Annotated in this window: 51 protein-coding genes, 1 pseudogene and 1 riboswitch (1 of these 53 running past the window's edge); of the genes and pseudogenes, 28 read left to right on the forward strand and 24 right to left on the reverse strand. The window is 61.9% G+C overall.

What is annotated here, in order from left to right:
* The first annotated feature begins 53 nt into the window (after nt 1–53).
* The 3 genes from HX814_RS00895 (at nt 54) to HX814_RS00905 (ending at nt 3074) form a co-directional block, all read left to right on the forward strand.
* The gene (locus HX814_RS00895; RefSeq protein ID WP_003208002.1) at nt 54–818 is read left to right on the forward strand and encodes an IclR family transcriptional regulator; all 765 of its coding nucleotides are present in this window, start codon (nt 54–56) and stop codon (nt 816–818) included.
* A gap of 9 nt (nt 819–827) precedes the next feature.
* Entirely contained in the window at nt 828–2036 is a 1209-nt protein-coding gene (locus tag HX814_RS00900; RefSeq protein ID WP_102369341.1) for an amino acid deaminase, read from the forward strand.
* A gap of 129 nt (nt 2037–2165) precedes the next feature.
* On the forward strand, nt 2166–3074 hold the full coding sequence (locus HX814_RS00905) for a sugar kinase (RefSeq protein ID WP_177008261.1): 909 nt from the start codon (nt 2166–2168) through the stop codon (nt 3072–3074).
* Between the two features lie 127 nt (nt 3075–3201).
* On the opposite strand, the pseudogene HX814_RS00910 reads toward HX814_RS00905, so the two are convergent.
* The 15 genes and pseudogenes from HX814_RS00910 to HX814_RS00980 form a co-directional block, all read right to left on the reverse strand.
* Nucleotides 3202–3492: pseudogene (locus HX814_RS00910) on the reverse strand (peptidylprolyl isomerase); the annotation flags it as partial.
* A 27-nt stretch (nt 3493–3519) separates the two neighbouring features.
* The gene (locus HX814_RS00915) at nt 3520–6057 is read right to left on the reverse strand and encodes a PAS domain-containing protein (protein WP_023658930.1); all 2538 of its coding nucleotides are present in this window, start codon (nt 6055–6057) and stop codon (nt 3520–3522) included.
* 135 nt (nt 6058–6192) lie between these two features.
* The gene (locus HX814_RS00920; RefSeq protein WP_177008260.1) at nt 6193–8151 is read right to left on the reverse strand and encodes an acetoacetate--CoA ligase; all 1959 of its coding nucleotides are present in this window, start codon (nt 8149–8151) and stop codon (nt 6193–6195) included.
* A gap of 169 nt (nt 8152–8320) precedes the next feature.
* The gene (locus HX814_RS00925) at nt 8321–9094 is read right to left on the reverse strand and encodes a 3-hydroxybutyrate dehydrogenase (RefSeq protein WP_008436986.1); all 774 of its coding nucleotides are present in this window, start codon (nt 9092–9094) and stop codon (nt 8321–8323) included.
* Between the two features lie 7 nt (nt 9095–9101).
* Complete coding sequence (locus HX814_RS00930) at nt 9102–10493, reverse strand: GntP family permease (RefSeq protein WP_102369337.1); 1392 nt, start codon at nt 10491–10493, stop codon at nt 9102–9104.
* Between the two features lie 296 nt (nt 10494–10789).
* The gene (locus tag HX814_RS00935) at nt 10790–12187 is read right to left on the reverse strand and encodes a sigma-54-dependent Fis family transcriptional regulator (protein ID WP_177008259.1); all 1398 of its coding nucleotides are present in this window, start codon (nt 12185–12187) and stop codon (nt 10790–10792) included.
* Nucleotides 12184–13755, reverse strand: a complete 1572-nt coding sequence (locus tag HX814_RS00940) for an ABC transporter ATP-binding protein (protein WP_087694187.1) — start codon at nt 13753–13755, stop codon at nt 12184–12186. The genes HX814_RS00935 and HX814_RS00940 overlap by 4 nt, the downstream gene beginning before the upstream one ends.
* Nucleotides 13756–13766: 11 nt before the next feature.
* Nucleotides 13767–14789 carry an ABC transporter permease gene (locus HX814_RS00945; protein WP_003208019.1) on the reverse strand — a complete coding sequence of 341 codons (1023 nt, stop codon included), beginning with the start codon at nt 14787–14789 and terminating at the stop codon, nt 13767–13769.
* The gene (locus tag HX814_RS00950) at nt 14789–15850 is read right to left on the reverse strand and encodes a microcin C ABC transporter permease YejB (RefSeq protein ID WP_003208021.1); all 1062 of its coding nucleotides are present in this window, start codon (nt 15848–15850) and stop codon (nt 14789–14791) included. Before HX814_RS00950 ends, HX814_RS00945 begins: the two co-directional genes overlap by 1 nt.
* The gene (locus tag HX814_RS00955; protein WP_003208022.1) at nt 15850–17709 is read right to left on the reverse strand and encodes an extracellular solute-binding protein; all 1860 of its coding nucleotides are present in this window, start codon (nt 17707–17709) and stop codon (nt 15850–15852) included. Before HX814_RS00955 ends, HX814_RS00950 begins: the two co-directional genes overlap by 1 nt.
* A 140-nt stretch (nt 17710–17849) precedes the next feature.
* Entirely contained in the window at nt 17850–18131 is a 282-nt protein-coding gene (locus tag HX814_RS00960) for a peptidylprolyl isomerase (RefSeq protein WP_003208024.1), read from the reverse strand.
* Between the two features lie 87 nt (nt 18132–18218).
* On the reverse strand, nt 18219–19136 hold the full coding sequence (locus HX814_RS00965) for a response regulator transcription factor (RefSeq protein ID WP_250884643.1): 918 nt from the start codon (nt 19134–19136) through the stop codon (nt 18219–18221).
* Nucleotides 19133–20551, reverse strand: a complete 1419-nt coding sequence (locus HX814_RS00970; protein WP_177008258.1) for an aminotransferase — start codon at nt 20549–20551, stop codon at nt 19133–19135. The genes HX814_RS00965 and HX814_RS00970 overlap by 4 nt, the downstream gene beginning before the upstream one ends.
* A gap of 25 nt (nt 20552–20576) precedes the next feature.
* A complete protein-coding gene (locus tag HX814_RS00975) occupies nt 20577–21677 on the reverse strand; it encodes a polyamine ABC transporter substrate-binding protein (protein WP_177008257.1) in 1101 nt (366 codons plus the stop codon).
* A 104-nt stretch (nt 21678–21781) separates the two neighbouring features.
* A complete protein-coding gene (locus tag HX814_RS00980; RefSeq protein ID WP_008437003.1) occupies nt 21782–22276 on the reverse strand; it encodes a DUF1543 domain-containing protein in 495 nt (164 codons plus the stop codon).
* 108 nt (nt 22277–22384) lie between these two features.
* Here HX814_RS00980 and HX814_RS00985 point away from each other — a divergent pair, with 108 nt between their 5' ends.
* Nucleotides 22385–23206: an aldo/keto reductase gene (locus HX814_RS00985; protein WP_003208032.1), complete on the forward strand. Its 822-nt coding sequence runs from the start codon at nt 22385–22387 to the stop codon at nt 23204–23206.
* Nucleotides 23207–23261: 55 nt separating this feature from the next.
* Here the strand turns inward: HX814_RS00985 and HX814_RS00990 are convergent, their stop codons facing one another.
* Nucleotides 23262–23777 carry an Hcp family type VI secretion system effector gene (locus tag HX814_RS00990; RefSeq protein WP_003208034.1) on the reverse strand — a complete coding sequence of 172 codons (516 nt, stop codon included), beginning with the start codon at nt 23775–23777 and terminating at the stop codon, nt 23262–23264.
* Nucleotides 23778–24253: 476 nt separating this feature from the next.
* Between HX814_RS00990 and tssA the strand changes: the two genes are divergently transcribed.
* From tssA to HX814_RS01070, 16 genes are read left to right on the forward strand one after another with little or no spacing between them, the layout of a single operon-like run.
* Nucleotides 24254–25807 carry a type VI secretion system protein TssA gene (gene tssA / locus HX814_RS00995; protein WP_102369332.1) on the forward strand — a complete coding sequence of 518 codons (1554 nt, stop codon included), beginning with the start codon at nt 24254–24256 and terminating at the stop codon, nt 25805–25807.
* Nucleotides 25808–25839: 32 nt separating this feature from the next.
* On the forward strand, nt 25840–26337 hold the full coding sequence (tssB, locus tag HX814_RS01000) for a type VI secretion system contractile sheath small subunit (RefSeq protein WP_177008256.1): 498 nt from the start codon (nt 25840–25842) through the stop codon (nt 26335–26337).
* Nucleotides 26338–26365: 28 nt separating this feature from the next.
* Nucleotides 26366–27841, forward strand: a complete 1476-nt coding sequence (gene tssC / locus HX814_RS01005) for a type VI secretion system contractile sheath large subunit (protein ID WP_003208039.1) — start codon at nt 26366–26368, stop codon at nt 27839–27841.
* The gene (gene tssE / locus HX814_RS01010) at nt 27838–28263 is read left to right on the forward strand and encodes a type VI secretion system baseplate subunit TssE (RefSeq protein WP_177008255.1); all 426 of its coding nucleotides are present in this window, start codon (nt 27838–27840) and stop codon (nt 28261–28263) included. Before tssC ends, tssE begins: the two co-directional genes overlap by 4 nt.
* Nucleotides 28253–30028 carry a type VI secretion system baseplate subunit TssF gene (tssF, locus tag HX814_RS01015; RefSeq protein WP_177008254.1) on the forward strand — a complete coding sequence of 592 codons (1776 nt, stop codon included), beginning with the start codon at nt 28253–28255 and terminating at the stop codon, nt 30026–30028. Before tssE ends, tssF begins: the two co-directional genes overlap by 11 nt.
* Nucleotides 29992–30999, forward strand: coding sequence for a type VI secretion system baseplate subunit TssG (tssG, locus tag HX814_RS01020; RefSeq protein ID WP_177008253.1), 1008 nt, complete (start codon nt 29992–29994; stop codon nt 30997–30999). Before tssF ends, tssG begins: the two co-directional genes overlap by 37 nt.
* 12 nt (nt 31000–31011) lie before the next feature.
* A complete protein-coding gene (tssH, locus tag HX814_RS01025; protein WP_177008252.1) occupies nt 31012–33576 on the forward strand; it encodes a type VI secretion system ATPase TssH in 2565 nt (854 codons plus the stop codon).
* Nucleotides 33576–35108 carry a sigma-54-dependent Fis family transcriptional regulator gene (locus HX814_RS01030; protein WP_177008251.1) on the forward strand — a complete coding sequence of 511 codons (1533 nt, stop codon included), beginning with the start codon at nt 33576–33578 and terminating at the stop codon, nt 35106–35108. Before tssH ends, HX814_RS01030 begins: the two co-directional genes overlap by 1 nt.
* A 33-nt stretch (nt 35109–35141) precedes the next feature.
* The gene (locus tag HX814_RS01035) at nt 35142–35273 is read left to right on the forward strand and encodes a hypothetical protein (protein WP_003208049.1); all 132 of its coding nucleotides are present in this window, start codon (nt 35142–35144) and stop codon (nt 35271–35273) included.
* A gap of 18 nt (nt 35274–35291) precedes the next feature.
* A complete protein-coding gene (tagH, locus tag HX814_RS01040) occupies nt 35292–36473 on the forward strand; it encodes a type VI secretion system-associated FHA domain protein TagH (RefSeq protein WP_177008250.1) in 1182 nt (393 codons plus the stop codon).
* Between the two features lie 5 nt (nt 36474–36478).
* Nucleotides 36479–36961: a type VI secretion system lipoprotein TssJ gene (gene tssJ, locus HX814_RS01045; protein ID WP_102604778.1), complete on the forward strand. Its 483-nt coding sequence runs from the start codon at nt 36479–36481 to the stop codon at nt 36959–36961.
* Between the two features lies 1 nt (nt 36962).
* A complete protein-coding gene (gene tssK, locus HX814_RS01050) occupies nt 36963–38291 on the forward strand; it encodes a type VI secretion system baseplate subunit TssK (RefSeq protein WP_134326852.1) in 1329 nt (442 codons plus the stop codon).
* Between the two features lie 4 nt (nt 38292–38295).
* Nucleotides 38296–39156: a type IVB secretion system protein IcmH/DotU gene (gene icmH / locus HX814_RS01055; RefSeq protein WP_177008249.1), complete on the forward strand. Its 861-nt coding sequence runs from the start codon at nt 38296–38298 to the stop codon at nt 39154–39156.
* 15 nt (nt 39157–39171) lie between these two features.
* Nucleotides 39172–42558 carry a type VI secretion system membrane subunit TssM gene (tssM, locus tag HX814_RS01060; RefSeq protein WP_177008248.1) on the forward strand — a complete coding sequence of 1129 codons (3387 nt, stop codon included), beginning with the start codon at nt 39172–39174 and terminating at the stop codon, nt 42556–42558.
* A complete protein-coding gene (locus HX814_RS01065) occupies nt 42555–43292 on the forward strand; it encodes a PP2C family serine/threonine-protein phosphatase (protein ID WP_087694172.1) in 738 nt (245 codons plus the stop codon). The genes tssM and HX814_RS01065 overlap by 4 nt, the downstream gene beginning before the upstream one ends.
* On the forward strand, nt 43280–44158 hold the full coding sequence (locus HX814_RS01070; protein WP_177008247.1) for a serine/threonine-protein kinase: 879 nt from the start codon (nt 43280–43282) through the stop codon (nt 44156–44158). The genes HX814_RS01065 and HX814_RS01070 overlap by 13 nt, the downstream gene beginning before the upstream one ends.
* On the opposite strand, the gene HX814_RS01075 is transcribed toward HX814_RS01070, so the two are convergent.
* Together HX814_RS01075 and HX814_RS01080 are read right to left on the reverse strand one after the other, a co-directional pair.
* Entirely contained in the window at nt 44155–44484 is a 330-nt protein-coding gene (locus tag HX814_RS01075) for a DUF6388 family protein (protein WP_087694170.1), read from the reverse strand. The genes HX814_RS01070 and HX814_RS01075 overlap by 4 nt on opposite strands.
* Before the next feature lie 27 nt (nt 44485–44511).
* Nucleotides 44512–45807: a serine hydrolase domain-containing protein gene (locus HX814_RS01080; RefSeq protein WP_371318512.1), complete on the reverse strand. Its 1296-nt coding sequence runs from the start codon at nt 45805–45807 to the stop codon at nt 44512–44514.
* 254 nt (nt 45808–46061) lie between these two features.
* Between HX814_RS01080 and HX814_RS01085 the strand changes: the two genes are divergently transcribed.
* On the forward strand, nt 46062–48155 hold the full coding sequence (locus HX814_RS01085) for an EAL domain-containing protein (RefSeq protein WP_102604784.1): 2094 nt from the start codon (nt 46062–46064) through the stop codon (nt 48153–48155).
* Here HX814_RS01085 and HX814_RS01090 read toward each other — a convergent pair.
* Nucleotides 48133–48999, reverse strand: a complete 867-nt coding sequence (locus tag HX814_RS01090) for a LysR family transcriptional regulator (protein WP_087694167.1) — start codon at nt 48997–48999, stop codon at nt 48133–48135. The two genes, HX814_RS01085 and HX814_RS01090, sit on opposite strands and share 23 nt — an antisense overlap.
* Nucleotides 49000–49091: 92 nt before the next feature.
* On the opposite strand from HX814_RS01090, the gene HX814_RS01095 reads away from it, so the two are divergent.
* Nucleotides 49092–49646 (forward strand): DUF4865 family protein, encoded by a 555-nt coding sequence (locus HX814_RS01095; RefSeq protein WP_177008281.1) that lies wholly within the window; start codon nt 49092–49094, stop codon nt 49644–49646.
* A 40-nt stretch (nt 49647–49686) separates the two neighbouring features.
* Here the strand turns inward: HX814_RS01095 and HX814_RS01100 are convergent, their stop codons facing one another.
* On the reverse strand, nt 49687–50415 hold the full coding sequence (locus HX814_RS01100; RefSeq protein WP_087694165.1) for a CbtA family protein: 729 nt from the start codon (nt 50413–50415) through the stop codon (nt 49687–49689).
* Nucleotides 50416–50430: 15 nt separating this feature from the next.
* Complete coding sequence (locus HX814_RS01105; RefSeq protein WP_003208073.1) at nt 50431–50643, reverse strand: CbtB domain-containing protein; 213 nt, start codon at nt 50641–50643, stop codon at nt 50431–50433.
* Between the two features lie 31 nt (nt 50644–50674).
* A riboswitch (cobalamin riboswitch) is annotated at nt 50675–50805 on the reverse strand.
* 36 nt (nt 50806–50841) lie between these two features.
* Between HX814_RS01105 and HX814_RS01110 the strand changes: the two genes are divergently transcribed.
* The 3 genes from HX814_RS01110 to HX814_RS01120 are packed head-to-tail and all read left to right on the forward strand — an operon-like array spanning nt 50842 to nt 52951.
* Nucleotides 50842–51405 (forward strand): histidine phosphatase family protein, encoded by a 564-nt coding sequence (locus tag HX814_RS01110; RefSeq protein ID WP_177008245.1) that lies wholly within the window; start codon nt 50842–50844, stop codon nt 51403–51405.
* A 58-nt stretch (nt 51406–51463) separates the two neighbouring features.
* Nucleotides 51464–52219, forward strand: a complete 756-nt coding sequence (cobF, locus tag HX814_RS01115) for a precorrin-6A synthase (deacetylating) (RefSeq protein WP_177008280.1) — start codon at nt 51464–51466, stop codon at nt 52217–52219.
* 12 nt (nt 52220–52231) lie between these two features.
* A complete protein-coding gene (locus HX814_RS01120; protein ID WP_177008244.1) occupies nt 52232–52951 on the forward strand; it encodes an alpha/beta hydrolase in 720 nt (239 codons plus the stop codon).
* Nucleotides 52952–53096: 145 nt separating this feature from the next.
* Here HX814_RS01120 and HX814_RS01125 read toward each other — a convergent pair whose 3' ends face one another.
* Entirely contained in the window at nt 53097–53675 is a 579-nt protein-coding gene (locus HX814_RS01125; RefSeq protein ID WP_003208079.1) for a hypothetical protein, read from the reverse strand.
* Between the two features lie 72 nt (nt 53676–53747).
* A complete protein-coding gene (locus HX814_RS01130; RefSeq protein WP_177008243.1) occupies nt 53748–55556 on the reverse strand; it encodes a monovalent cation:proton antiporter-2 (CPA2) family protein in 1809 nt (602 codons plus the stop codon).
* 359 nt (nt 55557–55915) lie between these two features.
* Between HX814_RS01130 and HX814_RS01135 the strand changes: the two genes are divergently transcribed.
* From HX814_RS01135 to HX814_RS01145, 3 genes are all read left to right on the forward strand, one after another.
* Nucleotides 55916–56281, forward strand: coding sequence for a type II toxin-antitoxin system RelE/ParE family toxin (locus HX814_RS01135; RefSeq protein WP_003208083.1), 366 nt, complete (start codon nt 55916–55918; stop codon nt 56279–56281).
* Nucleotides 56274–56579 carry an XRE family transcriptional regulator gene (locus HX814_RS01140; RefSeq protein ID WP_003208085.1) on the forward strand — a complete coding sequence of 102 codons (306 nt, stop codon included), beginning with the start codon at nt 56274–56276 and terminating at the stop codon, nt 56577–56579. Before HX814_RS01135 ends, HX814_RS01140 begins: the two co-directional genes overlap by 8 nt.
* Nucleotides 56580–56695: 116 nt before the next feature.
* Nucleotides 56696–57592, forward strand: coding sequence for a LysR family transcriptional regulator (locus tag HX814_RS01145; protein ID WP_371318511.1), 897 nt, complete (start codon nt 56696–56698; stop codon nt 57590–57592).
* Here HX814_RS01145 and HX814_RS01150 read toward each other — a convergent pair.
* Nucleotides 57582–57671, reverse strand: partial view of a RidA family protein gene (locus HX814_RS01150; protein ID WP_003208087.1) — the end only. The gene runs 312 nt beyond the window's last position; the window shows 90 of its 402 coding nt (coding positions 313–402); its start codon lies off the right edge, out of view — the gene reads right to left on this strand; it ends in the stop codon at nt 57582–57584. The two genes, HX814_RS01145 and HX814_RS01150, sit on opposite strands and share 11 nt — an antisense overlap.

The following is a 57671-nucleotide window of genomic DNA, read 5'->3' on the forward strand; positions in this document are numbered from 1 at the left end:
CCACAGGGGATCTGTGTTGATAGCTACATCTTCAAACGGGACCGACGACTGCCATGACCGAAGACACCATCAAACGCCGCGCCAAAGGCCTCGACCGGGCGTTCGATATCCTCGATTTCCTCAAGGAAATCGGCCAGCCCCTGCGCCCGAATGACATCGCCAGCGGCATCGGCAGCCCCAAATCCACGGTCTACGAACTGGTGGCCTCGCTGCTGGAACGGCGCATCCTCGAAACCGTCGGCAAGGACGGTCATGTCTACCTCGGCCGTCAGCTGTACTTCCTCGGCCAGGCCCACCTGCGCCATTTCGACCTGACCCGCGAAGCCGACCACGCCCTGCAGGAAATCGTCAGCCAAACCCACGAAACCGCCCAGATGTGCCTGCTCAATGGCCGCAAATACACCGTGGCCCTGATGCGCGAAGGCGAGCGGCATTTCCGCATTTCCTCAGACATCGGCGAGAACGCGCCGATCCCCTGGACCGCCTCCGGCCGCCTGCTGCTGGGCCACCTGAGCGACCAGCAAATCATCGACCTGATCGACTACGACGACTTCATCCTCCCGGACGGTCAGCGCCTGCCTCTGGAAACCTTCCTCGGGCAAATCCGTCAGGCTACCCTCGACGGATTCTTCTCTTTCGACAGTGTCGCCGACACCTTTACCCACTGCTTTGCCGCCCCGGTTCGGGACGCCCAAGGCATCAGCATTGCGACCCTGTGCATCGTTGCCCCACGGGCCGATGCGATCAAAAACTACAACGACTACCGCCGGGTGCTGATCGACAGTGCGAACAACCTGGCCCGTCGCATCAACGAATAGGAAACCCTTATGTCTGCCTTCAATGCCGTTGAAAAAGGCGCCGCCGCCGTCGGTGCACATCTGGTCCGTGACGTCAGCCTGCCGGCCCTGGTGTTGCACCGCGACGCCCTGGAACACAACATCCGCTGGATGCAGGATTTCGTCAGCAACAGCGGTGCGCAATTGGCGCCTCACGGCAAGACCAGCATGATGCCCGCGCTGTTCCAGCGGCAGATCGAGCAGGGCGCCTGGGGCATCACCCTGGCCAACGCCGTGCAGACCCGCGCTGCGTACGCCGGTGGGGTTCGCCGGGTGTTGATGGCCAACCAACTGGTGGGCGCGCCGAACATGGCGCTGATCGCCGACCTGCTGGCCGACCCTGAATTCGACTTCCACTGCATGGTCGACCACCCGGACAACGTCGCCGACCTGGGCCTGTTCTTCGCCGCCCGTGGCCTGCGCTTGAACGTGATGATCGAATACGGCGTGGTCGGCGGGCGTTGCGGTTGCCGCACCGAACAACAGGTGCTCGACCTGGCCAAGGCGATCAAGGCCCAGCCTGCGCTGGCCCTCACCGGCATCGAAGGCTACGAAGGGGTGATCCATGGCGAGCACGCCATCAGTGGCATCCGCGAATTCGCCGCCTCCCTGGTACGCCTGGCCGTCGACCTGCAAAACAGCGGCGCCTTCGACCTGGCCAAGCCCATCATTACCGCCTCGGGTTCGGCCTGGTACGACCTGATTGCCGAATCCTTCGAAGCCCAGAACGCCGCTGGCCGCTTCCTCAGCGTATTGCGCCCGGGCAGCTACGTGGCTCACGACCACGGCATCTACAAAGACGCGCAGTGCTGCGTACTGGACCGTCGCAGCGACCTCAACGAAGGCCTGCGCCCGGCGCTGGAAGTCTGGGCCCACGTGCAATCGCTGCCGGAGCCGGGCTTCGCGGTGATCGCCCTGGGCAAGCGCGACGTCGCCTACGACGCCGGCCTGCCGGTACCGCTCAAGCGCTACAAGGCTGGCGTGCTGCCAGCCGAGGGTGATGATGTGACCGCGTGCAAGGTCACCGCCGTGATGGACCAGCATGCGTTCATGGTCGTCGCACCGGGGGTTGAGCTGCGCATTGGCGACATCATCTCCTTCGGCACATCCCACCCGTGCCTGACCTTCGACAAGTGGCAAGTGGGTAATCTGGTGGATGAGCAGTTGCAGGTGATCGAAAGCCTGCATACCTGCTTCTAGACCGAGTCGCGCCTTTCGCGAGCAAGCCCGCTCCCACATTCGACCGAGTTCCTTCAGTTGAAATGCATTCAAATGTGGGAGCGGGCTTGCTCGCGAAGAGGCCCTCCAGTACATCGAGAGACCCCAGGCATGAACACAAAACCCCGCATCGCCCTCATCGGCGAATGCATGATCGAACTGCAACACCGCGCCGACGGCAGCCTGCAACAAAGCTTCGGCGGCGACACCCTGAACGCCGCCGTCTACCTGCGCCGCGAGCTGGGTGAACCGAGCACCGTCGACTACGTCACCGCCCTGGGCGATGACAGCTTCAGCGATGCCATGTGCAAGCACTGGGCCGAAGAAGGCCTGGGCCTGGGCATGGTCCAGCGCCTGCCCGGGCGCCTGCCGGGTTTGTACTGCATCCAGACCGATGCCAACGGCGAGCGCAAATTCCTCTACTGGCGCAATGAAGCGGCCGTGCGCGACTGCTTCACCACACCGGCGGCCGAGCCGATCCTGGCAGCGTTGCCGACGTACGACGTGGTGTATTTCAGCGGCATCACCCTGGCGGTGCTGGGCGAAGTGGGCCGTGCGCGCCTGCTGGAAACCCTGGTCGAAACCCGCAAGCGCGGCGGCAAGGTGGTGTTCGACAACAACTACCGGCCACGCCTGTGGGCCAGCATGGACGCCGCACGCGCGGCGTATCACGCGGTGTTGGCCGAGGTGGATATCGCCTTGCTGACCGAGGATGACGAACGGGCGTTGTTCGGCTATGAAGACAGCGAGCAGGTGTTTGCGGCGTACCCGACGATTGCCGAGGTGGTGCTCAAGCGCGGGGCGGATGCGTGTTTGATTCGCTGGGAGGATGAGCGGTTCGAGGTGCCGGCGCTGGTGGTGGAGAAGGTGGTCGACACTACGGCGGCGGGGGATTCGTTCAGTGCGGCGTACCTGGCCAGTCGGCTCAAGGGCGGCTCGCCGCAGGATGCAGCACTGGCCGGGCATCGGTTGGCGAGCCGGGTGATTCAGGTGCCAGGTGCACTCATTCCCCGAGACTAACGCTGATCGTTCCCACGCTCCGCGTGGGAATGCAGCCAGGGACGCTCTGCGTCCCAAGAGCGGACGCAGAGCGTCAGGTGAGGCATTCCCACGCGGAGCGTGGGAACGATCAGCCACTACAGGCTCATCAATCGCGATAAAACACTTGCACCAGGTGATACCCGAACTTGCTCTTGATCGGCCCATGAACCACCTTCACGGGCTTCTTGAAGATCACCGCATCAATCACCCCCACCATCTGCCCCGGCCGCACTTCACCCAAATCACCGCCGCGCTTGGCGGAAGGGCAGGTGGAGTACTTCTTGGCCAACACATCAAACGCTTCGCCCTTGGCAATACGCTGCTTGAGCTGTTCGGCTTCCTCACTGGTTTTCACCAGAATGTGACGGGCTTGGGCTTTCATTGATCGGTCCTGATGTGAAACGGCGCGCGATTATGCCTGAAGTCAGGCCTCTGAGCTGATCATGCTGCGGATTTTGTTGGCCAGCAGGTCAATCGAAAACGGCTTGGCCACCATGTCCATGCCTTCCTCCAGGAACCCCTGGCGCTCGGCGGCTTTCTCGGCGTAACCGGTCATGAACAGCACCTTCAGGTCCGGCCGGTGTTGCCGGGCGATTTCCGCCAGTTGCCTGCCGTTCATCCCCGGCAAGCCCACATCAGTCACCAGCAAATCCACGCGCAAGTCGGACTCCAGCAACGGCAGCGCCGCCCGTGCATCCGCCGCCTGGTGTGCGGTGTAGCCCAGTTCATCCAGCACATTCACCACCAGCATCCGCACTGCCGGGTCGTCCTCGACCACCACCACGGCTTCGCCTTCCAGCGCTACCGGGGCTTCGCCCTGGGTAGCGGGCGTGGTCCGCTCCAGTGCCGTGCCATGCAGGCGCGGCAGGTACAGGCGCACGCAGGTGCCCTGGCCCGGTTCGCTTTGGATGGTCACGTGGCCGCCGGATTGCTGTGCAAACCCATAGATCATCGACAGCCCAAGGCCGGTACCCTGGCCGATGGGCTTGGTGGTGAAGAACGGGTCGAAGGCCTTGGCGAGGATTTTCGCGGTCATGCCGGCGCCGTTGTCGCTCACGCCGAGCATCACATAGTCGCCGGCCTTGACCGGTTCCAGGGTGGTGATGTCGGTGCCGTCGAGGTAGCTGTTAGCGGTCTCGATGCACAATTGCCCACCGTCGGGCATCGCATCGCGGGCGTTGATCACCAGGTTGAGCAGGGCGTTTTCCAGCTGGCTGGCGTCGGTGTTCACCGGCCACACGTCGGTGCCCAGTTGCACCTTGAGTTCGATGTGCGCGCCCTTGGTGCGGCGGAACAGGTCTTCCAGGGACGCCACCAATTGATTCGGGTCGACCGGCTTGCGGTCCAGGGATTGGCGGCGGGAGAAGGCCAGCAGGCGATGGGTCAGCGCAGCGGCGCGATGAGCCGAGGATACGGCGGCGTCGGTGAAACGGCCGATCTCGTCGCTGCGCCCGGCGGCGATATAGCGTTGCATCAGGTCCAGGCTGCCGATGATCCCGGTGAGCATGTTGTTGAAGTCATGGGCGATGCCGCCGGTGAGCTGGCCGACCGCTTCCATCTTCTGAGCATGGCGCAGGGCGTCTTCGGCACGCTCGCGCTCGAACATCTCGTTTTGCAGGCGCTGGTTGGCTTCGGCCAGGGCCTGGGTGCGCTGGCTGACGCGCTCTTCGAGGTTTTCGTTGAGGTGGCGCAGGGCCTCTTCGGTCAGTTTGCGCTCGGTCTCGTCGATCACAAAAATATAGAAACCGTTGACTGAACCGTCAGCGCTGAAACGCGGCAAGTACTTCATCAGCGCGTGGCGTGGCCGCCCGTCATGGTGCGGGGTGACGGTAACAAAACTGCAGGCCTTGCCCTTGAGCGCCGCCTCGATCTTGTCGACGCGCCCGGCATAGATTTCGTCGCCCACGACTTCGCGGATGCTCTTGCCGTACAACTCCTGCGGGGTCATGCCGTACCATTCCAGATAGGCACTGTTGTTCAGGCGAAAACGCTGCTCGTGGTCGACATAACCGATCAGCACGGGCATGGCGTTGATGATCAGTTGCAGCTCGGTCTGGCTTTGGCGCAGGGCCTGTTCGGTGTGCTTGCGTTCGGTCAGGTCGAGGGCTGCGCCGAGAAAACGCGCCGGTCGGCCATGGTGGTCCTTGTAGCAGCGGCCCCGAGCAAACACCCAGCGCACTTCGCCGTCGGCGCGCTGCAGGCGGTATTCCTCGGCGTACTCGGTGCCGTGGGTGATGCAGTGCTTGATGCTGCGGGCCACCATGCCACGGTCTTCGGGGTGCACGCCTTGCAGGTAGTCGCTGATGGGCAGCAGGTCGGCGTCGCACGGGTCAACACCGTGCAGTTGGGCGAAATGAGCGTCGGCGATAAAGCGGTCTTCGCCGATATCCCAGTCCCAGGTGCCCACGGCATCGGTGGCGGCCAGGGCCAACTGCAGGCGCTGCTCGGTGTTGCGCTGGGCCTTGAGGCTGTTCTCGGTGCGCTGCTGCAGTTCCAGGGCGATGCGCCGGCGCTCGTTGGTTTCGATGGCGGTAATCAGGATCCCGGCGACCTCGCCACGTTCGTCGCGGATCGGGCTGTAGGTCAGGTCGAGCCAGATCTCGGTGTCGCGGTCGTTGCGCTGCAGGACGAAACGCTGCTCGGTGAAGGTGCGCACCTGGCCCATGAGGACGGCGCTGTAGATCGGGTCGGTAAACGGCTTGAGCTCAGGCCAGATCAGGTCAGCCGGTTGGCCGAAGGCGGCCGGGTGCTTGTTGCCCGCCAGCATTGCGAAGCCGTCATTGTAGATCTGGGTGAGTTCGGCACCCCACAGCAACAGCATCGGCATCGGTGAATGGATCACGATGTCCACGGCTGTACGGAGGCTTTGCGGCCAATCAATGGCGTCACCGAGGGGGCTTCGTGCCCAGTCCAGCCGCGCAATCAGTGCTGCGGCCTCGCTGCCGGTGGGTGATACGTTCATGTAAATGCCCTGCGCGTAACGCTTGAAGAATGACAAAAGCCGATTATCCCGCGACCCGGGGCCGGCTTTCCACCCTCGAAAAATAGCATGCTTGAGGGGTTTGTCTTCAAATGAGTGCTTAAAGGCTAAAACGTTTCATCTTTCTGCCAGCTCCGGGCGATCACGAAATTGCTCCAGCGCCTCGGGGTTGGCCAGTGCGTCGGTGTTCTTGACCGCCTCGCCATGCACCACGTTGCGCACCGCCAGCTCGACGATCTTGCCGCTGATGGTGCGCGGGATATCCGTCACCGCGAGGATCTTCGCCGGCACGTGGCGCGGCGTGGTGTTGGCGCGGATCACCTGGCGGATCTGCTGCTCCAGGCCGTCGTCCAGTTCGATGCCATCGTTGAGGCGCACAAACAGCACCACCCGCACGTCATCCTGCCAGCGTTGGCCGATGGCCAGGCTTTCCAGGACCTGAGGCACTTTTTCCACCTGGCGATAGATCTCTGCGGTGCCGATGCGCACGCCGCCGGGGTTGAGCACCGCATCCGAGCGGCCATGGATCAGCAAGCTGCCATTGGGTCGCTGTTCGGCGTAGTCGCCCTGGGCCCACACGCCCGGGAACTGGCTGAAATACGAAGCCCGCAGTTTTTCCTGATGCGGGTCATTCCACAGGCCGATGGGCATTGCCGGGAAGTGCCGGGTGCACACCAGTTCGCCTTTTTCGCCCACCAGCGGGTGGCCCTGGTCGTCCCACACTTCGATAGCCATTGCCAGGCTCTTGCACTGCATCTCGCCACGGCGCACCGGCAGCACCGGGTTGCCGATCACGAAGCAGGACACGATGTCGGTGCCACCCGACATCGACGACAGGCACAGCTCGGGCTTGATCTCGCGGTACACGTAGTCGTAGCTCTGGGGCGACAGCGGCGAGCCGGTAGAAATCAGGCCCTTGAGGCTGCCCAGGTCATGGCTCAGCCGCGGTTGCAGCCCGGCTTTCTCCAGGGTGGCGAGGAACTTGGGGCTGGTGCCGAACACGCTGATTTTTTCCTGGTCGATCAGGTCCATCAGGCGTTCCGGCCCGGGGTGAAACGGCGAGCCGTCATACAGCACCGCCGTGGCGCCGATGGCCAGTACCGACACCAGCCAGTTCCACATCATCCAGCCGCAGGTGGTGTAGTAGAACAGGCAGTCATCCCGCGACAGGTCGGCGTGCAGGCCGTGTTCCTTGAGGTGGGTGAGCAATACGCCGCCGGTGCCGTGGATGATGCACTTGGGCACGCCGGTGGTGCCGCTGGAATAGAGGATGTACAGCGGCTGATCGAAGGGCACGGCGACGAAATCGGGCTCGTCGCCGGGGGTGTAGAAGTCGTCCCAGAGTACGACGTGGGCCCGGGTCTGATACTCCTCGGGACGCGCCTGCGGGCGGGCATACGGCACGATGATCAGTTGTTGCAGGGACGGCAGCCGTTCGAGGATTTCATTGAGCTTGCTGCTTTGGTCGATGACCTTGCCGGCGTAGCGGTAACCGGCGCAGGTGATCAGCACCTTGGGTTCGATCTGGCCGAAGCGGTCGATCACGCCCTGGGTGCCGAAGTCCGGCGAGGAGCACGACCAGATGGCGCCGAGGCTGGTGGTGGCGAGCATGCCCACCAGGGTTTGCCAGGTGTTGGGCATGCACGCGGCCACCCGGTCCCCCACGCCCACGCCGGCCGCCCGCAGGCTGCGCTGCAGGCCGGCGACATGGCGGGCCAGTTCGGCGTAGGTCAATTGCTCGCGCTGGCCGTCTTCGCTGATCGCGACCACGGCGGGGTGATCGTCGCGGCGGCGCAGCAGGTGTTCGGCAAAGTTCAGGGTAGCGCCGGGAAACCACTGGGCGCTGGGCATCTCCGCGTCTTCGATCAGCACCGCGCTGGGCGGCGTGCGGAACTGCACCTCAAAAAACTCGACAATCGACTGCCAGAAGTCCGGGCGCTGGTCGATGCTCCACTGGTGCAGGGCCGGGTAGTCGCTGATCTGCAAGGCATGGCGATCATTGATGAAGCGCCGGAACTGGTCCATCCGGGTGTTGTGGATGCGTTCGGGGGAGGGTTGCCAGAGTATTTCGGACATAAGGAAATCTCTTTTTTATTATCTGATCTATCTAACGACACCGATCAAAATGTGGGAGCGGGCTTGCTCGCGAATGCGGTGGGTCAGTTCCAGATGTGTTAACTGATACACCGCATTCGCGAGCAAGCCCGCTCCCACATTTGAGCTGCGGTGTCTTGGGAATCGTCGTTTACTGGGCCAGCCAGCCACCGTCGATATTCCACGCCGCACCGCGCACCTGGCTGCCGGCTTCGCTGCACAGGAACAGCACCAGCTCCCCCAATTGCGGCGGCGTCACGAACTCCAGCGACGGCTGCTTCTCCGCCAGCAAATCCTGCTGCGCCTGCTGCGGGTCAACCCCGCTGGCAATGCGGTCATCAATCTGCTTCTGCACCAGCGGCGTCAGCACCCAGCCCGGGCAGATGGCATTGCAGGTGACATTACTCTGGGCGGTCTCCAGGCCCACCACCTTGGTCAGCCCGATCACCCCGTGCTTGGCAGCGACGTAAGCCGCCTTGCCCACCGAACCCACCAGCCCATGCACCGAGGCGATATTGACGATCCGCCCCCAACCCTTGGCTTTCATGCCCGGCAGGCTCAAACGCGTGCTGTGGAACACCGACGACAGGTTGATCGCAATGATCGAATCCCAGCGCTCCACCGGGAATTCGTCCACCGGCGCCACATGCTGGATCCCGGCGTTGTTCACCAGAATGTCGATGCCGCCAAACTCGCGCTCGGCGTAGGCGATCATCTCGGCGATCTGCGCCGGGTCGCTGACGTCGGCCGGATGATGCCCGACCTTGCCGCCGAAGGCCTGCACCTGGGCGATCACCGCGCTGGCATCGCCGAAGCCGTTGAGGATCAGGTTGGCGCCGGCCTTGGCCAGGCTCAGGGCGATGCCCAGGCCGATGCCGCTGGTGGAACCGGTGACCAGGGCGGTCTTGCCGTTCAATGTCGTCATATCAACCTCACACAATGCCGGTGGCGTAGAAAGTACCAATCACCACGAACACCGCGAGGGTCTTGATGATCGTGATGCCGAAAATATCTTTATAGGCTTCGCGGTGGGTCAGCCCGGTGACCGCCAGCAGCGTGATCACGGCGCCGTTGTGGGGCAGGGTGTCCATGCCGCCGCTGGCCATGGCCGCGACCCGGTGCAGTACTTCAAGGGGGATATTGGCCGCATGGGCCGCTGAAATAAAGCTCTCCGACATGGCCGCCAGCGCGATGCTCATGCCGCCCGAGGCGGAACCGGTGATGCCGGCCAGCAGGGTCACGGTAATCGCTTCGTTGACCAGTGGGTTGGGAATGCCCTTGAGCCAGTCCGCCAGCACCAGGAAGCCCGGCAGCGAGGCGATCACCGCACCAAAACCGTATTCCGAAGCGGTGTTCATCGCCGCCAGCAGTGCACCGCTTACCGCGCTCTTGCTGCCTTCGGCGAGCTTGCTGCGAATCGCCGAGAAGCCGAACACCAGCACCACGATAATCCCCACCAGCAACGCCGCCTGCACCGCCCAGATTGCCGTGAGCTTGGCGACTTCGGTCTGCACCGGCGCGCTCATGCCCGGCAGGCTGAGGGTGTGGGTCTTGCCGTACCACAGCGGAATCCAGTGGGTGAACAGCAGGTTCATGATGCCCACCAGTAACAGCGGCGACAGCGCGATCCAAGGGTTGGGCAGCTTGATGTCTTCGGCGGTTTCCGGCTCGTTGCGCAGCTCGGTCCCATAGCCTTCACCGGCGCGCTGGGCCTTGTTGCGCTGGCGGGCCAGGTACAGCATGCCGGCGCAGAACACGAAGATCGTGCCGATCAGCCCCAGCCACGGCGCGGCCCAGGCGGTGGTGTTGAAGAAGGTGCTGGGGATGATGTTCTGGATCTGCGGCGTGCCGGGCAGGGCGTCCATGGTGAACGAGAACGCGCCGAGGGCGATGGTCGCCGGCAGCAAGCGCTTGGGGATATTGCTCTGGCGGAACATCTCGGCGGCAAACGGGTACACCGCGAACACCACCACGAACAGCGACACGCCGCCGTAGGTCAGCAGGGCGCACACCAGCACGATCACCAGCATCGCCTGGCGCGTGCCGAGCAACTGGATCGCGGCGGCGACGATTGAGCGCGAGAAGCCGGAGATTTCAATCAGCTTGCCGAACACCGCGCCGAGCAGGAATACCGGGAAATACAGCTTGAGGAAGCCGACCATTTTCTCCATGAACACCCCGGTGAACGCGGGAGCGACGGCGGAAGGGTCGGTGAGCAGCACGGCGCCGAGGGCGGCGATGGGGGCGAACAGGATGACGCTGTAGCCACGGTAGGCGGCCAGCATCAGCAGCGCCAGGGCTGCGAGGGCAATGATCACACTCATGGTGTGTCTCCATCTGATTGTTATTTTTGTGGGGGTGAGGCGGTGGGGAGGGTCTTTAGCGAGATGTGTGCCAAGTTATTAACCTATTGAAATATATAGAGAAATTCTTGACCTGTGAGAGTGTTCTCAAGTTTTGTCCCGAATTTGAGACTGCTGGAGATCAAATGTGGGAGCGGGCTTGCTCGCGAATGCGGTGTATCAGGCAGTAATTCAGGCACTGACACACCGCATTCGCGAGCAAGCCCGCTCCCACATTGGATTTTCTCTGTATTTGGAATTGTGTCTCTTTTTGGAGACTAGGCGATGCCCAAGGCAACCATTTTCTTGTACAAGGTCGACCGGCCCAGCCCCAGCCGCTTCGCCGCCTCCACCACATTCCCCTCACAGTGCTTCAACGCCGCCCCAATCACCTGCCGATCAAACCGCTCCCGGGCCGCGCTGAAACTCTCGCCCTCAACGGTCTCTACCGAACGCTGCTCAACCGGGCTGAACGTACCAATCGCCGCGCGAATTTCACTGGCATCCAGCACCAGGTCATCACTCAACAGTGCCGCCCGCTCCAGCACATTGCGCAGCTCGCGGATATTCCCCGGCCACGCATGCTGCGCCAATAACGCCAAGGCCTCGCGGTCCAGCTCATGCTGGCTGCGCAACTCCTCCAGAATCGCCTCGCTCAACGCCGGCAAATCATCCAGCCGCGCGCGCAACGGCGGCACCTGGATCGGCAGCACGTTCAGGCGGTAATACAGGTCCGCCCGAAACTCGCCGCGCTTGATTGCCGCTTCCAGGTCCATGGACGTGGCTGCAATCACCCGCACATCGCTGTGGATCATCTCGTTGGAGCCCACCGGCTCGAACTCCTTCTCCTGCAACACCCGCAGCAATTTGCTTTGCAGTGGTAGCGGCATGTCGCCGATCTCATCCAGAAACAGCGTGCCGCCCTGGGCAATCTGCAACTTGCCGGGGCGGCCCTTGCGGTCGGCACCGGTAAATGCGCCGGGCGCGGTGCCGAAGAATTCCGCCTCCAGCAAATCATGCGGGATGGCTGCGCTGTTGATGCTGACGAAAGCTTTATGGGCGCGAGGCGATGCACCATGAATCGCCTGGGCCAGCAGCTCCTTGCCGGTCCCGGTTTCCCCCAGCAGCAACACTGGCGACTCCGCGCTCGCACTGCGCCGCGCCCGACGTTTGACTTCCAGGCTGGCCGCGCTGGTGCCGATAAAGTGCGCGAAGTTGTATTTACTCTGCCGCGACCTCAGCAGCGACCGAGTGGAAGCCAGTTCCTGCTGCATGCTCAGGTAACGCTCGATCAACGGCGACAGGTTGCGCAGCTCATCAAACAACGCAAACCCGATGGCGCCGATCACCTTGCCGGCGTCGTCATGGATCGGCAGGCGCATCACCACCAGCGGGCCTTTGGGCGTGTCCTGGATATCCAGCAATATCGGCTGGTCGTTACGCACCACCTGGCGCAACAGGCTGTTGGAAATCACCTGCTCGCAGGGTTGCCCGATGGCTTCGTCGGCGCTTTTCAGGCCGAAGCGCTTGGCGTAGCGCTCGTTCATCCAGACGATGTTCGCGTCACCGTCGACAATCACCGTGCCTTCGCTGGACTGCTCGATGATCTCGAACAGCGACTGGATCGCCAGGCCGCGAACGTATTGGTAATCCTTGAGGCTGCCAGTGGTGCTCATGGGTGCGCCGCCGCGAGGAGTTCCCGGGTGTAAGGGTGTTGAGGCGCGGCAAACACTTCATCGCTGGGCCCGCGTTCCACCACCTTGCCGTCCTTGATCACGATCATGTCGTGGGCCAGGGCCCGCACCACCGCCAGGTCATGGCTGATAAACAGGTACGTCAGGCCGTACTTTTCCTGCAGCTCAAGCAGCAGGGCGACCACCTGTTTCTGCACGGTACGGTCCAGTGCAGAAGTGGGTTCGTCCAGCAGGATCAGCGCCGGCTTGAGCACCAGCGCACGGGCGATGGCGATGCGCTGGCGCTGGCCGCCGGAGAATTCATGGGGGTAGCGATGGCGGCTGGCAGGGTCCAGGCCCACGTCTTCCAGCACGCGAATCACTTGGGCTTCGCGGTCCTTGAGGCTGCACGGCGCATGCACTTCCAGGCCTTCGCTGATGATCTGCGCCACCGACATCCGCGGGCTGAGGCTGCCGAACGGGTCCTGGAACACCACCTGCATCTGCTTGCGCCACGGTTGCATCTGCTTTTGCGTCAGGCCGTCGAGGGCCTCGCCCTGGAAGCGAATCGTGCCGCTGGAATCCAGCAGCCGCAGAATCGCCTGGCCCAGGGTGGATTTGCCAGAGCCGGACTCGCCGACAATCCCCAGTGTCTTGCCGCGCTGTACCTCCAGGCTGATGCCATCCACCGCTTGCAGGTATTGCTTGCGCCGGAACAGTCCGCCGCCCAGCGGGAACTGCACACTCAGGTTATCCACCTGCAACACCGTCTCCCGCGCCTCGTGATTCAAGACGATGCCTGCCGGTTCAGCATCCAGCAGCAGGCGGCTGTAAGGGTGCTGCGGGGCGCAGAACAGGGTTTCGCAATCCGCCTGTTCGACAATTTCCCCGGCCTTCATCACGCACACCCGCTGGGCAATGCTGCGCACCAGGTTGAGGTCGTGGCTGATCAGCAGCAGCGACATGCCCAGGCGTTGTTGCAGGGACTTGAGCAGCAGCAGGATCTTGCGCTGCACCGTCACATCCAGTGCAGTCGTCGGCTCATCGGCAATCAGCAGTTCCGGTTCACAGGCCAGGGCCATGGCGATCATCACCCGCTGGCGCTGGCCGCCGGAGAGTTGGTGGGGGTAGGCCTTGAGGCGTTCCCGGGGCTTCTGGATGCCCACCAGTTCGAGCAATTCAAGGATCCGCGCCTGGGCCTGTTTGCCGCCCAGGCCCTTGTGCAACAGCAGGGTTTCGCCGATCTGCTTCTCGATGCTGTGCAGCGGATTCAGGGACGTCATCGGCTCCTGGAAGATCATCGCAATCCGGTTGCCCCGCAGTTTTTGCAGGGTGGCGGGCGAGGCGCCGAGCAGTTCCTGGCCGCGATAGCGCACCGAGCCGGTGGTTTCGGTGCCGGCTTCGGGCAGCAGTTGCAGGATCGAATGGGCGGTCACCGATTTGCCCGAACCCGACTCGCCCACCAGCGCCAGGCACTCGCCGGGGCGCACGTCCAGGCACAGCTTGCGCACCACGGTCTGGCCGTTGAAGGCGACACTCAGGTCGCGAATCTCGATCAGGTTTTCAGTCATCTCAACGGCCTTCATGAGCGTGGGTCGAAGGCGTCACGCAACGCCTCGCCGATAAACACCAGCAACGACAGGATCAGCGCCAGGGTGAAAAACGCGGTCAGCCCCAGCCATGGTGCTTGCAGGTTCTGCTTGCCCTGGGCGATCAGCTCACCCAATGACGCGCTGCCGGCGGGCATGCCGAAACCGAGGAAATCCAGGGCGCTCAGGGTAGAAATCGCCCCGGTCAAAATGAACGGCAAGTAGCTCAGGGTGGCGGTCATCGCATTCGGCAGGATATGCCGGCGGATGATCTTGCCGTCCCCCAGGCCCAACGCCCGCGCGGCCTTGACGTACTCCAGGTTGCGCCCCCGCAGGAACTCGGCGCGCACCACGTCCACCAGGGCCAGCCAGGAAAACAGCGCCATGATCCCCAGCAGCCACCAGAAATTCGGTTCGACAAAGCCTGACAGGATGATCAACAGATACAGCACCGGCAGCCCGGACCACACTTCCAATATTCGTTGCCCGAGCAAGTCGACCCAGCCGCCGTAATATCCCTGCAAGGCACCGGCGGCGATGCCGATGGCGGCGCTGATGGCGGTGAGGGCCAGGGCAAACAGGATCGACACCCGGGCGCCGAAGATCACCCGCGCCAGCACGTCGCGGGATTGGTCATCGGTGCCCAGCCAGTTCACGCTCGATGGCGGGCTGGGGGCAGGGCGGGTCAGCTCATAGTTGGGGGTGTCGTCGCTGAACGGGATTGGCGGGAACAGCATCCAGCCGCCGTCCTTCTTGATCAGGTTCTGCACGTATTCACTGCGGTAATCCGCCTGGAACGGCAGTTGCCCGCCGAACTCCTGCTCGGTGTAGCGCTTGAACACCGGGAAATACAGTTCGTTCTGGTAGCTGAGCACCAGGGGTTTGTCATTGGCGATCAACTCGCCGCCGAGGGTCAGAATAAACAGGCCGATAAACAGCCACAGCGACCACCAGCCGCGGCGGTTTTTCTTGAAGCGTTCAAAGCGCCGCCGGGCCACGGGAGAGAGCTTGAGCATCAGGCGTTCCTCGCGGCGAAGTCGATACGCGGGTCCACCAGGGTGTAGCAGAGGTCACCGATGAGTTTTATCAAAAGGCCAAACAGCGTGAAGATAAACAACGAACCGAACACCACCGGATAGTCCCGTGAAACCGCCGCTTCGTAGCTCATGCGGCCCAGGCCATCGAGGGAGAAAATCACCTCGATCAGCAGCGAACCGGCAAAGAACACCGCGATAAATGCCTGGGGAATCCCCGAGATCACCAACAGCATGGCATTGCGGAACACATGCCCGTAAAGCACCCGGCGTTCACTCAAGCCTTTGGCCCGGGCGGTGACCACGTACTGGCGGGTGATTTCATTGAGGAACGAGTTTTTCGTGAGGATGGTCAAGGTGGCGAAGCCGCCGATCACCAGGGCGCTGACCGGCAGTACCAGGTGCCAGAAGTAATCGGCGATCTTGCCGACGGTGCTCAACTGGTCGAAGTTTTCCGAGACCAGCCCGCGCACCGGGAACCAGTTCAACGAGGTGCCGCCGGCGAACACCACGATCAGGAACATCGCAAACAGGAACGCCGGCATCGCATAGCCAATCACGATCGCGGTGCTGCTCCACACATCAAAACTGCTGCCATGGCGCACCGCCTTGCGAATCCCCAGCGGGATCGACACCAGGTAGGTGATCAAGGTGGCCCACAGGCCGAGGGAAATGGTCACCGGCATCTTTTCGAGGATCAGGTCGGTCACGCTTTTGCCACGGAAGAAACTGTTGCCGAAGTCCAGCTGGGCGTAGCTCTTGAGCATCAGCCACAGGCGTTCCGGCGCGGGCTTGTCGAAGCCGTATTGTTTTTCGATGTCCTTGATCAGTTTCGGGTCCAGGCCACGGCTGGCCCGTGAGCCGCTGCTGAGGCTTTCGGCAGACGAGCCGCCGACGCCACCGCCACCGATGCCTTGCAGGTGGGCGATGGCCTGTTCCACCGGCCCGCCGGGCGCGGCCTGCACGATAACGAAATTCACCAGCAGGATAATCACCAGGGTGGGAATGATCAGCAGCAAGCGCCGCACGATATAGGCAAACATCAGCGGGCTCCCGGGCGTTTGGTCAGTTCGGCTTTCATCTGCTCGTTAGTGAGCGGTGTGGGGCTGATTTCCCACCAGGTTTCCAGGGCCTCATCGGTCTTGGCTTCCACGGCCGGGCGGCCGAAGCGGTTCCACCACGCGGCGGAGGTGCCCGGCGGGTAGTAGTTGGGGATCCACAGGTAATTCCATTGCAGCACGCGGTCCAGGGCGTGGGCGTAACTGAGCATCAGCGACTGGGTATCGGCCTTGACCAGGCCGTTGATCAGGCTGTCGACGGCCGGGTCTTTCAGCACCATGTAGTTGTTGGCGCCGGTATCAAACGCGGCGGCCGAACCGAAGTAGTTGTACAGCTCCATCCCCGGCGAGGTGGTAACCGGGAAGCCGGTGACGATCATGTCGTAGTCCCGGGCCATCAGGCGGTTGACGTATTGCGAGGAGTCAATGCGGCGGATGTTGAGGGTGATGCCGATCTGCGCCAGGTTGCGCTTGTACGGCAACAACAGGCGCTCAAGGCCGTTCTGGGCGTTGAGGAAGGTGAACTCCAGCGGCTCGCCCTCGGCATTCACCAGCTTGTCACCGTCGGGCTTCCAGCCGGCCTGTTCCAGCAGGGCCAGGGCTTGCAGCTGCTTGTCGCGGATCATCCCGGTACCGTCGGTGGTGGGGGCCTTGAACACCTGGGTGAAGACTTCGTCGGGAATCTGCCCGCGCAGGGGTTCCAGAATCGCCAGCTCCTGGGCGTCCGGCAGTTGGGTCGCTGCCAGCGGGCTGTTGGAGAAGAAGCTTTGCTGGCGGATGTACATGTTGCGCATCATCTGCCGGTTGGCCCACTCGAAGTCCCACAGCATGGCCAGGGCCTGGCGCACGCGGCGGTCCTTGAACATCGGTTTTTGCACGTTGAACACGTAGCCCTGGGCCGGCTGCGGTGCCTCCTTGGCCAGGTGCGCGCGTTGCAGACGGCCGTCATCGAGGGCCGGGCCGTTGTAGCCGATGGAGTAGCCGGTGGCGGAGAATTCGCGGTTGAAGTCGTAGGCACCGCCCCGCAGGACCTGGCGCGCGACTTCGGTGTCGCCGAAGTATTCCAGGCTCAGGTGATCGAAGTTGTACAGGCCGCGGCTGATGGGCAGGTCTTTGCCCCACCAGTTCGGGTCACGCTTGAACGTGATGGTGTTGCCGGCATCCACCTTGCTGATGGTGTAGGGGCCGCTGCCGAGGGGAATCTCGTAGCCGCCGCCGTCGGCGAAGTTGCGGGTCTTCCACCAATGTTCGGGGAACACCGGCAGGGTCGCGACATCCAGGGGCAGGGTGCGGTTTTCATTGCTTGCGAAATCGAAGCGCACCTGGCGCGGGCCTTCGACTTCGACGTGTTTGACGTCGGCGAACAGCGTGCGGTAGCGCAGGCTGCCCTGGGTCATCAGCAGGTCAAAGGAGTAACGCACGTCTTCGGCGGTGATCGGTTGGCCATCGGCGAAGCGCGCCTTGGGGTTCAGGTAGAAACGCAGGGACAGACCGTCGTCTGACCGCTCCATCTTTTCCGCCACCAGGCCGTAGACCGTGTAGGGCTCGTCCAGCGAACGCAGGGCCAGGGGCGAATACAGCCAGCCGTCGACCTGGCTGACCCCGATGCCTTTGTCGCCATAAGGCAGTACATGGTCGTAGCGCCCGATTTCGATCGCCGAACGCCGCAGGCTGCCGCCCTTGGGGGCATTGGGGTTGGCGTAGTCGAAATGGGTGAAGCCGGGTTGGTATTTGGCCGGCTCGCCGTACACGGTCAATGCCGATTGCGGCGCGGCGATCACGGCGGTGCTGGCCAGCAACAGGGCCAGGGTGGAGCAAAACAGGGTAGAAAAAGCGACTCGCATTATCAGCCTTGGGCGCCGGGTGAAGAGGTAAAGGGATTTGTACGCTATGCGCGTACGCCTCGCCAGTCATCACACTGTCACAGATGCACAACGGCCCACCAAAGGGTGGGCCGTTGTTTTAAACATTAGCGCGGACTGGATCAGTCCTGACGGCTGGTTACTTCCAGCAGGTGATAACCGAACTGGGTTTTCACTGGGCCTTGCACGGTGTTGACCGGGGCGCTGAATACGACGGTGTCGAATTCCTTGACCATTTGGCCCGGGCCGAACGAACCCAGGTCGCCGCCTTGACGGCTGGACGGGCAGGACGAGTTGGCTTTGGCAACTTCGGCGAAGTCGGCGCCGCCTTCGATTTGCGCTTTCAGTTCGTTGCACTTGTCTTCGGTGGCAACGAGGATGTGACGGGCGGTGGCTTTGGCCATGAGGGGTATCTCCTTGGGTAAAAATGCTGAGCGTACCGGATTCAGGTGGTTATTTCCTGGCAAAGTTCCCCTGGGTTGCCTGGACGGTCAGGATCGGGCCATTACGCCGCTGTGGGTCAGCCAATCGATAAACAGCGCAAACAGCTCCGCCTGGGAGTTGATTTCAAGCTTGGTATACAAATGCTTGCGGTGCATGCGCACGGTTTCCGGGGAAATGCCCAGCACCTGCGCGGTGGATTTCACCGAGTGCCCGCGCAATATCAGGTGGGCGATTTCCCGTTCGCGCACGGTCAATACGCCGCTGCCAAAATGCATGAACGCCGCTTCAATCTGCTGATGCACCTGGGTCTGGGTGAAGGCCTCGTCGCTGATCACCTTGCACAGCCCGCCCGTGGTGCCGAAGCGGCGTAGCAGTTCGCGCACGATGGGTTGGGCGGTTCGTTGCAGTGCCAGTTGTTCGTCGCTGAACTGGCCGGCACTCAGCCCCTGGAACATGCACAACGAAATCTTGCTGTTGGGGCACAGGTCGACGATGTAGTAGCTCTCCTGGGCGCCGCCGCTGCGCAGGTAGTAGGTTTTGTAGTACTCGCTGTTGAAGAAATCGTCCGGGGCGATCTGCGCCAGGTGGTAGAAACCTTCGGCCAGGCCCTTGTCTACCGCGAGGCAGAACGGGTCCAGCAGGTAGCCCCGGGAGAAGTAACGGTTGATGATCTCTTCGTAGTGCGGCCGGGGGATGCCTTGCTGGTAGAGCAAGTGTGGCGCCTGGCCCTGGCGCTCCAGGCTGATCATCATCGATTCGATAGGGGTCAGCGCACTGAGGGCGCAGGCCAGGTGTTCAAGGAATGACGCTTCGTCGACGCTGGCGAAGGCGTGGGCCAACGCACCATTCCAGGCGTCAAGCACCTGGAAGGACGGGGCAGGGCAGTGATCGGCATGCTCGTTCATGCCGGCCAGTCTACCCGCCGGCCAGGGCCCCGGCAAAAGCACCGGGGCGCCCAGGCTCATCGGCCTTGATACTCGCCGCTCTGGCGCAGCTCTTCGGCGGTGTCGAGGATGCACTGGCGCAGGATTTCCACCACTTGATCCACCTGGGCATGGGTGATGATCAGCGGCGGCGACATCACATTCAGGTGGCCAATGGGCCGTACCAGCAAGCCTTTGGCCTGGGCCCGCAGGTGGATCTTCTCGCCGATGTTCACCGCGTCCGGCAGCAGCGCCTTGGTGTGTTTGTCGGCGACGAACTCAATGCAGGCCATCAGCCGCTGGCAGCGCACGTCGCCCACCAGCGGCAGATTGGCCAGGGTTTGCAGGCGCTGTTCGAGGTACACGCCGACGTCTTCGACATGGGCCAGCAGGTTTTCCCGCTCGATGATCTCGATGTTCTTCAGCGCCGCCACGCAACTCACCGGGTGGCCGCTGTAGGTGAACCCGTGGGTAAAGCAGCGGCCCTTGCCCGGCTCGCCGATCACTTGCCAGATGCGCTCCGAGAAAATACACGCGCCCAACGGCAGGTAGCCGGACGTCAGGCCCTTGGCGGTGGTGATGATGTCCGGTTGCATTTCGAACACTTCCTGGGAGGCGAAGAATTTTCCCAGCCGGCCGAAGGACGTCACCACTTCATCCGCCACGTAGAGCAGGTCATAACGTTGGCAGACTTCCCACATGCGCCGGTGGTAACCCTTGGGCGGAATGATCACGCCGCCCGAGCCCATGATCGGTTCGGCAAAGAACGCGGCCACTTTGTCGGCGCCGATGGTCAGGATCTTGTCTTCGAACTCATCCACCAGGAAATCGAGGAACTGCGCCTCGCTCATGCCCTGCGGCGCCCGGTAGTAGTTGGGGCACGAAATGTGGTGGAACAAGTCGCTCATGAAATCGAATTCCGGCGCGCGGTCGGCGGCCTTGTTGCCGATGGACATCGTGAGGAACGTCGAGCCGTGATACGCACTGAAGCGCGAGATGATGTGTTTCTTCTCATGCTTGCCGCGACTGTTCTGATAGAACTGCACCAGACGATAGGCGGTATCGACAGCCGTGGAACCGCCGGTGGTCAGGAACACATGATCAAGATCGCCGGGAGCCAGGCTGGCAAGCTTGGCGCACAGTTCGATGGCGGTGACGTTGGCCATGTCGCAGAACGGGTTGGAGTACGCCAGCTGGCGAACCTGGTTGGCGATGGCGTCTGCCATTTCCTCGCGGCCCAGACCAATATTCGTACACCACATGCCGCCGACCGCATCCAGGTAGCGGTTGCCGGCGGTGTCGTAGATGTAGGCGCCGTCACCCGCCGCGATATTCAGTGAGCCTTGTTCACGGTGTTCGTCGAACATATGAAAACCGTGCATGTAATGGGCCTTGTCGGCGGCGTCCAGTTGGTCGTGGTCGAACTGGGCGAAAAAGTCAGGATTTGGCAGGGTCATGGCGTTTACCTTCAATGGCTGGGTTTCACTTGCCGGTCTTCACGGCATTCCAGGTACGGGTGATCAGGCGCACGGCGGCTTGGGACTGGCTTTTCTGGGTGAACAAGCGCTGCATCGTCGCCGGGTCCGGGTAGATGGCCGGGTTGTCGCGTATATCGGCATTTACAAAGGGCTTGGAGGCCAGGTTGCTGTTGGCGTAGTGAATGGTGTTGCTGACGCCGGCGATCACTTGCGGTTGCAGGAGGAACTCGATGAACTTGTGGGCATTCGCCACATGGGGTGCGTCGGCCGGGATGTAGAAGTTATCGAACCAGATCAGCGAGCCTTCCCTGGGGATGAAGTAACCCAGGTTGACCTTGGCCCCGGCTTCCGCCGCCCGGGCCTGGGACGTGGCGTAGTCGCCGGACCAGGTGGTGGCCATGCATAGCTCGCCATTGGCCAGGCCGTTGATAAAACCGCTGGAGTCGAATTTGCGGATGTACGGGCGCACGGCCATCAGCACGTCCTGAGCGGCCTTGAGGTCTTTGGGCGCCACGCTGTTGGGGTCCAGGCCGAGGTAGGTCAGGGCCAGCGGGATCATGTCGGTAGGGGAGTCCATGAAGGTGATGCCACAGTCGGCGAAGCGCGAAACGATCTTGGGATCGAAGATCATCGCCAGTGAGCCGATGGGCGCATCCGGCATGCGTTCCTTGATCTTGTCGATGTTGTAGGTCACGCCATTGCTGCCCCAGGTGTAAGGCGCGGAATAGGTCACGCCCGGATCATGGGTTTCCAGGCTTTTCAGCACTTGCGGGTCGAGGTTGTTCCAGTCCGGCAGCAGCGCTTTGTTGAGGGGCTGGAAGGCCTTGGCCTTGATCAGCAGCGGTACCAGGGACGCGTTGAGCACCACCAGGTCATAACCCGAGCGCCCGGAGAGCAGCTTGCCCTGCACGGTTTCGTAGGAGTCGTAGGTGTCGTAGATCACCTTGATGCCGGTGGCTTTCTCGAAGTCGGCGAGGGTGTGTTCCCCGATGTAATCGGCCCAGTTGTAGATGCGCAAGGTGTTGCCCGGGTCGTCAGCGGCCTGGCTGACGGACGTTGATGCAAGCAAGACAGCGCTGAACAGGGCGATAACGGCTTTATGCATGGCGAACCCACCTTGATGTTGTGCTTGTTGTCAGGCCGAGGGGCTGATTGCACTTTCAGGCAGGTGGCGGGTGGGGCGCCATACCCCGTTCGGGTAGGAGGCGGTCAGGGCAGTACGATGTAGTCGTTTCGCGTGACGACCGGGCGGTGTACGCCGGGTTCCAGGTGGATGTAGCGCCCGTCTACCAGGTCGATGGGCAGGCAGTCGTCGATATCCAGTACGCCGTCGGTGTGGGATTGCGTCCAGTGCGTGAGCATCTGCTGTTTGCCTTGGGCTGCCGCCTCCCTGGCCGTGCGCGCAACCACCAGCAGGTAGTGGTGTGCCTCGCCAAAGACGTTCGATTCATACCCGCCCAGGTTGATGAAGTACAGGCGCGGCGCCCCGGCGTTCGGCGCCAGGTGGCTGAGCTGGACTTTCCAGCCGTCAACGCCATCCACCGTCATCCAGGAGTCGATATGCACACCTTTCTGGCTGCCGAACCAGCCCTCGCGCAGTTGCGGGTAGGCGGCTTCCAGGGTGTCGGCGACGGCGAACACCACATCATGCACTTCGATTTTCGCCCGGGGGTGCTTACCCCCCAACATGACCACAAACAGCATTGCATGCCCTTTCTATGGCTGGGATGGAAAGGGCCACCTTCCTTCGATTGAACCCTTTTGTCCAGTCGGTGCCACACTGTTAATTCGCAAATTCATCAGGAGGTTGTCATGCGCACCATTGATCTGGCCGGCGTACCCGTCCCTGTCATCGGCCAGGGGACCTGGCGCATGGGCGAGGATCCCGGCAAGCGCAGCGCCGAAGTGGCCGCGTTGCAACTGGGTATCGATGAGGGCATGACCCTGATCGATACCGCTGAAATGTATGGCGAAGGCGGTGCCGAAGAAGTCGTCGGCGAGGCGATTCGCGGCAAGCGCGACCAGGTGTTCCTGGTCAGCAAGGTGTACCCGCACAATGCCAGCCACAAGGGCATTCCACGTGCATGTGAGGCCAGCCTCCAGCGCCTGGGCACCGACTACATTGATCTGTATCTGTTGCATTGGCGTGGGCAATACCCCCTTGAAGAAACGGTAGAAGCCTTCGAGCGCTTGCGTGAGGCAGGCAAGATCGGTCGTTGGGGTGTGTCCAACTTTGATGTGGCAGACCTGCAGGAGCTGGCTTCCCCGGCCTGTGCCACCAATCAGGTGCTCTACAACATCGAGGAGCGCGGCATCGAGTTCGACCTGCTGCCATGGTGGCAGCAACACAATTTACCCTTGATGGCCTACTGTCCCATCGCCCAGGGTGGCGAGCTGTTGGCCAGCCCGACCCTCAAGCAAATTGCCCGTCGCCACGAGGTCACACCCGCCCAGGTTTCCCTGGCCTGGGTCTTGCGCCAGGACGGTGTGATCGCGATTCCCAAGGCGGTTACGCCAGAGCATGTTCGGCTCAATGCCGCAGCGGCGAAGCTGGTGCTGGATGAGCACGACCTGGACGCGATTGACCGGGTTTTTGGGGCGCCGAAGCGCAAGCATCCGCTGGCGATGGTCTAGTGGCCGACAGAAACGGTGCCGTCCATGGCGATGCCGTTTCTGTTTCGGTGGCTGCTTAGCCGGCTACCGGGCTGCGCCAGTCATCAGAGCCAGAGGTACCGGAGACCTCATGGGTCCAGACGATTTTCCGGTAAGTGAAATACACATCCTCCAGATGCGTGAAGTGTGCGTTGTTCGGGTCCTGGCAATTGGGCATCCGTGACTGGATGTCCACCAGGATCGCGTCTTCCAACTCGATGGTGAAGTAGTGTTCCTGGGTTCCGGCTGAAGAGGTTCGGTACCACTCAAGGCGGCACTTGACCATCTCCCCGGAGGTCAATGCGCTGAACAGCAATGGCGACGATTTATCGAATACCTTGCTGATCATCAGGGGCTTGTGCACACGCTGGCCGGTGGGCTGGCCGGATTGCGGGTCACGGGGAATGATCACCTGATGCTGGAATGCTTCCACCAGGATCTGGTCTTCATGGCCTTCCTGGTAAATGTTGCCGACCGAGTCCTGGGTGAACGTGCCTGCCGTGATCAAGCCTTGCTTGGTGCCGGTGATGGATAGATACGCGGGTGTTGGCATGACGGTTTTCCTTGCCTGATAAATGAGGTCGTCCCGGCCGACGGACTTGCCGGCCGGGTAATGCTCGATATCAAGAAGCGTGCCGGAAAGTTCGAGCGTCAATGAAAGCAGGGGGTTAAGATTTTATTGGTTTTAATTTTGAACGGCATTAAAGGTTTTAATTCGATTTAGTTGTATTTGTTTGCGCAGGGGTGTGCAGTTAGTTGCTCATGTTGATGGGCGTTGTTATTCGCAGAGTTCACCTCATTCATGATGATGCCTGGCGCCTTGGCTGCGCAAATTCTTGCGCGTCGGCGATTTTTCTATTCTTGTAGGAAACTCCTTAACTGCTATTTGGTGGCTTGAACAATGCTTTTTGCATGGATAAGGTTCGTGCTCTTCTCGTAGGGAAGGCAAACTTTAATCAATGTCCTGATGTGCGCTTGAATGGCCATTAGTTCACTGAACATGCTCAGGAAAGTAAAGTGCGGCCCATAATGGTTTACTCAGACAGGCTTTCCGATTATTACCTCGAACTTGCGCAAGCACCCAACTCGAAAACGAGTTATGCGGGGGCCGATATGCGTTTTTCGACCGAGTATGAGGCGCTTGAAACTGAACTGGGCAAGGCGCACTCCATTCACGGAAACAGTCAGCCTGACTGGCAATGGGTCGTGGAAAAAAGCGAGGCGCTGTTACGCCACCAGTCCAAGGACTTGCGGGTCGCTGTCTGGTTGACCTGGGCCTTGCATCAGCGCGAGTCCTTCCCCGGGCTACTCGCAGGCCTCGGATTGCTGCGCTACCTCTGTGAGCATCATTGGGCGGTCGTTTATCCGGGCAAGCTGCGTACCCGCAGTGCCGCCTTTGGCTGGCTGGTCCCGCGCCTCGAGCAGGTGCTTGCACAACCTGTTTCGCTCAAGGATCAGCGGCCCTTGTTCCACTGCATGCTCGAACACCTGGCGCGGCTGGACGAGTTGTGGACCGAACACCTTCTCGAAGATGCGCCACTGTTACTGCCGGTTCGCAGGCAGCTGTCGGACCGATTGCAACAGTCCACCGAAAGCGAACCTCCAGCAGGCGGTAGCACAGGGGTGATCGCTCATATCAGGCAGGTCGCGACTCAGTTGATGGCGCCCGAGCCCATTGTGGAAAACGAAAAGGACGCCCACAAGCTGCTGCGCACGCTGCAGGAACATGCCCGGCCCTTGTCGGCCTGGTGGCAGCGCCAGAATGCCACTGACCTGCGCGCACTGCGTCTGAACCGAACGTTGACCTGGCTGACGATCACCAGTCTTCCGGACTGTGACAGCGAACAGGTAACGCCTTTGCGCGGGCCGGCGCCCGACAAGCTCAAGCGGTATCAGGAGCGCTTTGCCCAAGGGCAGCATACCGACCTGCTGCTGGAGCTTGAGGGCAGCCTGGCCGGAGCACCTTTCTGGTTCGACGGCTTGTACCGGGTGTGGGAGTGCCTGCAGGCACTCCAGGCCGACCTGGCCATGACCGAGCTGGAAGTGCACTTCGCGCTGTTGCTCCAGCGCTTGCCGGGGCTTGCACAGCTGCGCTTCCACGACGGAACACCCTTCGCCGACGACGTCACCCGTGGCTGGATCAACACCCAGGTTGCCCGCCATTTGCAAGCCCCGGTCCCACTCAGGTCGGCACCTGATGCCCCGGCTGCGCCTTGGGACAAAGCGTTGCACGACGTCATGCCCGTGCTGCGCAAGGACGGGTTCAAGGTGGCTGTGCGGTCCCTCAAGCAGGGCATGCAAACCGCAACAGGTGATCGTGCCCGGTTTCATTGGCGGCTTGGCCTGGCCAGGTTGTGTTTGCTGGCAGGCAAGCATGACCTGGCCAAAGTCCAGCTCGATCACCTGGACCACGAGCTGCAGCAATCAGGCCTGCAGCGCTGGGAGCCCGAGCTGGCGGTTGAAGTGCTGCAGCTCTTGCATGGCTGCTGTGACGTATTGCCCCAGAGCCATTCCGTGCGTGAGCGCAAGGAAGATGTCCATCGCAGGCTGTGCCACTTCGATCTCGAAGCGGTACTTGAATAGGCTTTCGAGCCCCCCGAAAAAGGAGAAACACCATGGCGAAAGAAGGTTCGGTAGCCCCCAGGGAACGCATCAATATCACGTTCAAACCCGCCGTCGGCACTGCGCAGGAAGAGGTCGAGCTGCCGTTGAAATTGCTGGTGCTTGGTGACTTCACCCAGCGTGAAGACCTGCGCAAGCTCGAAGACCGCAAGCCCGTCGGCATCGACAAGAACAGCCTCGACGAGGTGCTGGCCAAGCAGGCCTTGGGCCTGGCCTTGAGCGTCCCCAACCGGCTGCAGGATTCAGCCGAACCTGACGAGTTGGCGATCCGGGTCAGGATCAATTCGATGAAGGACTTCAATCCTGCACAGCTGGTTGAGCAGATACCCGAGCTGAAAACGCTCATGGACCTGCGCGATGCACTTGTGGCGCTCAAGGGGCCGCTGGGCAACACGCCGAGCTTTCGAAAGGCCATTGAAAATGCCCTCGCCGATGACGATTCGCGCAAGCGGGTATTGGCTGAATTGGGGCTGGACAGCTCCGCCGTATGACTCTCTCAGTTAAAAGGACACTGACACCATGACTACCAGCCAAAGCCCGTCGCATGCGCCCATCACGGATGAGTACAGCATTCTCGACAACATCATTGCCCAGACCCGCCTCAGCGCCGACGACGAGGCCTACAGTATTGCAAAGCGCGGAGTCTCGGCATTTATCGAGGAGCTGATCAAGCCGCAAAACAAGGGCGAGCCGGTCAAGAAGCGCCTGGTTGACCGGATGATTGCCGAGATTGACGCAAGGCTCAGCCAGCAAATGGATGAAATCCTGCACCATCCCGACTTCCAGGCACTGGAGTCTTCCTGGCGTGGCCTGCAGTTGCTGGTTGATCGCACCAATTTTCGTGAAAACATCAAGATCGAACTGCTCAGCGTCTCCCGCCAGGATCTGCTGGATGACTTCGAGGACTCACCGGAGGTGACTCAGTCCGGACTCTACAAGCACATCTACAGTGCCGAATACGGTCAGTTCGGCGGCCAGCCCGTAGGGGCAATCATCGCCAATTATTTCCTTTCCCCCAGTGCTCCCGATGTCAGGCTGATGCAGTATGTTTCCAGCGTGGCCTGCATGGCCCATGCACCGTTCATTGCGGCGGCCGGCCCTGGCTTCTTCGGCCTGGAGAGCTTTACCGGCCTGCCTGACCTCAAGGACCTGAAGGACCATTTTGAAGGGCCGCAGTTTGCCAAATGGCAGAGTTTTCGCCAGAGCGAAGATGCCCGCTACATCGGCCTCACCGTACCGCGCTTTCTATTGCGTACGCCGTACGATCCCGTTGATTGTCCGGTCAAGACGTTCGCCTACCAGGAACATGTGGCCAGCAGCCACGAACACTATCTGTGGGGTAATACGGCCTATGCCTTTGCTACCCGCTTGACGGACAGTTTCGCCCGGTATCGCTGGTGCCCGAACATTATCGGCCCGCAGAGTGGTGGTGCAGTGGAGGACTTGCCGCTGCATCACTTTCACAGCATGGGCGAGATCGAAACCAAGATTCCTACCGAGGTGCTGGTATCCGACCGACGCGAATACGAGCTGGCGCAAGAGGGCTTCATTGCCCTGACCATGCGCAAGGGCAGTGACAATGCAGCGTTCTTTTCCGCCAGTTCGGTGCAAAAACCCAAGTCTTTTGGAATCAGTGCCGAAGGCAAGGCTGCCGAGCTGAATTACCGGCTCGGTACCCAATTGCCGTACATGATGATCGTCAATCGCCTGGCCCACTATCTCAAGGTCCTGCAGCGTGAACAGCTGGGGTCGTGGAAGGAGCGCACCGATCTTGAGCTGGAACTCAACAAATGGATTCGCCAATACGTCGCCGACCAGGACAACCCCAGCACCGAAGTGCGTGGACGGCGCCCGCTTCGGGCTGCGCGCATTGTTGTCAGTGATGTCGACGGGGAGCCCGGCTGGTATCGCGTCAACCTGAGCGTTCGCCCGCACTTCAAGTACATGGGGGCAGACTTCACTCTGTCGCTCGTCGGCAAGCTCGATAAAGAATGAGCCGCCGCCACGTGATTACCCAAAACCGCAGCCTTTTCGAGCGCCTGGAGTCCGGCGTGGGGCGCAGCCCGCAAGGTTGCGTCGTGGAATCCGTGGCGGGGCATCTGGCGAAAATGCTCAGCACCCGTGCGGGCAGTGTCCAGACGCTACCTGATTACGGGTTACCTGATCTGAATGACATGCGCCTCAGCCTGCATGACGCGTTGAGCCAGGCTCGGTTCCTGATTGAGCGCTTTATCCAGGCCTACGAACCCCGTCTGAAGGATGTCCGTGTCAGGGCATTGCCACAGGACCGTGACCCGATGGTGCTGGCTTTTTCCATCGAGGGGGCCATGGAAGTCAATGGCATGACGCAAGCGGTCGCCTTTTGCGCCAGCCTGGCTCACGGCGCACGGGTCGAGGTCAAACCGAATGTCGTTTAACCGCTACTACCAGGGCGAGCTGAGCGCACTACGACAGTTGGGGCGACGCTTCTGCGAGCGCAACCCGGCACTCGCGCCGTTTCTCGGGGACGCTGGCCAGGACCCGGACGTAGAACGGTTGCTTGAGGGTTTTGCATTCCTCACCGGTCGCCTGCGGCAGAAGCTTGATGATCAATTGCCGGAGTTGAGTCACTCGTTGATGCATCTGCTGTGGCCCAACTATATGCGGCCGCTGCCGTCGTTCAGCATGCTGCAGTTTGATCCGCTCAAGCGCACAGGGCCGGCCATCAGGGTCGAGCGGGATACACCGGTGGAAAGCATTGCGATCGACGGTGAACGCTGCCGTTTTCGTACCTGTTACCCGACGCAGGTCTTGCCGCTGCAACTGGCCGCCATGGAGTACTCGGTACAGGGTGAGGGCGCTTTGCTCTGCCTGCGTCTGGAGATGACGGCCGAGGGCAACTTCAGTGAGCTGGAACTGAACTGCCTGCGTTTGCATCTCGCGGGGGAGCAACCCGTCAGCCAGGCGCTTTACCTGGGGCTTTTGCGTCACCTGGACGGGTTCGAGTTGCAGCCTTTCGGGCGCGACGGGCTGCCGGTCATCGGCGCCGACGGCGAGCCTGTTTCATTGCGTCTGTCCAGCAACGATATCAGTCCTGTGGGCTTTTCCGAGGATGAGGCACTGATCCCTTATCCGTTGAATACCTTTCGTGGCTATCGCCATTTGCAGGAGTACTTCGCCTTTCCCGACAAATACCTGTTTGTCGATGTGAGTGGCCTTGGCGCGCTGAGCAGGTTGCCTATTGACGTACTCAAGCAGGTACATGGCGTGACGTTACGCTTCGACATGCGTGGTCGCGGTATTAAGCGAATGGCGCCTACCCTGGACAACGTGAAGCTGTACTGCACGCCCATCGTCAATCTGTTCAAGCACGACGGCGTACCGATTCGCCTGGACGGCAAGCAGGACGAATACCTGTTGTTGCCTGGCGAATACGCCAGGGGGAACTGCGGTGTATTTTCCGTCGACAAGGTCACGGGATGGCGGCCGGGAGGCCTCGGGTACCAGGAATATGTTCCGTTCGAATCGTTTGAGCACGATTTTGGCAGCGCCGCGCCCAGCTATGGCGTTCGCCAGCGGCCATCCCTGCAACATGCCGGCCTGGATACCTGGCTGAGTTTCGACCGGTGTCCAGTGCATGAACAGGAAACCCTGTCGATTGAACTGACCTGCACCAACCACAACCTGCCATGCCTGCTGCAGGTGGGCGATATCAATCAGGCGTGCGAACAGACGCCCGAGTTTCTCTCGTTTCGCAACATCACCGCGGCAACCCCCAGCTTTGCGCCACCCCTGGACAGTGACTTCCTGTGGCGACTGATCAGCAATATGTCGCTCAACTATCTGTCATTGACCGATATCAACGCCTTGAGGGTGATCCTCGAAACCTACGACCTGCCGCGTTATCACGACCGCCAGGTGGAAAAGGTCAGCAGGCGAAGGCTGGGCGCCCTCCGTTCGATCAGTCACCAGCCCGTAGACCGGCTGCACCGAGGCCTGCCATTTCGCGGCTTACGGGTTGACCTCACCATCGATCCTGAAGGCTACCTGGGGGAGGGCGACGTGTTCGTCTTTGCCTCGGTGCTCAACGAGTTCTTCGCGCTTTACGCCAGCCTCAACTCGTACCACGAACTGCGAGTCATCAGCACACAAGGAGACGTGTACCTATGGCCACCCCGGATGGGCCAGCAGCCCCTGCTTTAACCGCACTGTCCCGAGTGATTCGCGAGTACTCGGTGTTTCAGGCGGTTGCGCAGATTATCGAGCGCCTGCGCGAGGCGCATCCCTCGCTGGACGATGAGGCGCTTTACGATCAATTGGAGTTCCAGGCCAACCCAGGCTTTGGCTTTCCCGGCAACGACATTGATCGTGTGGAGTTTTTTGTCGAGCACGGCCATTTGCGGGCACGGCTTCGCCTCAATGTGCTGGGCCTGTTTGGTACAGGGTCACCGCTGCCGGCGTTCTATGGCGAGCAAGCCTTTGCCGAGGTAGCGGGCGGTAATCCGACGCGGGAATTTCTTGATCTTTTTCACCATCGCCTGCACCGGCTGATAGTGCCGATCTGGCGAAAATATCGTTATCAGGCGAGTTTTCAAACGGGCGCCCGCGATCCCTTTTCCGAGCAGATGTTTGCATGGGTGGGCCTGGGTGGCAGCGCGATTCGCAGCGCGGCTCAACTGAACTGGAAACGCCTTTTTCCCTACCTGGGGCTGCTTAGCCTGCGCGTGCACTCCGCCGCGCTGATCGAGACCGTGCTGCGTTATTACTTCAAGCACAACCGGCTGGTCATCGAGCAGTGGGTCGAGCGCAGGGTAGTGATCGACCAGGAGCAGCGCAATGACCTTGGTCGCGCCTATAGCTCGTTGGGTTCGGACCTGGTGCTGGGGGAGTGCCTTATCGACCGCAGTGGCATGTTCAGGGTTCATGTATTGGCACTCGATTGGCAGCGTTTTCACGAGTTTTTGCCCACCGGGGCGGGTTACGAGCCGCTGTGTGCGCTGGTGCGTTTTGCCGCCCGGGACCCCTTGGAATACGACGTGCGACTGGTGTTGGCGGCGGGCGAGGTCCGGCCGTTGCACCTTGGCGAGCACAACGTCTGCCGCCTGGGCTGGACCAGTTGGCTGGGGCATGAGCGGGCAGACGGCGTGGTCATCCTGGCCAGTAAAAATCATTAGGGATTGATGGATATGATGAATGTGGATCTGCAACAACTTATCCAGGCATTGACGGCGTCCACACGGCGCGACCTGGAACGCAGCGCCGAGCGTTGTGTCACCCGGGGCGGCGGCGAGGTGCTGGTGGAAGACTTGCTGCTGACGCTCCTGGAGCATCCCGTGGGTGTTCTTATGCGAGCGCTGCAGGATGCGGGCGTGGATGCCGGGGAATTGCAGGCCGTGCTGCAACCTCGGGTCGACCAGCGCGCGTCCCGCAATCCGGTGTTTTCGCCCGCCCTGGTGCAATGGCTGCAGCAGGCGTTGCTGGTTGCCCATCTGGAGCTGGGCCGACGGGAAGTGGACCATGGCGCCTTGCTGCTCGCCTTGTTGCGCAACCCGATGCAGCACGCTGGCAGCCGTTACCAGGCGGTGATGAGCACGCTTGATGCACCGCGGGTGCTCGGATTTCTCTTGAGTGAAAACGCGCAGGCGGCTCCAGCTGAGGCGGGGAGTTCCTTGCTGGAGCGCTTTACCCATGACCTGACTCGCCAGGCCCGGGACGGGAAACTCGACCCCGTGCTCTGTCGCGATAACGAAGTCCGGCAAATGATCGATACGCTCGCGCGGCGGCGCAAGAACAACCCCATTCTGGTGGGCGAGGCGGGTGTCGGGAAAACCGCGATAGTCGAGGGCCTGGCCCTGCGGATCGTCAGCGCGCAAGTGCCAGAGGTGCTCAGGAAGGTGCGCCTGCTGACCCTGGACATGGGCCTGCTGCAAGCCGGTGCCAGTATCAAGGGTGAGTTCGAGCGCCGCCTCAAAGGCTTGATCGATGAGGTCAACGCCTCGCCGCAACCGGTCATCCTGTTCATCGATGAGGCTCATACCCTGGTCGGCGCAGGCGGCTCGGCCGGCAGCTCCGATGCCGCCAACCTGCTCAAGCCAGCGCTGGCACGAGGTGAGTTGCGTACCATCGCCGCGACGACCTGGTCGGAGTACAAGAAATACTTCGAGAAAGACCCTGCGTTGGCGCGGCGTTTTCAGCCGGTGCAGGTGCACGAGCCGACGGTTGACGATGCCGTGACGATTTTGCGTGGGTTGGTCCCGGTGTATGAGGCCAGCCACGGAGTCTACGTGCGCGATGACGCCGTGGTCGCCGCCGCGCAGTTGAGTGCCCGCTACCTGGCCGGCCGCCAGTTGCCGGACAAGGCTGTGGACGTGCTGGACACTGCTTGTGCCCGGGTGCGGATCAGCCTGGTCACGGCGCCGGACGAACTGCAGCAGTTGCGCGCCGAACTGGCCGAGGGCACGCGCCAGCAACGTGCCGTGCGCAGGGATGCCGACGCGGGGTTGGCCATCGATGAACAGGTGCTGCAGCACCTCACCCGGAGACTGGAAGAAGTAGAAGTCGCACAGTTCCAGCTTGAACAACGCTGGACCCACCAGCGCGAACTGGCCGAGAAGGTACTCTCGCTGCGCCAGCAACTGGCCGACGCCGGTAACCTTGGCGAAAGCACTGAGGCTCTCGCTCCGCTCCTGGCCCAGAACCATCAGGCGTTGCAGGCCATACAGCACGAACAGCGATTGCTCAGCTTCGAAGTATGCCCACGGTTGGTGGCACAGGTTATCAGCGCCTGGACGGGTATTCCCCTGGAGCAGCTTGCCCGCGAACACAGCGCGAAGGTCCTGAACTTTGCGGATGATCTGCGTGGTCGCATCCTCGGCCAGGAAGGTGCCGTGCAGGTCCTGGACCGTTGCCTGCGGGCTGTCGCGGCCGGCGTGAACAAGCCTGATGCCCCCGTGGGGGTATTTCTGTTGGTGGGCCCCAGTGGTGTCGGCAAAACTGAAACAGCCCACGCCCTGGCCGACCTGTTGTATGGCGGCGAGCGCTTTGTCACCACGATCAACATGTCTGAATACCAGGAGAAACACTCACTGTCCCGGCTGATCGGCGCACCACCGGGTTATGTCGGTTACGGGGAGGGCGGGGTGCTGACTGAGGCGGTGCGGCAAAAGCCCTATTCAGTGGTGCTGCTCGATGAGGTGGAAAAGGCCGATCCGGATGTCCTGAACCTGTTTTACCAGGTGTTCGACAAAGGGGTAGCCAATGATGGAGAAGGGCGTGAAATCGACTTTCGCAATACCCTGATCCTGATGACTTCCAACCTGGGTAGCGATCTTGTCACCGGGCTGTGCGCCGACAGTCAACGACCGGCTGTCGAAGTGCTGCACGCCGCGATCCGGCCGGTACTGACAGCTCATTTCAAGCCGGCGCTGCTGGCCCGTATGCGAGTCGTGCCGTATTACCCGGTGGCAGGCGCGGTGCTGCACCAACTGATTGAACACAAACTTCAGCGCCTGGGCCAGCGTCTGCTTCAGCGCAAGCTCGCATTCAGTCACGCAGGGGATCTTGTCGCACACATGGCCGAGCACTGTAGCCACAGTGGGAGTGGCGCGCGGTTTGTCGACCAATGGATCGAGGAAAACCTGTTGCCGCAGGTGGTGGATCGCCTGCTGGATGCGATGGCCGTTGGCAAGTCCCTGCAGTTCGTCCATGCCAGGCTGGATGCCAATGGCACCGTAATCTGTGAGTTCAACTGATGGCGGACAATCCGTTTACCCAGTTGCCAAGCCCGCTGGACTACGCCGCTGCCTTGTTGGGATGGTTTACCCGGTTGGGCATCAATAGTGACGAATCGACATTGGCCGATGACTTTGCGGCAGGCGCCGCGCAACTGAGCGGCTGCGAGCTTGGCCAGTTGTACCTGCTCGACCAGGCCACCGGCCGCCTCGAACTGGCTGCCCAGTATTTGCCGGGCCTGTCGCCGCCAGGGGCGGTTGTGAGCTCGGGCGCGGATTTGCGGAACGAGCAACTGTTGCAGTACGTGTTGCAACAGAACCGGGTGTTTAACCTCACCGAGGCAGGCAGCAGTGTGTATGACACGGGGTTTCTGCCAGCGGTCGCGGCGTCCTGGCAATCACTCCTGTGCGTGCCGTTACCGGGGCCGAGCAAGCAGGTATCCGGGATGGTGTTGTGTGCGAGCCTGCGAGCGACGGAGCTGGCTGGCTACGGTGCGTCCCTGGGCCAATTGGGCAGTTTTGTCTTGAGCCAGTTGGCCCTGTTGCGGCGAATGCGCCGGGCTCCCGGTGCGTTGAAGGTGGTTCGCAGCACCCGCAGCACCAGCGCCTACGGCTTGATCGGAAACAGCACGGCCATGGACGAGACGTGCCGCCTGATCGGCAAGGTGGTGCATAGCCCCTACACCGTGCTGCTCCGGGGCGAGACCGGCACCGGTAAAGAGGTGGTCGCCCGGGCCATTCATGCTGCCGGCCCGCGCAGCAGCAAGGCATTTGTGGTGCAAAACTGCGCAGCGTTTCCCGAAGGCTTGCTCGAAAGTGAGTTGTTCGGTTACCGCAAAGGCGCGTTCACCGGGGCCGAAAGAGACCATGCCGGCCTGTTTGACACCGCCCACGGCGGCACGCTGCTGCTCGACGAAATCGGTGATATGCCGCTGTCACTGCAGGCCAAGTTGTTGCGGGTCCTGCAGGAGGGCGAGATTCGGCCGTTGGGTGCCAACACGTCCCACAAGGTCGACGTGCGAATCGTTGCGGCGACCCACCGGGACCTCACCAGCATGGTGGCTGAAGGAAGCTTTCGCGAGGACCTTTATTACCGGCTGGCGCAGTTTCCTATCGAGTTGCCGGCGCTGCGCCAGCGGGACGGGGACGTGCTGCAACTGGCCCGGCATTTCGCCGACAAGGCCTGTGCACTGTTGGGGCGAGCCACGGTGGGCTGGTCGAGTGCGGCCCTGGATCAACTGTCCAGCCACCACTTTCCCGGCAATGTTCGTGAGCTCAAATGCATGGTGGAGCGGGCGGTGCTGCTGTGCGACGACGAGGTGATCCTGCCTGCGCATTTATCGCTGCCATCAACCCTGTCCGCGCCCGCTGTCGACGCAACGCTGCGCCAGCGCATGGAGCGAGTCGAGCGGGTAGTGCTGATCGACTGCCTGCGCAAGAACCGTGGCAATCGAACCCGCACCGCCCGTGAACTGGGCCTCGCCCGGCGCACGTTGTTGTACCGCCTTGCACGCCTGGACATTCCGTTTGGCGAAGTCCAGGGAGAGTGCTGAATGGCACACCCTTTCAATTCCGGGAGATACCTGATGCCTGTTAGTCAGTGGCAAGCCCTGGTGCTTGTGTTGTTTTTGCTGAGTGGCTGTAACACCAATCATGTCTTTGACGACGATGACTACCGTCCGCTGGGTGATCCACGGTCCACCGGTCGTGGCCTGTGAGCGCGGAGGAGTCCTGCCATGCAGCTAGTGTTTGAGGTGTGCCCTGCGGGGCCAGCAGAGTCCGCGCCGGCGCTGCGCAAAGTCTTTGACGGTGTGGGGGGCGTCATTGGCCGGGGGGCCGGTTGCGACTGGACCCTGCCTGACACCAGTCGCCAGGTTTCCGGTCGTCACGCGGTGATCAGTTATCGTGACGGCCGGTATTTCCTGACGGATATCAGCAGCAATGGAACCCGCCTGGTAGGCCGCAGTGAGCGTCTGCATGAGGGGCAGCAGCAACCGATAGATGACGGCGCGGTATTTCAGCTGGGGCCGCTGAGTATTCGCGCACGACTGGTCAGCCCACCGCTGGGACAGGGCCAGGACGGATTACACAGGCTGATTCCCGATGATGCATTCCTTGAGCTGGACCCACTGCGGGCAATGGCCAGCGAACTGCAGCGCGAGGACGGGTCGCAAGAGCTGGCGGCCCTGAACATGACCACTTACGAGACATTGCGCTGGACGGACCACGCGGCGGCGGACCGGGATCACCTGACGGTTCCCGAGCTTGTGAAGCCTGCGCGCCAGGTTGCCCCAAGTCCGCAATCGCCCGTTCCAGGTCACGGCTCAGGGCCATTCTGGTTGGGGTTTGCGCAGGCACTCGGTATTGATCTGGGCGACCTCGATGAGTCGGCAAGAGAAGTCCTGGCGATCAAGGCCGCGAGCTTGCTCCGGCAAATGACTGAAGGGTTGCAACAGAGCCTGGGCACCCGTAACGAGCTCAGGCAAGAGCTGAAACTGGCACTCACCCAGACGCCGCTCCAAAGCCCCAACCCACTTAGAGACAGCGCAGACGCCAGTGCGGCCTTGGGGTCGCTGCTGGGTGTCGGGCAGCTGGGGCAGGTTTCCGCCGAGATGCTTGTCATGCGGGCGTACCGCGACATGCAGGCTCACGAGGTGGCCTTGCTGGCGGCCTGCCGCGCGGCAGTACGCGGCGCTCTGGCAGCCTTTGCGCCCGGCCATTTGCTGCTGTGCTTCGAACGCCAGGCAAGGCCGCCGCTGATCCCCCGGTGTGGCGCCCGCTGGCGCGCGTATCAGCGCCATTACCAGACACTGATCGAGGACGAGCACTTGAGCGAGCGCCTGCTGGGCAGCGACTTCGCCAAGGCGTACGAGGAACAGATTCGTCTGATCTCAACCCTTCACCGTTATCCAGGATGATCTTCATGTCCCGAGTCACCGTTGCATTGTTGTGCGCTGTAATGGGTTTGCTGGGTGGTTGCTCCCTGTCGCCCTTTTCGAAGTTGACCAAGCTGGACCTGACACTGACCGCCAGCGAACGGGTCAACCCTGATCTCCATGGTCGCCCGTCGCCGATCGTGGTGCACCTGATGGAGCTTCGACACCCCGTGGCTTTTGAAAATGCGGACTTTTTCAGCCTTTATGCTCATGCCGAGCACACGTTGCCCAAGGACCTGGTGAACCTCGAAGAGCTGGAGTTGCGCCCCGGCGATCACTCCACGCTCAAACTCAGTCTTGAGCCCGGCAGTCGTTATGTCGGCGTGCTGGCGGCGTACCGTGATTTGCCTCACTCGCAATGGCGCTATGTGTTGCCGGTGACCGCGCAGCGATTGACCGGCGCTGAACTGATCCTTGATCAGGCCGGCATTCGGTTGGTCAACCCGCAACCCGCGAAGGTGGGCGACTGACATGTACAGCCAAAAAGTCATCTGGCAGGAAGGCATGTTGTTGCGCCCTCAGCATTTCCAGCAAAACGATCGGTACCACGATCAGCAACTCACGCGCCGCACCCAGCTGTTGTGCCGTCACGCCTGGGGCTTCCTGGCCCTGGAAATCGATGTGCAATACCTCAATATGGGCAAGGTCGTTATCAGCCAGGCCAGCGGCATATTGCCGGATGGCAGCCTGTTCGAGCTGGGCGGCGCGATGGAGTCGCTGGTGCTGGAGGTTCCGGTCAATACCGGGAAGCAGTCGATCTACCTGGCCTTGCCGCTGGCCACAGGTAACTGTGTTGAAGCCCGTCGACCCGAGCAGATTGATGTGTTGGCGCGCTACAAGACTCTTGCGGTAGACGTCAGCGACTCCAACGCCGGGGAAGAAGCTCGTCGTCAGGTCAATTGCGGGCAGCTGGATTTTCGCCTGTTGCTGGGGGAGCAACACAGCGACCCGCATTACGTGAAGCTCAAGGTTGCCCAGGTGCTCAGTTGCACCGAGGAGGGCGTCAGCCTGGACCCCGATTTTATCCCGAGCTTCATTCACCTGCATGGCTCCGGCTACCTGCTGTCTTGCCTCAAGGAAGTGATCAGCCTGCTCGCTTACCGGGGGGATGCCATCGCCGAGCGGATTCGCGCCAACGGTACCGCCGCCGGCGCGGAGGTAGGCGACTTCCTGATGTTGCAATTGATCAATCGCACCGAACTGGTCTTGCGTCACTACCTGGGCCTGAGCCAGGTCAGCCCTGAAACGCTGTATCGAACATTGCTGTCGATCCTGGGTGAACTCGCGACGTTTGCCAGCGACAGCAAGCGTGCGCACTTCGAGGGGCATTACCGGCACAGCGACCAGGGCGCCAGCTTTCGTGGATTGATGGAGCCGATTCGCAGCCTGCTGTCGATGGTGCTTGAGCAGCATGCCATTGAGCTGGCGCTGCAGCCTCGCCAGTACGGGGTGCTGGTGTGCCCGGTGAGCGATCTCAACCTGCTGGGTTCGGCGACCTTCATTCTGGCCGCCAGCGCCCATTGTGACGCCGAGGAGCTTCGACACCGGCTTCCGGCGCACCTCAAGGTCGGCCCCGTGGAGCGGATTCGCGAGTTGGTCAACCTGCAGTTGGCGGGCATCAAGGTCAAGCCGCTGCCGGTGGCTCCCCGGCAGATACCGTTTCATGCCGCCAACACCTATTTCATGCTTGAACTCGGTGCCCGGGACATTGAGCAGTTGAAGCAGTCGGGAGGATTTGCCTTCCACGTCAGCGGTGAATTTGCCGAACTGGAACTGAAATTCTGGGCCATCAGGAACTGAGACCATGGACAGGGAATACCCGCAGGACGAGAAAACCGTCCTGCTTGATCGACAGGGACGCGGACCGGCGCAGGGACCGATGACCGACTTCGCATCGCCGCCGCGTTTCGAACAACTGGAAGACCGGATGATCTACGCGGCCCGCTTGCAGGGCGCGGAGCATTTCGACATTGGCCTGAACAGTTTGGTGGCGCCTGCCTGGGAGCTGTTGTCCGAGGTGGTCCGCCTCAAGCGCAGTACCGCCGAGGAAAGCCTGCGCGCCCTGAATGAACGACTCTCGGCTGCAGTCACGCTGTTCGAGACGCGGGCCCGGCATGACGGGGCCCAAGGCAGCGAGGTCATGGCGGCGCGGTATGTGCTGTGCAGCGTGATCGACGAGGCAGTGGTCACCACCTCATGGGGCAGCCAGAGCGATTGGTCGAAGATGAGCCTGCTGAGCAGTTTTCACAACGAAACCTTCGGCGGCGAGAAGTTTTTCCAGTTGCTTGAGCGCATGTCGAGGGACCCCTTCAAGCACCTGGCGATGCTGGAGTTGATGTACCTGTGCCTGTCCCTCGGGTTTGAGGGCAAGTACCGGGTCATGGAGCGTGGGTTGTTGCAGCTTGAACAGGTTCGGGACGCGCTGTATCGGCAGATCCGGCATGTGCGGGGTGATACGCCTGCGGCGTGCGCGCCGTCGCCCAGGCCGGAACAGCCGCGCCGGAAACGGCTGAGGGTCGTGTCGCTCACCTGGATTGCAGTGTTTGTCGCCGCCAGCCTGTTGAGCCTGTATGCAGGATTTGCCTGGGTGCTGGGCCAGCAGCGTGAAGCGATGTTGCAACCGTATCAACTCGTGGCGCCGGATATGTTCCGGGCGCCGCTCTAACGCAGGGAGCAACGCATGAACGCATTCTTCAGGAGCGCGGGCGCCGTGCTGGGCAGGGTTTGGGTCTGGAGCCTGCTGCTGGTGCTCGCGGTCGCAATGACCGTGTGGTTCTTCGGGCCACTGCTGGCTGTCGACGACTATCGATTCTGGCAAGCGGCGGCATCGCGCTTGCTGACAATCAGCGGGCTGTTTTTGTTGTGGGGCCTGGCGATGGTGTATGCCAATTGGCGCAGTATGGCCCGGCAATCAACCGTCGATGACGGCGAGCCACGCCCGCGCAAAGGCCAGATTGAAAACGAGCAGCGGCACCTGCGCGGTCGCTTCAAGGACGCTTTGTACACCCTGAAACACTCCCGGATTTATGGTGAACGCAGCCCGCGTTGGCGTAATGCATTGCCCTGGTATTTGCTGATCGGCAAGGAAGGCAGTGGCAAGTCCCGGATGTTGGCCGCCAGTGGCTTGCAGTTGCTCCAGGATCAGGGCGCGTCGGTAGCGACACAGGGCGGTGCCACGCGGGACTGTGACTGGCATTTCGCCGAGGACGGCGTGTTGCTCGACGTCGCCGGCCGCTACCTTACCCAGCCTGACAGCCAGGTGGATGGCGCGGGTTGGTCGACGCTGCTGGAGCTGCTCAAGGTGCGGCGCCGGACACGCCCGCTCAACGGTGTGGTGGTGGCGCTGTCCACGGACACATTGCTCCATGGCAGCGAGCGTCAGCTGGAGAATGAGGCGCGGGCAGTCCAGAGTCGGTTGCTGGAGATCCGCCAGACGTTGCATGTGGAGGTGCCGATCTACCTGGTGGTGACCCAGGCCGACCGCCTGCCGGGGTTTGCGGAGTTCTTCGACCGGCCGTTGGGCGAAGGCAGTGATGCGGTGTTGGGCGAATCTATCGTCCCAGGCAAAGCGGGTATTGGCATTGCCCAGGTACGACAGGCGTTTGAAGCACTGCTGCAGCGCTTGAGCGGTGAGCTTGTGCAGCGCCTGCACCAGGAACGCAACAGTGATCTGCGCGGACGGATGCTCGACTTTCCCCATCAGGCGGCCCGGATTGGCGAGCGCCTGAGCCTCTATATCGACGTTGCTTTTTGCGGCCCGCGTTATCAGCACACTAACGGCTTTCGTGGTTTCTACTTGACCAGCGCCGACGGTGGCCCACAGGCACTTGAACCACGTTCGCACTTTATCCAGGGCTTGTTCAGCCGGGTGATTCTGGCGCAAGCCGACCTGGCGGACCTCGATAGCCAGGAGCGCCGTCGAATCCGCCGGCACCAGGGGGGGCTGGCCCTGGGCGCACTAGTGGTCGTCGTGGCGGCGGGCTTGCTGTGGACCCACAGTTACTCCTCCAATCATCAGCGTCTGGAGCAACTGCAGGCGCTGGCACGACAGCCCGCACCCGTGCAGCCTGGGTCAGACGCTACCCAGGCACTCCTGCCGCTGCTGGACAGCCGCCTGGCGGCCACGCGGATTTTCCCCTTGCCGGGCGAAGCCAGGCTGGTTGAGCGGATGGGGTTGTATCAGGGCAGTATCAGCCGTCCGGTGCTGGAGCAGGCCTACGAGCGTGCCTTGGGCCGGCTGTTGCTGTCCCAGGTCAGCGAGATGCTGCAGGAACAGGTTCGCGGCAGCCTGGAAGATCGTGAACGGCTGCTGGATAACCTCCGGGCATACCTGATGCTCAACCTGCGGGAGCGTCGGGATGTCGGCTGGCTGCGTGAGCGGGTGGCGGGGCATTGGTCTGTACGGTTTGCCGGTGAGCCCTCCGTGCAAAACCGGTTGAATGAACATTTCGCGCGCTTGCTTGAGCAGCCGTTCGTGCAGCCGCTCGATGACGAGCTGGTGGCCCGCGCGCGCCACGTGTTGCGCGGCGAATCGCTGGTTGACGTGGTGTACCGGGTGCTGCGCGAACAAGCTCGCGGCCTTGAACCGTTGCGCCTTGCACACGGGCGGGTGTTTGACGGGGGCGAGCGTTCCATTCCGGGGTTTTATACCCGCACGTACCAGCGGCATTTTGAAGCGCAGGGCGCGCGGCTGGTGAACACCATCGTCCAGGACAACTGGGTGCTGGGAGAGGGCGCCGACCTGAGCGCCATGGATTTGCAACGGTTGATGGTGGAGCTTGAACAACGCTACTTCAGCGAGTATGCCGATGCCTGGAGCGAGGCGCTTGGGCAGGTTGGCCTGCGTGAAACTGAAAACTCCAGGCAAGGCGCCGAGCAGCTCGCCAGCTTGACGTCGGCCCAGTCGCCGTTGTTGCAGTTGTTGCAGCAGGTTCGTGACCACACGCGCCTGCCGTCGGCCAGTGAGCGCCTCGACGAGCTGGCTGCCAAGCTGCCTGGGCCTGCGGCAGAGCGGTTGCCGACCGCCGCCGGGCTGGTCAATGCCTTGCCCGACAGCGCACGGCGAGCCATGCAACGCCGCTTCGAGCCCTTGCACCAGTTGCTGGACAGCCAAGAGTACCCGGGGGCCGAGTTAATCGGCGTGTTACAGGCGCTCAACGACTTGCACCTGCAGTTGGCGAGCTTGAATCGCGAAGGCGCGCCGGAGCCGGTCGCGTTCGAGATGGTCAAGCGGCGGATCCAGGGGCAACAGGATGCGCTGAGTAACCTGCGCAACGTGGCCGCGCGTTTGCCGCTGCCGCTGGCGGGCTGGTTCGAAAGCCTGGCCGACGAGCATTGGCGCCGCCTGCTCGACCAGGCTTATCGGCATGTGAACCAGCGTTATCAGAGCGAGGTATATGGTTTCTACAGCAGGGCGATCAAGCTGCGTTTCCCGTTCAATGCCCACGCCAGCAGCGACGTTTCCCTCAACGACTTCCAGGAGTTTTTCAAGCCTGAGGGGATCATGGCGCGATTCTTTGACAGCTATCTGAAGCCTTTCGTCAGCGGTGATTCCGGGCGCTACAGGCTGCGTAGCCTGGATGGGCGCAGCTTGCCGATGTCTCGGGCGTTGCTCGACCAGCAGGCGAAGGTGCAGGTGATCAGGCGCGGTTTTTTTGCGGATGAACCGGGGGACTTGCAGGTTCGTTTCACGCTCGCACCCTATAGCCTGGACCCTTCGGTGAGTCGCGCGGTCTTGCGTTTGGGTGGCCAGCAGATGGAGTACCGGCACGGGCCGATTGTCCCCATGGCGATGCAATGGCCAGCCGAGGCTGAGAATGGTCGCAGCAGCCTGGTACTGGAGCGTGGCAGCGAGCGGGCGTTGGGGCTCGAAAAAAATACCGGGGCCTGGTCCCTGTTTCGCTTGTTCGACTTGATGCAGAACGAACCCTCCAGCGGGCAGGATGAGCTGATCCTTAAGGCTGACCTGGCAGGCCTGCGCGCCAACTACCTGCTGACCAGCCGACGCACACCCAATCCATTCCAGATGGCGCAGTGGCGAACCTTTCGCCTGCCGGAGCAGTTGTGAGCCAACCTCGCGACCGCTGGCACAGCGCCGGTCGCACAGACCGTGGAAAGGTCCGTTTACGCAACGAGGATGCCTTTCTCGATTGCCCCGGGACGGGCTGCTGGGCCGTGGCGGACGGGATGGGCGGGCATCAGGCGGGGGATATCGCCAGCCAGTTGGTGGTCGATGGCCTGGCGTCATTGCCCGGCCAGGGCAGCCTGGATGAACGCGTCGAGGCGACCCGTCGTTGCCTGCAATGGCTCAACCGGCGGCTGGGCGATGAATTGACGCTGGCCTCCCATGGCGCCGAGGCCATCATGGGAAGCACGGTCGTGGCGTTGTTGCTTCAGGGCGATCGCGCTGCGTGTGTCTGGGCCGGTGACAGTCGTTGCTATCTGTGGCGCGGGCAGACGCTGTACCAGCTGTCGCGAGACCATTCGCTGTGTGAGCAATTGATTGACCAGCAGGTGAGCCCGGAACAGGCCAGGGCCCATCCAGACGCACGGGCCTTGACCCGGGCCATCGGCTCGCGGGCACCACTGAGCCCGCAGGTCCTGGAACTCGGTACCTTGGCAGGGGATGTGTTTCTGTTGTGCAGCGACGGCCTGTACCAGGCGCTTAGCCACTCTGAGTTGGGCCAGGCCTTGAGCCAGGGAAACCCGCAACGTGTCCTGGACCAGCTGTTTGCAGGTGTCTTGCGCGGCACGGCCGGCGACAACCTGACCGCTGTGGTGGTGCAGTCATGCGCGACCTGACCCACTTTGCCTTTGCCAAGGCCCCGGTAAACCCACCGCGCGACGGAGCCCCCGAGTTGCTGGCCGGGCGATACCTGATCGAGCGCGTGTTGGGCGCAGGCGGCATGGGCGTGGTCTATCGTGCGCGGGACCTGCTGCACGAACAGTTTGGCGAGCCCTGTTCCAGTGTCGCGATCAAGGTGTTGGGCGAAGCCATTCGCGAATCTGCGGATGCCCACGTGTTGCTGTACAACGAGTTTGCCCTGACCCGCAGCCTGCGGCATGAGCAGGTGGTGCGTGTGTATTCATTTGAAGTGGATGCTCCCGGCCAGATCGCATTCTTTACCATGGAACTGCTCCAGGGCATGACCCTGGACCGGTTGCTGCTGGAGTGCCCCGGCGGTTTACCCTGGCAAGCGCTGCAAGGCATCGCCATGCAATTGCTCGACGCGTTGCGCCATAGCCATCAGCAGGGTGTGCTGCACGGGGATGTGAAACCCGCCAATGTCATGGTGGGAGACGGCGGCTTGCGCTTGTTCGATTTCGGTCTGGGCGAGGCTTGCGGACAGGCCCCGGCGGGTTCTCCAGGCTTGAGTCGCAGCCGCTTCAATGCCTGGACGCCCGCGTACGCCGCGCCGGAGTTGCTGGCTGGCGGAGCACTGTCGGCCAGCGCCGACCTGTATGCAGTAGCCTGTGTGTTGTACGAATTGGCACAAGGCCGGCGCCACGCCAGTGACAGGCCGGCCCGGCCCAGGCAACTGCCTCGTCATTGCTGGCCTGTATTGCGTACGGCGTTGACGGCTGACCCTGAACGCAGGGCCGTTACCCTTGATGAATTACGCGCGGTGCTCGCTGATCGCAGGAAGGGCCTGGGCCGCTGGTTCTAGACGGGCAAGTCGTGCAGCTGGCAATACTCGAACCAACTCAGGCCTGCCATTTGCGCCACCTCCTTGTGCACCTCAAGGCGTTGCGCCTCGAACTCCGCCGGGGAATGCGCCGTCAATTTCAGCGTCAGTTCCCAGGCGAACAAGCCCTGTTGCTCGGCTTCTGCCTCGAAGGCTTCATGCAGGCGCTCGGCGCGGTACTGCTCCATGGTTTCCCCTTTGGCCTGGGCCGCCAGGGGGTTCAATGTATTCAGTTCCGCGGCCAGGGCCGGGTGTTCACTCAAGAATCGGTCCAGGGCTAGCTGGTGGTTTTCGCCGGGTTGGGACAAAGGTTTACTCCACGGTAAGAGAGACGGTCAGTCTGGCTTGGACATTAAAAAAGCCGCCATGGCTGCATAAGCGGGCAAGGTCACCCCATCATTGGCGGCGTTGCCGGCCACCGGGTGGGAGGCATAGCGAACAATCACCATTTCGGCCTTGGGGTCGATGTAGATGCTCTGGCCATGCACCCCGCGGGCCATGAAGGCGCCGTCGGGATTGTGGGTTACCCACCACATGTTGCGATAGCTCCAGCCCTTCAATTGAGCGTAGCCGGCCTGGGCGAACGCCTGCTTGTCGCCGCCCTGGCGAATATCCGTCACCACGTTTTCGGGCACGATCTGCTGGCCATTGAAGCGCCCGCCGTTGCGCAGCATCTCGGCAAACCGGGCCAGGTCCCGCAGCCCGGTGTTCAGGCCGCCACCGGCGAAGGGTGTGCCGATGGAGTCGACGGTGAAGTAGGCGTCCTGTTCGGCGCCAAGCCGACTCCAGATGCGTTCGCTGAGCAGTTGCGCGACATTGCGTCCGGTCGCGCGGGCAATCACCCAGCCGAGTACGTCGGTATTGACGGTCTTGTAGCCGAAGGCACGCCCGTGTTCGCCACGCTGCTTAACCGTTTGCAGGAACTCGTAGTAGCTGCGCGGCCCGGTGTAGTCCTTGGGTTTGGGCAGCGGGTTGCCGGCCTGGGCGTGGGCCCAGACTTCGGCGTTGGGGTCGGCATACTCTTCGCTGTAGTCCAGGGCGGTGGTCATGTCCAGCACCTGGCGCAAGGTGGCGCTGCCAAAGGCCGAGCGGCCGAGTTCGGGCACGTAGTCGACGATCTTTTTCTGTGGGTCCAGGGTGCCATCGGCCACCAGCATCGCGCCCAGGGTACCGATCACCGATTTGGTAACCGACATGGCCGCGTGTTGCCCATCGTCCTTGAGCACCCCGAAATAACGCTCATAAACCACCGTGCCGCGATGCATCACCACGATGCCATCGGTGTAGGTGGCGTCCAGGGCCTGGCGCCAGGTCAGCGGCTGGGTCGCATCCACTGGCTGCACGGGGATTGCATCGAGTGCCGGGTCGAGTTTGCGTGGCAATGCCAGCGGTGCGCCGAGCCCGCGGGAGACGCTCACCGTGGGCATCAATTGGCGAAAGTTGGCGACACTCCAGCGCATGGCCGGGAAGCGGAAATAGCTGCCGTCTTCAAAGCGTACGGTGCGGTCGGCCGGTGGCGGTGCGCCGACCATCCATTGCAGCCTGGCCGGGTCGCTGGCCTGGGCATCGGCGAAGGTCGGGGTGGCGGCGCCGGCCAACGGGCTGGTCAGCCCAAGCAGCGCACAGGCCATGAGGGGAGTGAATCGCAGCATCAGTCGAGTCCGTTCGAGGGGTGCGTCGTTTTTTACGACAACCAGTGCGCCAAAGGATGGGCCAACCCGAGCCAATCGACAAGCAGCAAGCCCCTGCGGTGATTCTGAATAAATGCGCCAGGGGCGGCAAAAGCCTTTCGCTTGCGGTGTCAGGGCGTGTAGCGTTACCCCGTGATAAGGCGACAGCCAGGTGTTATTTTGCGACCCTGGCATCAGGGACCGAGGGACAGGTGATGGCGCAAACGCTGTTCAAGCTTTTCTTCACCCAGCGGCTGGCGGCCCTCGCCAGTACCGAGTCGTTGCGGGCCATACGCGAGGGGCTGTTGTGGATCCTGCCGTGCCTGCTGGTATCGGCAGGTTTCCTGATCCTGTCCGAATGCGCCCGAGTGCTGGGTTTCGACCCTCAGGTGGTGGCCTTCCTGGCGGGGTTGCACAACCAGATCAGCTCGGTGATCCCGCTGCTGGTGGCAGCCTCCATCGGTTACATGCTCGCTATCCAGCACCGCCTGCCGCAACTCCCGGTAGCGTTCCTGTGCCTGGCCCATGTAGTGATCGCCACGTTTGTGCTGCGGGATTTTCCCCGAGCCTCGGCGACCTTCGTGTTGTTCATCGCCATCGCCTCACCGCTGATCAATGTGCCCGCCATCGCCTGGCTGCATCGGCGTCGCTGGACGCGGTTGATCAACGAAGACCTGGTGGGGCACAACCTCAAGGGCACCCTCAATATGGTGGTGCCGGGGGCGATCACGGCGCTCGGGCTGGTGCTCGTGCTGTCGTTGCTGTTGCAGATTCCGCAGGTGGCACAGCTTCAGGGGCCGCAGGTGCTCGATGCACTGGAGACGCCCTATGGCAGCGGCCTGTTTGTGACCCTGATGAATTCGCTGCTGTGGTTTTTCGGGATCCATGGGGTCTACGCCATGCAGCCGTTTTTTGATGTGCTGGACCAGGCGGTCGGGCTCAATAATGCGGCGGTGGCCGCGGGCGAGCCGGTCAAATATCTACTGAATGGCGGCTTGCTGGGCAGTTTCGCGTTTATCGGCGGTTCGGGTGGTGCCCTGTGCCTGCTGCTGGCGATCCTGCTGTTTTCCAAAAGCCGGTCCATGCGATTGGTGGCGATGGCGAGCCTGCCGTTGTCATTGTTCAATGTCAGTGAAGTGCTGTTGTTTGGCTTGCCGATCATTCTTAACCCGCGGCTGTTCATTCCCTTTCTGGTGGTCCCGGCGTTCAACGTGATACTGGCGTTGATGGTGGTGCAGATTGGCTGGGTGTCGCCTGCGGTGGTGAGCGTGCCATTTACCGCGCCGGTGTTGCTCAACGCCTACCTGAGCACCCACGGCGATCTTGCGGCAGTGTTGCTGCAGGTGGTGTTGCTGGGGGTTGGCATGCTGATCTATGCGCCCTATGTGCGCGCGATCAACCGCCAGGCCACGGAGGGCGGCACGGTGTATTTGAAGTCGCTGGACATGACCTTTCGCGGCCTGGAAGAAAAAGGCCGCTTGCTGGAGTTGGACCCGGTGATGGCGTCCCACAAGGCCCAGGCGCGCCAGGTCAGCGAGTTGAGCCATATCCAGCAGATCAGCGACTATGAGTTCTACCTCGAATTCCAGCCGCAGATTTCCACCCGGACCGGGCTATGCACCGGTTGCGAAGCGTTGATGCGGGCCCGGGACGCCGAAGGTACGGTGCATTCACCCTGGGAGTTCCTGCAATGGCTGGCCCATGCCAGGTTGATGCCCGACGTGGATGTGTGGGTGGCATCCCAGGCTGTGCGCCAGTACCAGAAGTGGCAGAAGGTCGGGTTTACCTTGCCGATGACGATCAATATCTCCAGCGCCACGCTGACTACCCCGGCGTATGGTGATCGGCTGGTGGAAATACTGGCCCAGGCCCACGGGCAGGTTTCGGTGGAGATCACTGAGGATGCGCTGGTGGGCGATATCCAGGGCACGCGGCAGATGATCGAGAAGCTCCAGGCGATTGGTGCCAAGGTGTATATCGACGACTTCGGCACCGGATTTTCAGCGCTGAGTTACCTGCACCAGTTCCCCGTGGATTTCATCAAGATCGATCGCAGTTTCGTGGTCGCCCAGCATGATCCAAAGGGCGCCCAGGTGTTGACCGGGATGCTGCGGTTCTGTGAGGCGTTGAACCTCGGGGTGGTGGTGGAGGGCGTGGAAACCGCCGAGCAACTGGCGTTTTTGCAGTCGGGCTCGGAGCTGATCATCCAGGGCTGGTATTTCAGCAAGGCGCTGCCGGGCGATGAACTGGAGCGGTTCGTGCGCGGGCGGTATACCCAGATGCAATCTAACGCTCCAGAACCCCTCTGAAGGTTGCGCTCAACGCCCGCAATGTCTCGCGGGAGCGGCCGTCGCTGATTCGGCTATGCAGCACGATTTCACTGACGGGCAACGCCGGTAATCCGTACTGTTCGCTGACGTCCACGGCGCCCGCCGGCGCCACTCGCCGGGCCAGCGCCGCCACACCCAGGCCGGCGCTGACTGCCGCACCCACCGCCATTACGCCGCCGCCGACAAACACTTCGGTCCAGTCAATCCGCGCCTCATCCAGCGCGCGCACCGCCAGGTGTCGCACGCCGCAGGGCGAGGCCATGGTTGCCATGCGCAGGGGCGTGCCGGGCGTGTGCTGCCAGGTAGGCGCGGCGAACCAGCCAAAGCGCTCCACCACCAATACCTCACCGTCCTGGCGATCGCCTTCGTTGCGCACGATCACCGCGTCCAGTTCGTTGCGGTCGAACGCCGCCACCAGGTCGCGGGAGGAAGCAATCCGCACCTCCAGGATCACCAGCGGGTCATAGGCGGCCAGGCGGCTGAGCCACAGTGGCAGGTCCGGCCCGGCCACGTGGTCGCTGATGCCGATCACCAACCGTCGCGGGGCGCCATTGCCCATGTCACCCAACGCCCGTTCGTGGGCATTGAGCAGCGCGCGGGCGGCGACGATGAACTGCTCGCCTTGGGGCGACAGCCGCACATGCCGCGGTGTGCGCACCAGCAGGCGATAACCGAGGCGTTCTTCCAGGCGCTTGAGCTTGAGGCTGATGGCTGCCTGCGAGGTGTCCAGTGCCTGGGCCGCGCGGGTGAAGCTGGCGAAATCGGCGACCAGGACAAAGGCGTGCACGGTGTCGATATCCAGCGGCTTGAGCGCGTCGGTCATTTCAGTTCCTTATCACACCTATATCCGGTGATATCTTGCTGAAATCATGGGCACTGCGCAAGCTGGGCACTCATCTGAACAGGAGCGCCATGATGTTTGCCAAACAGTATTCACACCGCTTGCCAGCCGATTACGACATGGGTGTCATCCGTGAGCGGGCCGCTCGCCTGGGGCCGTTGTGGGATCATGCAGAGGGTTTGCTGTTCAAGGCGTTTATCGCCCAGGAGCGAGGGCAGGGGCCGGGGGTGGGTAACCTGTATTCGTCGGTTTATCTGTGGTCGGATCCTTTGCAGGCTGCGGATTTCTTGCTCGGCGAGCGCTTCCAGAAGGTCCTCGACAGTTTTGGCCAGCCGCACATTGAGTCCTGGTTACCGCTGGATGTGCAGCGAGGTCCGGCGCAAGACGCCTTGAGCCTGTATCGGGAGGAGTGGGCGCTGGCGCCGGGGGCGGACCGCGGGCAAATCCTCGCCGCAGAAAAGGCCCGCAACCAGCAGCTCGCGGACAGCAGCGATAACTTCGCGGTGTTTCTGGCGCTGGATGTGCAGGCGTGGAAGCTGGTGCGAATTACCTTGTCGGGCAAGGCGCTGGATGTGAACCATCCGGGCAATGGCTACGAGGTGTTCTACCTGGCGCGGCCCGGGGTGTGAATGCCGGTAGCCGCCGATGCGTCGGCGGCTACCTGTACCGTCAGGAGTTGAGACGCGCCTGAGGCTGGCTCAGCTTGCGCTCGGCCACGGCGCCGAACACCAGGCCCAGGGTGGTCCACAGCACCAGTTGAATCCCCAGGGAGGCCACGCGGAATTTCCACAGCAACACTGCCGAGAACTGTTCCGGCACTTCGTTGATGGTCGGGAACAAGCTGCCGGCCACCGACACGATCACGATGTACAGCGCCACACCGAGGATCGCGCCTGTCCAAAGGCCACGGCTGGCAATCAGCTTGCGCGCCGCGTTGATCGCAATCACCGCAGCCGCCACCGACACCAGCAGCATCAGGAAGAACAGCTTGGTGCGTTGCGCGATGGTGGCGGGGTCGCCCACCGATGGTGGGTTGGCCGGATACTTCAGCCCCGGCACCACGATGATCGTCACAAACGCCGCCAATGCCAGCAGCGCTGCCAAGCCACGGGGGCCGACCTTGCCGATGCGGCCCAGGGAGTAGGCGAACACCAGGGCGAAAATGCCACCCAGGGAGACGCTGTACACCACCACGCCGGTGAACAGGCCGAAGGTACTTTGTACTTCGCGGCTCACCAGTTCTTCTTCCGGCGCGTCGCCGTGCATCTGTGCCATCTGATCTTCGAAGGCGATGGCCTTGTCGATCTGCGGCTCACCAAAAGTCTTGGCGAAGCCGAAGGCCAGGATGCCGGCGAGCAGGCCCACCAGCATCCCGCGAACGAGTAAATGCCCTGTCATGTCGTCACGCTCCAATCAATGGCAGGGGAAACCCAGCAGGTGGCGACCGTCATGCACAAACTCATGCACGTACATGCCTTTGAACACGGCCGTCGCGCCTTGCTCGGCGCCGACGAAGTAAATCGCGAGCAACAGCAGCAGGCCGCCGAAGATCGCCCAGGGCAGGATTTCGCCCAGGGGAATGGACGGTATTGAAACGTCGGAGCCAGTTGCAGCGGTATAAGCCATGAGAACCTCCAGGGATGACGCGTCCCGAAATGGATAGCGAGTTGGCTGAAACAGGGTCTGGCTTACGGCTAGAAGGCCGAATACAGTGGCGCGACCGCGCCGGCATTGAACCGGCTTCCTGTTGCAGAGTAGTTGAAACATGTTGAAACAACTTTGCAAGTCTACGCTGACTGCACCTTAAAACCAGAGCGATTTGTCATGCAGGCCACCCGTTTGACCCTTGTTGCCCACGCCAGCACCCGTGCCCAGAAACAGGCACGCTTTGCGCTGGATGAGTCGGTGGAGATGGACTGGCAGCAGGCAGCGCGTTCCCAGGGGCAACGCTTCAAGCGTGCACCCCGGGTGTTGTGCGGCCCGGAGGCGCGTACCCGGCAGACGGCAGCGCTGTTTGCCGACGATGCTTTGGTTGAAACAGCCCTGCGCGATTGTGATTTTGGCCGCTGGCAAGGGTTGGCGATCGAGGAGGTTCAGCAGGCCGAACCCGAAGCGCTTCAGGCCTGGTTGACCGACAGCACCTCGGCGCCCCACGGCGGCGAGTCGGTAGTGCAACTGTGTGAGCGGATAGGGCAGTGGTTGCAGTCCCTCGAGCAATCCCCGGGGCATGTCGTGGCGGTGACGCATCCATTTGTGATCCGCGCAGCGCTGCTGCATGTCATGCAATGCCCACCCGCCATGTTCAACCTGATCGACGTGGAACCGCTGTCATCCACCGAGTTGCGCTTCAATGGGCGTTGGCGCCTGCGCCTGGAAACTCACGCCTGACGTCCCGAACATGGCAAAATCCGTTCCCCGCACCGAGACCACCCATGAAGACTTTCCCATGAAACGCATCCTGATCATCGGCATTGGCGCCGGCAACCCTGACTACATCACGATGCAGGCGGTCAAGGCGCTCAACCGCACCGACGTGTTTTTCCTGATGGACAAGGGCCAGAGCAAGGACAAGCTGATCGACCTGCGCCGGGAAATCTGCGAGACCTACATCACCGATCACGCCTACCGCTTTGTCGAGGCCGATTGCCCCGAGCGGGTGCGCGGTGATATCGACTACACCACCGCCGTGAACGACCTGAACCGCGACAAGCAGCAGACCTTCGAACGGATGATCAATGAAGAAATGGCCGACGGCGAAGTGGGCGCATTCCTGGCCTGGGGCGACCCCGCACTGTACGACAGCACCATTCGTATCCTGCAGGCGATCCTCGCCAGCGGCAGCTGCGAATTCGAATTTGAAGTGATCCCCGGGATCACCAGCGTCCAGGCGTTGGCGGCGCAGCACAAAGTGCCGCTGAACCGCATCGGTCGCTCCATCGAAATCACCACCGGGCGCCGGTTGGCGGCGGGGCAGGCGAGTGATGCCGACACCCTGGTTGTCATGCTCGATGCCGAAGATTCCTACCGCACCGTGGCCGATCAGGACCTGGATATCTACTGGGGCGCCTACCTGGGCACACCGGATGAAATCCTGATCAGCGGCAAAGTGGCCGAGGTTGCCGAAGAGATTGAACGTGTGCGCAAGGCGGCGCGCCAGGCCAATGGCTGGATCATGGATACCTATTTGTTGCGCAAACCCTAGAGGTTGATGCTCATGCTCAAACTGATTGCCCTGACGGTAGCGCTGTTTACCGGCGCCGCACAGGCCGAAGACGTATTGCACACCGACCTGCCGCTGCCTTACCTGGAACAGACTCAAAGTGATGCCCGCAACGAGCCGCTGGTGATCTTCCTGCACGGTTATGGCAGTGACGAGGCCGACCTGTTCGGGCTCAAGGACCGCTTGCCGTCGACCTGGACCTACCTGTCTGCACGGGCACCGATGCCGGTGGAGGGCGGTGGTTATCGCTGGTTTCGCAAGAAGCCGGGCGATGGCGATTTTGATGGCGAGACCGCCGACCTGCAGAGCAGCGCCAAGCTGATCGAAGCCTTCGTCGCCCAGGCCACCACCAAGTACCACACCCAACCTGAGCGGGTGTTTCTGGTGGGTTTCAGCCAGGGTGCGATCATGTCGTACGAAGTCGGGTTAAGACATCCCGAAACCCTGCGCGGGATTTCGGCGTTGAGCGGCAGCCTGCTGCCGGTACTCAAGGCCGAACTCAAGCCGGATGCGCGACTGGGCAAGCTGGCGATTTTCATCGGTCACGGGACGCTGGACCAGGCGCTGCCGTACTACTCGGCAACGCGGGCCAACGAGGTATTGCAGGGGATTGGCCTCACCCCGGAATTCCACGGCTACCCGGGGATGATTCATACCGTCGGTGAGGCGGAGTTGCTGGACTTGAAGCAGTGGCTGGAAAAGAGCCTGCACTGAGTCCGGCGATGTGGACGCGGTCAAAATGTGGGAGCGGGCTTGCTCGCGAAAGCGGTGGGTCAGTTAATACATGTGTTGACTGAAACACCGCTTTCGCGAGCAAGCCCGCTCCCACATTGGATTTTCATTGCCAGATTAAAACCGGTTATTTACCGCCGATAATCTGCTTCACCAACAGTGCATGACCGGCTTCATCATCCGCCCGGGAAATGGCCTGCACCACCAATTGGTGGCTGCCGGAGCCCGTCAGGAAGGTGGAACTCAGTGTCTTGCCACCGCCCATGGTCGCGGTGCTGTCGACCTGGCGCAGGGCCAGGCCTTTCACGGTGAGTTTCTTCTCGGCGCCTTTCTTGAAGTCCGGCAGGGCGGCGCTTTGTTCCTTGACGAAATCCGCCACGGCACCGTCGAGGAACTGCGGGTCGTTGTCCTTGATCAGGCCGGCGACACTCGGTTTTTCGACGACGAAGATCACGCTTTTGGTGGCCTGGTCACTGTACATCGTGCCGCTGGCGCCTGCGGTGCCGTGCTCGGCATCACCGGCCGGCAGTGGGTCGGCCAGGTAGGACTTGGGCAGGTTGAAGCTGAACTTGCCATCCAGGGTGGAGATGGTCTGGGTGGCGGTCTTCTGCGCCGCTGGCTTGCTGGCGGCGAGGACTTGGCTGGCGCCGAACCCGGCGGCCAGCGCGAGGGCCAAGAGGGCTGCGGTCTTGCTGAGGGTGGCCATGAAGCTCTCCAGGGATGAACGAAATTGCGCCGTATTCTGTCAGAAAATTCGCAAGATCGTTCATCTCCATCCCTATACCTTGTCGGACTCTTCCTCGATCCGGTCCATCTCAAACAGCCGTGCCAGTTCCGTCCGGGCTTCCTGGGCAGACTGCATCACCTTGGCCGCGTCGTCATACACGGCGTGTTGGGCCGCCAGCAATTGCAGGTCATGGTTTTTGAAGCGGCTGATGCGCGCGTCGGCCTGGGCCTGGGTCAAGCCAAGGCCCACCAGGGTGCGGCGGCTCATTTCCAGGCTGGAGTAAAACGTCTCGCGCACCGGTGACGCGTCGAGGTCCACCAGGCGGTGCACATGCTGGCGGTTACGGGCGCGGGCGATGATCTTCATGTGCGGGTAGAGGCTGCGCACCAGCTCGGCGGTCTTGATGTTGATCTCGGGGTCGTCCATGGCGATCACGAAAAACTCGGCCTGGTCGACTTTCGCTGCGTGAAGGATTTCCGGGCGCTGCGGGTCGCCGTAGAACACCGGCATGCCGCCGAAACTGCGGGTCAGTTCGATGGTTTCCACCGAGGTGTCGAGGGCAATGAACGAGATGTTCTGTGCCCGCAGGATCCGCGCCACGATCTGCCCCATGCGGCCCATCCCGGCGATCACCACCCGTGGCGCATCGCTTTCGATGGCACGGTATTCCTCGGGCACTTCCACCGGCTTGGCCTTGGGCTTGAACAGCTTCGGGCAGAGCAACAGCAGCAATGGCGTCACGGCCATGGACAGGGTGATGGTCAACACCAGGATGTCGTAGAGGTGCGGCTCGAACAGGCCTTGGTCGCGGCCGATCTTGAACACCACGAATGCGAACTCACCACCGGCTGCCAGCACCACGCCCAGGCGCAGCGCGCTTTCAGGGTTCAGGCCGCCTGCCAGGCGACCCACGCAAAACAGCAGCGGCAACTTGATGGCGATCAGCAGCAGGGTCAGCCCCAGCACGATCACCGGCGCGCTGAACAGCAGGCTGATATTGGCGCCCATGCCCACGCTGATAAAAAACAGACCCAGCAGCAGGCCCTTGAACGGTTCGATCTGCGATTCCAGCTCATGCCGGTATTCGGAGTCTGCCAGCAGCAACCCGGCGAGGAAGGCGCCGAGGGCCATGGACACGCCCACCAATTCCATCAGCCATGCGGTGCCGATCACCACCAGCAACGCGGTGGCGGTGGAGACCTCCCGCAGGCCGGTCTTGGCGACAATGCGAAACACCGGCCGCAACAGATAGCGCCCGCCGATGATCACCACGGCGATGCTGCCCAGTACTTCCAGGCCGTGTCGCAGGCCCTGGGAGGTGGTGGCGGGATGATCGCTGCCCGCGAGCAGCGGCACCATGGCGATCAACGGGATGGCGGCGATGTCCTGGAACAACAGAATCGCAAAGGCCAGTCGCCCGTGGGGCAGGTTGAGTTCCTTGCGCTCGGCGAGGCTTTGCAGGCCAAACGCGGTGGAGGAGAGCGCCAGGCCAAGGCCCAGCACAATCGCGCTGTTCCATGATTGGCCAAACACGAACAGCGCGACCACGCCGATCACGGTGCCCGTCAGCAACACCTGCGCCAGGCCTACACCGAACACTGCCTTGCGCATCACCCACAGACGCTTCGGTGACAACTCCAGGCCAATGATGAACAGCAGCAATACCACCCCAAGTTCGGAAAACTGGCTGACGCTTTGCGGGTTGCCCACCAAGCCCAGCACCGATGGGCCGATGATCACTCCGGCCAGCAAGTAACCCAGCACGGCACCCAGTTGCAGGCGCTTGGCCAGGGGCACGGTCAGGACGGCAGCGAGCAGGAATACAACGGCCGCTTGTAACAGGTTGCCTTCATGGGGCATTGGGGACTCCGGGATCGTTTTGCTGAATCAACAGGTTTTACTGTAGGAGCGAGCTTGCTTTGCAGGTCCCAAGGCCTTCGCCTCCGGGTTCATTGGATGTCGTCCGGTTCTTTCGCGGCACTCTCCAAACTATTAATACCATTTATTTCAATGAGTTTTATGCACGTGGCGGTCGGGATCATCCGTGGTGCCGGCGCTATGGTCGTGTCTTCAGCCGCGCGAAAGGGTGGTTTTTTATGGGCTGAGCATTGTGCGGGAATAATCTACAAACACTTTTCCGGGACAAACGGAAGCCTGTACAAGCCAGGAACTCCTACAGTTATGCCCTTGAGTTTATATTCCATGGATGGCATATTTGCATGAGTTGGGACGTTGAATACACGGACGAGTTTGGAATCTGGTGGGGCGGTCTGGATGCAAAGGAGCAATCCTCAGTATCGGCCAGTGTGGATTTACTGGGCCTTCTGGGGCCAGGCCTTGGCTTCCCCCACAGCAGTGACATCAAGGGCTCCAGGCATGGCTGCCTGCGAGAGTTGCGGGTGCAACATGCCGGGCGGCCTTACCGCGTCCTGTATGCATTTGATCCGCGCCGGTGTGCCTTGTTGCTGATTGGCGGGGATAAAACCGGTCGAGGCCGGTGGTATGACGAATACGTCCCGCTGGCTGAGAAGTTGTATGACGAACATTTGGAAACACTGCTTAAAGAGGGCCGTCACCATGGCTAAAAAATTCAGTGAGCTGCAGGCTCGCATGACACCGCAAGCCCGGGCCGATGCAGAGCGCATCTTCCAGCAACACCTGAAAGAAATGCCCCTGCATGAACTGCGCAAGGCGCAACAGATGAGCCAGGATACGCTGGCCAAGGCGCTGAATATCAATCAGGCGGCAGTGTCCAAAATGGAACGGCGCACCGACATGTATATCAGCACGCTGCGTAACTACATTCGCGCCATGGGAGGAGAACTGGAGATTGTCGCTACGTTTCCTGATGGCCAGGTAAAGATCGAGAACTTTGCCCACTGAGTCATCCGCTCCGTCAAAGCCCGGCCATGCGCCGGGTTTTCTGTTCGCTGAATGCCTGTCGTCATTGTGCAGCTTAATGGACAATACTCGCTATTCTCGCCCTATCGGACATCAACGTGAACCAGCTCCTCGCCATGCGTGCCTTCGTCCGTGTCGTCGAAACCGGCTCCTTCAGCCGCGCATCCGACCAATTGGCACTGCCGCGTTCCACCGTCAGTAAACTCATCACGGACCTGGAGAAGCACCTTGGCGTCAAGTTGATGCATCGCACCACCCGTGCGCTGGCGGCGACGCCGGAGGGGTTGGAGTACTACAGCCACGCGCTGTGCCTGGTGGCGGAACTCGATGAACTGGACAATGCCCTGCGCGGGCAGAAGCTCAAGCCCGGCGGCCACCTGAAAGTGGATGCGCCGGCGTCCTTTGCCAATTGCCTGCTGATCCCGGCGCTGGTGGATTTTCATCGTGAGTACCCTGAGATCACTATCGCCCTGGGCATCAGCGACCGCGCCGTGAATATCGTGGGGGAGGGTGTGGATTGCGTGCTGCGCGCTGGCAAGCTCGATGACATGGCGATGATCGCCCGCAAGGTTGTCGACCTCGAGTACGTCACTTGTGCGGCCCCCGGCTACCTGGAGCGCATGGGTACGCCCGTGTCTCCCGAGGACCTCGAGAAGAACCACCTCAAGGCGGGGTATTTCTTTGCCGGGTCGGGTAAGCCGGAGCCGTTGATTTTCGAGAAGGGCGCGACTCGGTATGAGGTAGGCAACTGCGCGTTTTCCACCAACGAAGGCAACGGCCTCAAGGAAATGCTGCTCGCCGGCCTGGGCGTCGGGCAGCATTTCAAGACCATCGTTGACTACTACGTAGAGGCAGGCCATTTAGTCCCGGTACTCGAAGAATGGACCCGGCCCGCCACGCCGTTGCACGTCATCTATCCACCCAATCGCCATCAGAACGCCCGGCTGAAGGTGTTTATCGACTGGGTGATCGAGCGGTTCGGCGTCAGGCAATAATCGCTGTCACGCGGATTTCAATGCGCATTGCCGGCAGCCCCAGGGCTTCTACTCCCAGCTCAGTCCAGATGGGGGCGTG

It is taken from the genome of Pseudomonas sp. C8002, from assembly GCF_013385765.1.
GTDB lineage: Bacteria > Pseudomonadota > Gammaproteobacteria > Pseudomonadales > Pseudomonadaceae > Aquipseudomonas.

Bases quoted from the DNA above. Each gene is read 5' to 3' on its own strand.
- tssA (WP_102369332.1), top strand. From the start codon at position 24,254: ATGGTTTACTCAGACAGGCTTTCCGATTATTACCTCGAACTTGCGCAA.
- HX814_RS01130 (WP_177008243.1), bottom strand. From the start codon at position 55,556: ATGCCCCATGAAGGCAACCTGTTACAAGCGGCCGTTGTATTCCTGCTC.
- HX814_RS00915 (WP_023658930.1), bottom strand. From the start codon at position 6,057: ATGAACGTATCACCCACCGGCAGCGAGGCCGCAGCACTGATTGCGCGG.
- tssC (WP_003208039.1), top strand. From the start codon at position 26,366: ATGACTACCAGCCAAAGCCCGTCGCATGCGCCCATCACGGATGAGTAC.
- tssJ (WP_102604778.1), top strand. From the start codon at position 36,479: ATGTCCCGAGTCACCGTTGCATTGTTGTGCGCTGTAATGGGTTTGCTG.
- HX814_RS01120 (WP_177008244.1), top strand. From the start codon at position 52,232: ATGCTCAAACTGATTGCCCTGACGGTAGCGCTGTTTACCGGCGCCGCA.
- HX814_RS00965 (WP_250884643.1), bottom strand. From the start codon at position 19,136: ATGAGCCTGGGCGCCCCGGTGCTTTTGCCGGGGCCCTGGCCGGCGGGT.
- HX814_RS01035 (WP_003208049.1), top strand. From the start codon at position 35,142: ATGCCTGTTAGTCAGTGGCAAGCCCTGGTGCTTGTGTTGTTTTTGCTG.
- HX814_RS01085 (WP_102604784.1), top strand. From the start codon at position 46,062: ATGGCGCAAACGCTGTTCAAGCTTTTCTTCACCCAGCGGCTGGCGGCC.
- HX814_RS00900 (WP_102369341.1), top strand. From the start codon at position 828: ATGTCTGCCTTCAATGCCGTTGAAAAAGGCGCCGCCGCCGTCGGTGCA.
- tssE (WP_177008255.1), top strand. From the start codon at position 27,838: ATGAGCCGCCGCCACGTGATTACCCAAAACCGCAGCCTTTTCGAGCGC.
- HX814_RS00930 (WP_102369337.1), bottom strand. From the start codon at position 10,493: ATGAGTGTGATCATTGCCCTCGCAGCCCTGGCGCTGCTGATGCTGGCC.
- HX814_RS00950 (WP_003208021.1), bottom strand. From the start codon at position 15,850: ATGTTTGCCTATATCGTGCGGCGCTTGCTGCTGATCATTCCCACCCTG.
- HX814_RS01100 (WP_087694165.1), bottom strand. From the start codon at position 50,415: ATGACAGGGCATTTACTCGTTCGCGGGATGCTGGTGGGCCTGCTCGCC.
- HX814_RS01125 (WP_003208079.1), bottom strand. From the start codon at position 53,675: ATGGCCACCCTCAGCAAGACCGCAGCCCTCTTGGCCCTCGCGCTGGCC.
- HX814_RS00895 (WP_003208002.1), top strand. From the start codon at position 54: ATGACCGAAGACACCATCAAACGCCGCGCCAAAGGCCTCGACCGGGCG.
- tssF (WP_177008254.1), top strand. From the start codon at position 28,253: ATGTCGTTTAACCGCTACTACCAGGGCGAGCTGAGCGCACTACGACAG.
- HX814_RS01140 (WP_003208085.1), top strand. From the start codon at position 56,274: ATGGCTAAAAAATTCAGTGAGCTGCAGGCTCGCATGACACCGCAAGCC.
- HX814_RS00990 (WP_003208034.1), bottom strand. From the start codon at position 23,777: ATGCCAACACCCGCGTATCTATCCATCACCGGCACCAAGCAAGGCTTG.
- HX814_RS00970 (WP_177008258.1), bottom strand. From the start codon at position 20,551: ATGACCCTGCCAAATCCTGACTTTTTCGCCCAGTTCGACCACGACCAA.
- HX814_RS01080 (WP_371318512.1), bottom strand. From the start codon at position 45,807: ATGGCCTGTGCGCTGCTTGGGCTGACCAGCCCGTTGGCCGGCGCCGCC.
- tagH (WP_177008250.1), top strand. From the start codon at position 35,292: ATGCAGCTAGTGTTTGAGGTGTGCCCTGCGGGGCCAGCAGAGTCCGCG.
- HX814_RS01090 (WP_087694167.1), bottom strand. From the start codon at position 48,999: ATGACCGACGCGCTCAAGCCGCTGGATATCGACACCGTGCACGCCTTT.
- HX814_RS00935 (WP_177008259.1), bottom strand. From the start codon at position 12,187: ATGAGCACCACTGGCAGCCTCAAGGATTACCAATACGTTCGCGGCCTG.
- HX814_RS01030 (WP_177008251.1), top strand. From the start codon at position 33,576: ATGGCGGACAATCCGTTTACCCAGTTGCCAAGCCCGCTGGACTACGCC.
- tssH (WP_177008252.1), top strand. From the start codon at position 31,012: ATGATGAATGTGGATCTGCAACAACTTATCCAGGCATTGACGGCGTCC.
- HX814_RS00945 (WP_003208019.1), bottom strand. From the start codon at position 14,789: ATGCTCAAGCTCTCTCCCGTGGCCCGGCGGCGCTTTGAACGCTTCAAG.
- HX814_RS00975 (WP_177008257.1), bottom strand. From the start codon at position 21,677: ATGCATAAAGCCGTTATCGCCCTGTTCAGCGCTGTCTTGCTTGCATCA.
- HX814_RS00925 (WP_008436986.1), bottom strand. From the start codon at position 9,094: ATGACGACATTGAACGGCAAGACCGCCCTGGTCACCGGTTCCACCAGC.
- tssM (WP_177008248.1), top strand. From the start codon at position 39,172: ATGAACGCATTCTTCAGGAGCGCGGGCGCCGTGCTGGGCAGGGTTTGG.
- HX814_RS00905 (WP_177008261.1), top strand. From the start codon at position 2,166: ATGAACACAAAACCCCGCATCGCCCTCATCGGCGAATGCATGATCGAA.
- tssG (WP_177008253.1), top strand. From the start codon at position 29,992: ATGGCCACCCCGGATGGGCCAGCAGCCCCTGCTTTAACCGCACTGTCC.
- tssB (WP_177008256.1), top strand. From the start codon at position 25,840: ATGGCGAAAGAAGGTTCGGTAGCCCCCAGGGAACGCATCAATATCACG.
- HX814_RS01135 (WP_003208083.1), top strand. From the start codon at position 55,916: ATGAGTTGGGACGTTGAATACACGGACGAGTTTGGAATCTGGTGGGGC.
- tssK (WP_134326852.1), top strand. From the start codon at position 36,963: ATGTACAGCCAAAAAGTCATCTGGCAGGAAGGCATGTTGTTGCGCCCT.
- HX814_RS00985 (WP_003208032.1), top strand. From the start codon at position 22,385: ATGCGCACCATTGATCTGGCCGGCGTACCCGTCCCTGTCATCGGCCAG.
- icmH (WP_177008249.1), top strand. From the start codon at position 38,296: ATGGACAGGGAATACCCGCAGGACGAGAAAACCGTCCTGCTTGATCGA.
- cobF (WP_177008280.1), top strand. From the start codon at position 51,464: ATGAAACGCATCCTGATCATCGGCATTGGCGCCGGCAACCCTGACTAC.
- HX814_RS01105 (WP_003208073.1), bottom strand. From the start codon at position 50,643: ATGGCTTATACCGCTGCAACTGGCTCCGACGTTTCAATACCGTCCATT.
- HX814_RS00960 (WP_003208024.1), bottom strand. From the start codon at position 18,131: ATGGCCAAAGCCACCGCCCGTCACATCCTCGTTGCCACCGAAGACAAG.
- HX814_RS01110 (WP_177008245.1), top strand. From the start codon at position 50,842: ATGCAGGCCACCCGTTTGACCCTTGTTGCCCACGCCAGCACCCGTGCC.
- HX814_RS00980 (WP_008437003.1), bottom strand. From the start codon at position 22,276: ATGCTGTTTGTGGTCATGTTGGGGGGTAAGCACCCCCGGGCGAAAATC.
- HX814_RS01070 (WP_177008247.1), top strand. From the start codon at position 43,280: ATGCGCGACCTGACCCACTTTGCCTTTGCCAAGGCCCCGGTAAACCCA.
- HX814_RS00955 (WP_003208022.1), bottom strand. From the start codon at position 17,709: ATGCGAGTCGCTTTTTCTACCCTGTTTTGCTCCACCCTGGCCCTGTTG.
- HX814_RS00920 (WP_177008260.1), bottom strand. From the start codon at position 8,151: ATGTCCGAAATACTCTGGCAACCCTCCCCCGAACGCATCCACAACACC.
- HX814_RS01095 (WP_177008281.1), top strand. From the start codon at position 49,092: ATGTTTGCCAAACAGTATTCACACCGCTTGCCAGCCGATTACGACATG.
- HX814_RS00940 (WP_087694187.1), bottom strand. From the start codon at position 13,755: ATGACTGAAAACCTGATCGAGATTCGCGACCTGAGTGTCGCCTTCAAC.